General features: G+C 74.2%; 7 protein-coding genes (1 of these 7 running past the window's edge). 2 read left to right on the top strand and 5 right to left on the bottom strand.

Features of this window, described 5'->3' with window-relative positions; translation table 11 throughout:
- Positions 1–765, top strand: the final stretch of a protein-coding gene (locus tag ACWD4O_RS34870; RefSeq protein ID WP_451286142.1) for a type I polyketide synthase. 4,824 nt of this gene lie to the left of the window's left edge; only the last 765 of its 5,589 coding nucleotides appear in the window; its start codon lies beyond the left edge, outside the window; it ends in the stop codon at positions 763–765.
- A 197-nt stretch (positions 766–962) separates the two neighbouring features.
- On the top strand, positions 963–2,177 hold the full coding sequence (locus ACWD4O_RS34865; protein ID WP_358801286.1) for a cytochrome P450: 1,215 nt from the start codon (positions 963–965) through the stop codon (positions 2,175–2,177).
- 254 nt (positions 2,178–2,431) lie between these two features.
- Here the strand turns inward: ACWD4O_RS34865 and ACWD4O_RS34860 are convergent, their stop codons facing one another.
- From ACWD4O_RS34860 to ACWD4O_RS34840, 5 genes are all read right to left on the bottom strand, one after another.
- A complete protein-coding gene (locus ACWD4O_RS34860; protein WP_451286140.1) occupies positions 2,432–13,264 on the bottom strand; it encodes a type I polyketide synthase in 10,833 nt (3,610 codons plus the stop codon).
- Positions 13,265–13,319: 55 nt separating this feature from the next.
- Positions 13,320–27,152, bottom strand: a complete 13,833-nt coding sequence (locus tag ACWD4O_RS34855; protein ID WP_451286138.1) for a type I polyketide synthase — start codon at positions 27,150–27,152, stop codon at positions 13,320–13,322.
- A 145-nt stretch (positions 27,153–27,297) separates the two neighbouring features.
- A complete protein-coding gene (locus tag ACWD4O_RS34850; protein WP_451286136.1) occupies positions 27,298–39,093 on the bottom strand; it encodes an SDR family NAD(P)-dependent oxidoreductase in 11,796 nt (3,931 codons plus the stop codon).
- Between the two features lie 5 nt (positions 39,094–39,098).
- Positions 39,099–53,360, bottom strand: a complete 14,262-nt coding sequence (locus tag ACWD4O_RS34845; RefSeq protein WP_451286134.1) for a type I polyketide synthase — start codon at positions 53,358–53,360, stop codon at positions 39,099–39,101.
- 22 nt (positions 53,361–53,382) lie between these two features.
- Positions 53,383–57,654 (bottom strand): SDR family NAD(P)-dependent oxidoreductase, encoded by a 4,272-nt coding sequence (locus ACWD4O_RS34840; protein ID WP_451286132.1) that lies wholly within the window; start codon positions 57,652–57,654, stop codon positions 53,383–53,385.
- Positions 57,655–57,671: the final 17 nt, after the last annotated feature.

Below are 57,671 nucleotides of genomic sequence, written 5' to 3'. Positions count from 1 at the left end.
GGCGGCGGGCTCACCGAGGCGGCCTCGGCGGGCACGCCGATGCGCGGGGTGTCCGCGCTGCCGACGGACGAGGGCCTCGCCCTGTTCGACCTCGGCTGGCGCAGCGTCGAGCCCGTCGTGTTCCCGGCCCGGCTGAACGGGGCCGCGCTGCGGGCGCAGGCCGCGGCCGGCTCGCTGCCGCCGGTGCTGCGCGGGCTGTTCCGGGCGCCGGCGAGGCGGGCGGCGCAGAGCGAGGGCCAGGACGCGGGGGCGCAACTGCGGCGACGGCTCGCGGAGATGGTGCCGGTCGAACGCCAGGAGACGCTGCTGGAGCTCGTCCGCGACCGGATCGCCGCCGTGCTGGGGCATGCGTCGACGGACCGGGTGGACACCGACCGGCCGTTCCGCGACCTCGGCTTCACCTCGCTGACCGCGGTGGAACTGCGCAACCGGCTCAACGCGGCCACCGGTCTGCGGCTGCCCGTCAGTCTCGTCTTCGACTATCCGACGCTCGGCGAACTGGTCGCCCTGCTGGTCGCCAGGCTGGCCCCGGACGGGGCGGCGGCCGCCGCGACGCCCGAGGACGAGCAGGAGGCGGCCGTCCGCCGGGCCCTGCTGTCCGTGCCGCTGCACCGGCTGCGCGAACACGGCCTGCTGGACGCGCTGTTGGCGCTGACCGGGGAGCAGACGGGAGCGGAGCCGGAGGCGGTCGACCGCAGCGAGGACATCAGGTCCATGGACGTGGCGGCGCTGCTCGCCATGGCCAGGGAGGCCGGGGAGCGGTGACGCCGTGACGCGGTGACGCCGTGACGCGGTGACGCGGTGACGCGGTGACGCGGTGACGCGGTTGCCCGGCGTGCTAGTGGGGCGACGTAGGGGGCGGGTGTAGGGGCCGTTCGTGCATAGCCTGCGAGGAAGGCCGGCCTGCCCACCCCATCACTCGTCGTTTCGTCGTTCATTCTCACGAATCTGGAGAGCAATCCATGGCCGAAGCGCCTTCCGAACCCATAGCGTTCCCGTTCCCCGACCCGCCGTCGGTCTGTGAGATGCCGCCGGAGCTCGCCGCCATCCGGGACGGCGAGTCCGTGGTGGAGGTGAAGTTCCCGGACGGCATCACCGGCTGGATGGTGACCAAGCACGCCGATGTCCGCAAAGTGCTCGTGGACTCCCGGTTCAGCAGCAAGGTCATGGCCGCCGCGGCCGCCGCCATGTCGGAGACCGAGTCCGGCAAGCTGATGAACGAGTCGCTGGTCGGCATGGACGCGCCGGAGCACACCCGGCTGCGCAAGCTTGTCAGCAAGGCCTTCACCGCGCGGCGGGTCGAGCAGCTGCGGCCCCGGGTCGTCGAGCTGGTGACCGAGCTCGTCGACGAACTGCAGACGCTGCCGCGTCCGGTGGACCTGGTGAAGAGCTTCTCCGTCCCGCTGCCGGTCCGGGTGATCTGCGAGCTCCTCGGTGTGCCCGCCACCGACCAGGACACGTTCCACGCCTGGTCGAACGCGCTGCTCGGCGACTGGATGCAGGTCGCGGAGAAGGAAGCGGCGACGGTCGCGCTGGTGAAGTACTTCGGCGACCTGATCGCGGTCAAGCGGGAGAAGCCCGCCGACGACCTGATCAGCGAGCTGATCGCGGTCAGCGAGGAGGACACCACGCTCACCGAGCGCGAGATCATCGCGCTGAGCATCGGCATCCTCAGCGCGGGCCATGAGACGACCGCCAACCAGATCAGCATGTTCCTGGTGACCCTGCTGCACAATCCCGAGGAGTTCGACAAGCTGCGGGCCAACCCCGAGGCGATCCCGAAGGCGATCGACGAGCTGCTGCGCTTCGTCCCGCTCACCACGACCGGCGGCATCATCCCCCGGCTCACCACCGCGGAGGTGGAGCTGAGCAACGGCAAGGTGCTGCCCGCCGGCGTGGTGGTCCTGCCCGCGGTCGCCACCGCCAACCGGGACCCCGAGGTGTTCGAGGACGGGGAGCGGCTGAACCTCGGGCGCGAGCAGAACCCCCACCTGGCCTTCGGCGGGGGCATCCACTACTGCCTCGGCGCGCAGCTCGCCCGTATCGAGCTCCAGGAGGCGTTCCGGGCCATCCTGGAGCGGATGCCGGAGGTACGGCTCGCGGTGCCCGAGTCGGAACTCCGGCTCAAGCCGGCTTCGATCATCCGCGGACTGGAGAGCCTGCCCATCACCTGGTGACAGTCGCTCAGCGCACGGCACGGCCGACGGGCCCAGCAGGTCGACACCTGCTGGGCCCGTCGGCCGTTCGCCCTCCGCCCGCGCCGACGCCGTCGTGTGCCGGCCATCGTGTGCCGGGCGTCGCGTGCTGTGCGTCGCGTGCTGTGCGTCGTGTGCCGTGCGTCGTTTGCTGTATGCCGCGCACCGCGTCGCCGGGCGCACGCGAAGGGCCGCGCTCCCACAGGGAGAGCGCGGCCCTTCGACGCGAGGCGGTCCTACGCGTCACGCTCCGACAGCCACTCGTGGACGGCGGCCGCCGTGACGTCTCCGTTGCCCTCCAGCATCGTGTAGTGGTTGCCCGGCACGTCGATCGCGTCGTGGGGCAGCGGCCAGGCCGACTGCCACTGCTCGGCCGGGGGCTGCTCCTCGCCCGGTTCGATGCCGTAGCACTCCGAGGCGCGCACCAGCAGGGTCGGGGTCGCGATCTCCTTCGGCTGCCAGTGCTCGAACATTCCGAAGTACGCGGCCATCGCGGTGAGCCGGGTCCCCGTCATCTGGCCGAAGTCCTTCTCCAGCTCCAGGGCCTTCGACTCCATGACCGGCACGATGTAGGAGGTGGCGTCGTAGCCGGCCAGGTAGCTGTCGATCAGCACCAGACCCTGCGGGGCCCGGCCCCGGCTCTCCAGCCTGGCCGTCACCTCATGGGCGATCCGGCCGCCCGAAGAGCGTCCCGCGAGCACGAACGGCTCGTCGCCCACCAGCTCCTCGATGAGTCGTACGGCGTACTCCGCGGCGGCGTCCACGTCGACGGCGACCGGCTGACCGGTGACGAAGCCCGGCAGCATCAGGGACCACACGTCGCGCACGCCGCGCAACGGCGCGGCCATGCTGACCAGTTCCTGATTGCTCGCCCACACCGACTGCGACGGGAACCCGATGATCTTCGGGTGCGGTGTTCCCTCACCGAGCCGGACGAGGGTCGGTCCGTTGCGGATCTCGTCCGGCTCGGAGAAGTTCGCCCTCAGGTCGACCGAGTTCCGCAGCACGCTGTGGCCGAGGTCGAGCCGGCCCAGTTCGATCGAGCGCCGGTAGAGCGCCTCCACCCCATTGATCACGGCGAGGTCCCCGGCGACGGCGGCGGCGCCCTGGGCACCGCCCGTGCTGTCGGCGCCGTCGGGGTCCTCGGCCCGCGGTGCGGTCGACGCGGTCGGCGCGCCGGTGGCAGTGCCGACGGCGCCCAACTGGTCGTTGAGCTCGGCCGCGAGCCCGATCGGTGTGGGGTGGTCGAAGACGACCGTGGACGCCAACCGCAGTCCGGTGCGCTCGCCGAGCCGGTTGCGCAGCTCGACGGAGGTGAGCGAGTCGAAGCCCAGCTCGACGAAGGCGCTGCCGTCCTGAATGGCCTCGGCCCCGCTGTGCCCGAGCACCTGGGCGACCTCGCCGCGGATCAGCTCGGTCAGCACGGCCAGCCGCTCGTCCCCGGTCGCTCCCGCCAGCCGCTCGTGCAGTTGCGAAGCGGCCCTCGCGTCCGAGCGGACGGCCCGCCGCTGCGGGGCACGCACCAGCCCGCGCAGCAGCGGAGGCACCTGCTGTTCGGCGGAGGCCCGAGCGGCCGTGGTGTTCATCCGCATCGGGACGAGCAGGGCCTCGGTGCCGGCGGCGAGGGCCTGGTCGAAGGCGTCCATGCCGGTCTCGGCGGTGAAGGGGGTGAGCCCGCCACGGGCCATCCGGGCGCGTTCGGCCCGGCCCAGGTCCGCTCCCATCCCGCCGGGCTGCTCCCACCAGCCCCAGGCCAGGGCGGTGGCGGCCAGTCCCGCTGCCCGCCGGTGTGCGGCGAGGGCGTCCAGGAAGGCGTTGGCGGCCGCGTAGTTGCCCTGCCCCTGGCTGCCGAGCAGGCCGGCGGCGGAGGAGAAGAGCACGAACTCCCGCACCGAGGTGTCCGCGGTCAGCTCGTGCAGATGCCACGCCGCGTCGGCCTTGGCCCGCAGGACCGTGTCGAACCGGTCCGGGGTGAGCGATTCGACCGTGCCGTCCGCCAGCACACCCGCGGTGTGCACGACGCCGGTCAGCGGCTGCTCGGCCGGGATGTCGCCCAGCAGCGTGGCCAGGGCGTCGCGGTCGGAGACGTCGCAGGCCACGATCGTGGTGTCGGCGCCGAGTTCGGTCAGCTCGGCCAGCAGCCCGGCCGCTCCCGGGGCGTTCTCCCCGCTGCGGCTGGCCAGGACCAGGTGCCGGACGCCGTGTGCGGCGACGAGATGACGGGCTGCCACCGCGCCGAGCGCTCCGGTGCCGCCGGTGACCAGCACGGTGCCGTCGGGGCCGAAGCCCGGGGAGATCTCCGGCGCGCGGGTGTGCCGGGCCAGCCTGGGTGCGCTCGCGGCGCCCGCACGCAGGGCGAGTTGTGGTTCGCCGGTGCCCAGTGCCTGGGGGAGCGCCCGGTACGACGCGGGGTCGTCGTCGAGGTCGACGAGGACGATCCGGCCCGGGTGCTCGGACTGCGCTGTCCGCACCAGGCCCCAGACGGCCGAGGCCGCCAGGTCCTCGATCCGGTCCCGTCCGGCGGCCGGGACCGCGTCTCGGGTCAGCAGGACCAGCTGCGAGCCCATGAGACGGGTGTCGGCGAGCCAGTGCCGGAGCACCTCGTGGACCCGCCGGACGAGCTCATGGGTGGCCGTGACGACGCCGCCCTGGTCACCGCCGAAGCAGGACATCGCCACCACCGGCGGGGCGGGCCTGCCCGATGCCACGGTGTCGGTCAGGGACTGCGGGTCCAGGTACGGCGTCCCGGTGAGGCCGGCCTCGACGAGGCGCGGGCGGATCTCCAGCGGGTCGAAGCCGAGCATCGCCCACTCCCCGGAGACGGCGTGGGATCCGAGGGACACCGGGGCCCATGTCACGTCGAACAGCACGTCCTGCTGCGGAGCGGAGGCGGTGAACTGCTCCAGCGCCGGGTCGCGCATGGCCAGTGAGTCGATCGTGGCGACCGCCAGCCCGGCGTCGTCGGTCACGGTGACGGACACCTCGTTGCGTCCCGTGGGGGCCAGATGGACCCGGGCGACCGCGGCATGGGTGGCGTGCAGCCGGACTCCCGTCCAGGCGAAGGGCATGCCGCCCTTGATGGGCTCTCGGTCGGCGGTACCGCCGAGGATGCCCAGCGCGAGGGGCTGAAGGGCCGCGTCCAGCAGGGCCGGGTGCACACCGAAGCCGCTGTCCGTGTCGCCCGCCTCGTCCGGGAGCCGGACCTCCGCGAACAGCTCGCCGTCCTTGCTCCACAGGGCCCGCAGCCCCTGGAAGACCGGCCCGTAGGCGAATCCGGCCTCGGCCGTGTCCCGGTAGAAGTCGTCGATCGCGATCTCCGTGGCGCCGGCGGGCGGCCACACCTGGACCGGTTCCGTGGCGGGTTCCGCTCCCCCGTGCTCGGCCAGTACGCCGGTCGCGTGCCGCAGCCACGGTTCGTCGTCGCCCGCGTCGTCGGGCCGCGAGTACAGGCCGATGCTCCGCCGGCCGGTCTCGTCGAGCCCGCCGACCATCACCTGGACCGCTCGACCGCCCTGCTCGCCCAGCACCAGCGGGGCCTCCAGGGTGAGTTCCTCGATCACCTCGCACCCCGCCTCACCGCCGACGCGCAGAGCCAGTTCCACGAACGCGGTACCGGGCAGCAGCGCGGTCCCCAGCATCGCGTGATGGGCGATCCAGGGCTGTGCAGCGAGGGAGAGCCTGCCGGTGAACAGGAAGCCGTCCGCATCGGGCAGCCGCACCCCGGCCCCGAGCAGCGGGTGTCCGGTGGCCGTGAGCCCGAGGCTCGCGGGGTCGCCGCTGCCGGTCGCGAGCGAGTCCAGCCAGTAACGCTTGTGCTGGAAGGCGTACGTCGGCAGCTGGACCCGGCGTGCGCCGGTACCGGCGAACAGCGCGGGCCAGTCGGCCGAGGCGCCGGCCGCGTACATCCGGCCGAGGGCGCGGACGGCGCAGTCGGCCTCGGAACGTTCGGGATGCAGGACGGGGACGCAGACGGCGTCGGCCCCAGTGTGATCGAGGCTCTCCTCGGCCATCGCGGTCAACGCACCGCCCGGACCCAACTCCAGGAACTTGTCCACACCCCGCCCCAGCACCGCCACCACACCATCCGCGAAACGCACCGACTCCCGGACGTGCCGCACCCAGTACTCGGGGGTGGTCAGTTCCTCGCCCGCGATCCGCCCGGACAGGTTCGACACCACCGGAACACGCGGCGCACGGAACTCCACCGAGGCCAACACCTCGGCGAACTCCGCCAGCATCGGCTCCATCCGCGCCGAATGGAACGCATGGCTCACCGCCAGCCGCTTCGTCCGCCGCCCCTGGCCGGAGAGCGTCTGCGCGAGGGCCAGCACCGGCTCCTCGTCACCGGACAGCACCAGCGAACGCGGACCGTTCACCGCCGCCACCGACACACCCACCGGCAACTCCGGCAGCTCGTCCTCCGCCGCCTGGACGGCGACCATCGCGCCCCCGGCAGGCAGCGCCTGCATCAACCGGCCCCGGGCCGCCACGATCCGGCACGCATCCGCCAACGACCACACACCCGCCACATACGCGGCCGTCAGCTCGCCGATCGAATGCCCGAGCAGGACGTCCGCCCGCACACCCCACGAACCCACCAGCTCGAACAGCGCCACCTCCAGCGCAAACAGACCCGCCTGCGTGAACACCGTCCGGTCCAACGCCTCCCCGTCCGAGAAGACGACCTCCCTCACCGGACGCTCCAACAACACATCCAGCCGCCCGCACACCTCATCGAAAGCAGCCGCGAACACCGGAAACGCCTCGTACAACTCCCGGCCCATACCGAGACGTTGAGAACCCTGACCCGAGAACAGGAACGCCGTCCCACCCTCACCGACCACCCCGCCCCCGGACAGCACCTCCAACTGGCCCAGGAAGTCGGCCTGTTCACGCCCGACGAGGACCGCCCGGTGCTCCAGCCCCGCACGCGAGGTGGCCAACGAGAAGCCCACGTCCACCGGACGCAGGTCGTGCGTGCGCAGATGCCCGGCCAGCCGCTCCGCCTGCTCCCGCAGCGCCTCCGCCGATCGCGCGGACAGGGGCCAGGGCACCAGCCCGGAACCCTCACCCGGTGCCGACTCCTGCTCCTGCTCCTGCACGACCTCCGGCGCCTGCTCCAGGATCACGTGCGCGTTGGTCCCGCTGATCCCGAACGAGGACACGCCCGCCCGACGCGGACGGTCCCCCTGCGGCCACTCCCGCGCCTCCGTCAGCAGCTCCACCGCACCCGCCGACCAGTCCACCTCGGACGTCGGCTCGTCCACATGCAGCGTCTGCGGCAGCACCCCGTGCCGCATCGCCAGCACCGACTTGATCACACCCGCCACACCCGCGGCGTACTGCGTGTGTCCGATGTTGGACTTCACCGAGCCGAGCCACAGCGGGCGGTCGGCGGGGCGGTCCTGGCCGTAGGTCGCCAGCAGCGCCTGCGCCTCGATCGGGTCGCCCAGGGCGGTCCCCGTGCCGTGCGCCTCGACCATGTCGATGTCGGACGCCGACAGGCCGGCCGAGGCCAGCGCCTGTCGGATGACGCGTTGCTGCGACGGGCCGTTCGGCGCGGTCAGGCCGTTCGAGGCACCGTCGGAGTTCACCGCCGACCCGCGCAGGACGGCCAGTACCTGACGTCCGTCGCGCACCGCGTCCGAGAGCCGCGCGACGGTCAGGATCCCGACGCCCTCGCCCCAGCCGGTGCCGTCCGCGCCGGCGGCGAACGCCTTGCAGCGGCCGTCTCCGGCCAGGCCGCCCTGCCGCGAGAACTCCACGAAGGCCCCGGGTGTGGCCATGACCGTCACACCGCCGACGAGGGCCAGGTCGCACTCGCCGCTCCGCAGCGCCTGCGCCGCCAGATGCAGTGTGACCAGCGAGGACGAGCACGCCGTGTCCACCGTCAGCGCCGGACCCTCCAGGCCCAGCGCGTAGGCGACCCGGCCCGACATGACGCTGCCCGAGGCGCCGGTGAGCGCGTAGCCGCCGCCCGCCTCGGCCGAGTTCATGAGCACCGTGGTGTATTCCTGCGGTGTGCCGCCGACGAAGACGCCGGTGCGGCTGCCGCGCAGGGCGACGGGGTCGTAGCCGGCGCGTTCCAGCGCCTCCCACGAGGTCTCGAGAAGCAGCCGCTGCTGCGGATCCATCGCCAGCGCCTCACGCGGCGAGATCCCGAAGAACGCCGCGTCGAACTCGCCCGCCTCCGCCAGGAAGGCGCCCTGCCGGGCTCCGCCGGACTCCTCGATGAAGGCGTTCATCGCCAGTCCGTGCCAGCCACGGTCGGCGGGGAAGCCCGTCATCTCGTCGCGACCCTCGACGAGCAGCCGCCACAGGTCCTCGGGGCCGCGTACCCCGCCGGGGAAGCGGCAGGCCATGCCCACGATCACGATCGGGTCGTCGTCCGTGGCCCGGAGCTCCGGCAGCGCCACTTCGGCGCCGCTGTCGAAGAGCTTCTCGTGCAGGTGTCCGGCGAGCCGGTGCGCGGTGGGGTAGTCGAAGACGATGGTGGCGGGCAGGCGCAGGCCGGTGACGGCGTTGAGCCGGTTGCGCAGCTCCATCGCGGTCAGGGAGTCGAATCCCAGGTCGCGGAACGGCTTGCCGGCCGTGATGTCGTCCGTCGTCGAGTGGGTGAGTACGGTCGCCGCTTCCGTGCGGACCAGTTCGAGGAGCCGGTCGTGCTGCTCGGGCGCGGTGAGTGCGGCCAGGGACTGCCGCAGGACGGAGTCGCCGACCGTCTCGTCGTCCGCGGGGTCGGTGCCGTCCTCGTCGAGCACACGGGCGACTTCGGGGATGTCCTCGATCAGCGGGCGGCGTCGGGCCATCGTGTACCCGGGGGCGAAACGGGCCCAGTCCATGTCGGTCACGGTCAGCGCGGTCTCGTCGTGCTCCAGCGCCTGCCGGAGCGCCTCGACGGCCAGCGCCGGATCCATCTGCCGGACCCCGCGGCGCTCCAGCTGTTCCGCGGTCCCGTCGGTCGCCATGCCGGTGTCCTTCCAGCCACCCCATGACACCGACGTCGCCACCAGCCCACGCGCCCGGCGCTCCCGGGCGAGACCGTCCAGGTACGCGTTCGCCGCCGCGTAGGCGCTGGTTCCGGCGCTGCCCCATACCGCGGCGCCGGAGGAGAAGAGGACGAACGCGTCGAGTTCCAGGCCGAGTTCGGCGGTGAGATCGTCCAGGTGACGGGCGCCGAGGGTCTTGGCCGACAGCACCTTGTCGTAGTGCTCGGGGGTGGCCGCGCCGAGTTCCGCGTAACCGGACACACCCGCGGTGTGGAAGACGGCGGTGACGGGGTGCTCGGCGAGGAGCCCCGCGAGCGCCGACCGGTCGGTCACGTCACAGGCGGCGACGGTGACTTCCGCGCCCAGTCCCCGGAGTTCCTCGGCCAGTTCGACCGCGCCCTCGGCCTGCTCACCACTGCGGCTGACCAGCAGCAGACGCTCGACGCCCTCCTTGGCCAGCCAGCGCGCCAGATGCCCGCCGACGCCGCCGGTGCCACCGGTGATCAGCGCTGTGCCCGACGGCTTCCACTGACGCTGCGGCGTCGGGTTCGCGCCGAGCGGGGCACGGACCAGCCGACGCCCGTACACACCCGACGAGCGCACGGCGACCTGGTCCTCGCCCTCACCGGCCGCCAATACGTTGACCAGCGAGGACGCCACCCGCCCGTCCCACACCTCGGGAACGTCCACCAGACCGCCCCAGCCGCCCGGCTGCTCCAGCCCGACCACCTGACCCAGCGCCCACACCTGCGACTGCACCGCGGACACCGGATCGTCCGCGCTCACGGCGGCAGCACCCCGCGTCAGCACCCACAGCGGCACCGCGCTCTCCCCATGCGCCTGCACCAGACGCAGCGTCGACTCCAGAGCGGCCTCTTCGTCCCAGGCCAGCAGCGACACCACACCCGACACGTCGGCGAGCGCCGCACCGTCGAGACCCTCCCGCACGAACACCTCCGCACCGGCCGCCTCCAGCGCCCCCCGGACCTCGTCGACGGGCGCGCCACCACCAGGGCTCACCACCAGCCACGTCCCCGACAACCGCCCGGCCGAAGGGACCGTCACCGAACGCCACACCGTCCGATAACGCCACGAGTCCAGCACCGACCGCTCCTGACGCCCCCGACGCCAAGCCGACAACGCCGGCACCACCGGCTCCCACACACCCGGCGCCGAACCGTCCACAAGCGCCGCGACACCCTCGGCGTCCACCCGCTCCACCGCACCCCAGAACGCCGCGTCCACCGGATCGACGGCACCCTCCGCGCCGGGGGGCACCATCGTGTCCTCGATCCAGTAGTGCTGGTGCTGGAAGGCGTACGTCGGCAGATCCACCCGCCGCGCACCACTGCCCGCGTACAACAGCGACCAGTCCACCGCAGCACCCGCGACATAGGCCTCCGCCAGCGACGTCAGAAGACGCGTCACACCGCCGTCGTCACGCCGCAACGAACCCACGGCAGCTCCAGCGCCGGACGCGTTCTCCAGCGTCTCCTGGATCGCCATCGCCAGGACCGGGTGCGGGCTGGACTCGACGAAGACCTGGTGCTCCTGTTCGGCGAGCATCCGGATCACCGGCTCGAACAGCACCCGCTCACGCAGATTCCGCACCCAGTACCCAGCGTCCAGACCGGCGGTGTCCAACCGCTCACCCGACACCGTCGAATAGAAGGCCACGGACGACGACTGCGGCCGGATGTCCGCCAGTTCGGCGAGGAGGTCGTCGTTGAGGGCGTCGACCTGCGCGGAGTGCGAGGCGTAGTCGACGGCGATACGACGCGCCCGCACCCCGTCCGACTCACACCCGGCCAGCAGCTCGTCCAACGCCTCCGGCTCACCCGACACCACCACCGACGACGGCCCGTTCACCGCCGCCACCCCGACCCGGCCCTCGAACCGCGCCAGCCGCTCCTCCGCCTCCACCACCGGAAGCGCCACCGACACCATCCCGCCCCTGCCGGACAACTTCTCCAGCACCAGACGCGACCGCACCGCCACCACCCGGGCACCGTCTTCGAGCGACAGTCCGCCCGCCACGCACGCCGCAGCCACCTCGCCCTGCGAATGACCCACCACCGCCGCCGGCTCCACACCGAACGACCGCCACACCGCAGCCAACGACACCATCACCGCCCACAACACCGGCTGCACGACATCCACCCGAGACCACAACGGATCGTCCCCGTCCCGGAACACCACATCCCGCAACGACCACCCCACAAACGGACTCAACGCCCGCCCGCACTCCTCCATCCGCGCCCCGAACACCGGAGACGCATCCCACAGCTCACGCCCCATCCCCACCCACTGCGACCCCTGACCCGGAAACACGAAGACAGCACCCGTGCCGGCCTCACCGGTACCGCGGACGAGGCCGGGCACGTCGAGTCCGTCGGCCAGGGCGGTCAGTGCTGCGGGCCGGTCCTCGCCCTTCTCGGTGAACAGCACCGCGCGGTGGGCGAGCGTGGAGCGGCTCGTCAGCAGGGAGTGGCCCACGTCGGCGGCCGCGAGTCCGGGGTGGGCGTCGAGGTGGGCCCGCAGCCGTGCGGCCTGTTCGCGCAGGGCGACCTCGGTGTTGCCGGAGATCAGCCAGGGCAGCGGGACGGGCCTGGTGGTGAAGGGGGGCTCTGTTCCGGCGTCCGGCCGCGCCCCAGCCGGCTGCGGCTGCGGCTCCGGCTCTGGCTCTGGCTCTGGCTCCGGTTCCGGGGCCTGTTCGAGGATCACGTGGGCGTTGGTGCCGCTGATGCCGAACGAGGACACGCCCGCTCGCCGGGGGCGTCCGGTGTCCGGCCAGTCCCGCGCCTCCGTCAGGAGTTCCACCGCGCCCGCCGACCACTCCACCTGGCTGCTCGGCTTGCCCACGTGCAGCGTCTTGGGCAGCACGCCGTGCTGCAGCGCCAGCACGCTCTTGATGACACCGGCGACGCCGGAGACGGCCTGGGTGTGCGCGATGTTCGACTTCAGCGAGCCGAGCCACAGCGGTCGGCCGTCGTGCCGGTCCTGGCCGTAGGTGTTGAGCAGGGCCTGCGCCTCGATCGGGTCGCCGAGGGTCGTGCCCGTGCCGTGCGCCTCGACCATGTCGACGTCCGCGAGGCTCAGCCCCGCGTTGGCGACCGCCTGCCGGATCACCCGCTGCTGCGCCGGACCGTTCGGCGCGCTCAGACCGTTCGACGCACCGTCCTGGTTCACCGCCGAGCCGCGGATCACCGCGAGGACCGGGTGGTCGTTGCGGCGCGCGTCGGCGAGGCGTTCCAGGAGGACGACGGCGACGCCCTCGCCCCAGCCGATGCCGTCGGCGTCGTCGGAGAAGGCCTTGCAGCGGCCGTCCGCCGCCAGGCCGCGCTGCCGGGCGAAGGTCACGAAGGCGGACGAGGTGGCCATCACGGCGACGCCGCCGGCCAGCGCCAGTGAGCAGTCGCCCTGCCGGAGTGACTGTGCGGCGGAGTGCAGCGCGACGAGGGAGGAGGAGCAGGCGGTGTCGATCGTGACGGCGGGGCCCTCCAGGCCCAGGACGTAGGAGACGCGGCCGGACATGATGCTCGCCGAGCCGCCGGTGATGGCGTATCCCTGGTCGGTCGGCGAGTTCATCAGCTTGACGGTGTGCTCGATGGCCGTGCCGCCGACGAAGACGCCGGTCCGGCTGCCCTGTAGCGAGTGCGGGTCGATCCCGGCCCGTTCCAGCGCCTCCCACGAGGTCTCCAGCAGCAGCCGCTGCTGGGGGTCCATGGTCAGGGCCTCACGGGGTGAGATCCCGAAGAAGCCGGCGTCGAAGTCGCCCGCCCCGTCCAGGAACGCGCCCTCTCGGGTGTACGTCGTGCCCGGCCGGTCGGGGTCGCTGTCGAAGAGCGAGGAGAGGTCCCAGCCCCGGTCGTCGGGGAAGCCGCTGACTCCGTCGGCGCCGTCCACCACCATCTGCCACAGCTGCTCCGGCGAGTCGACCCCGCCGGGCAGCCGGCAGGCCATGCCCACGATGGCGAGTGGTTCGCGCGCCCGGTCCTGGCTGTCCTTGAGCTGCTGACGGGTCTGCTGCAGTTCGGCCGTGACCCTGCGCAGATAGGTACGGAGTTTGTCCTCGGTCATCGTGAAACCCCACTCTGGAGCAGTTGAAAGCCCGGCAGATACCTGTTCAGCCTGTTCAGGACACGCCTAGGTCGCGGTCGATGAAGTCGAAGATCTCGTCGTCCGTGGCGGCTTCGAGATCGGTGGCGCCGTCCTTCTCAGCGGTGCTGAGCTGGGCGATGAGGTCGCGAAGGTGGTCGGCGATGTCCTCGCGGGCCTGCGGATCCGGTGCGACGCTGTCGAGCGCCTCGCTGATCCGGGTCAGCTCCCGCCTGATGTCGAGAACGTCGGCGATCCCCGGCAGGCGGCCCTCCTGCGCGAGCTCCGTGAGCAGGAGATCGGTGATGCGCTGGGGGTTGGGGTGGTCGAAGACGAGGGTCGCGGGCAGTCGCAGACCGGTGGCCTTCGACAGCCGGTTGCGCAGCTCCATCGCGGTCAGCGAGTCGAAGCCCAGCTCCTTGAACGCCCTGCCCGGCGTGATCTCCGCCGTCGACCCGTGGGCCAGCACCTGCGCGGCCTCACCGCGCACCAGACCCAGCAGCAACGCCTGCTGCTCCGACTCCGCCAACCCGGCCAGTCGGCCGCGCAGATCGGCACCGGCCTCGGCCGCGGCCTCCGGAGCGTCCCCGAGGGTGTCGGCCTCGCGCAGGATCCGGGCGACTTCGGGGATGTCCTCGATCAGCGGGCGACGACGGGCCATCGTGTATCCCGGCGTGAACAGCGCCCAGTCCAGGTCGGCCACCGTCACCGACACCTCGTCCTGCTCCAGCGCCTGCCGCAACGCCCGAACGGCCGACTCCGGCTCCAGCAGACCCACACCACGACGCGCCAACTGCTCAGCGTTCCCGTCAGCCGCCATCGCGGTGCCCTTCCAGCCACCCCACGACACCGACGAACCCGTCAGGCCACGCGCCCGACGCTCCCGGATCAGACCCTCCAGATAGCCGCCCGCAGCCGCGTTCGCACCGTTGCCCGCACTCCCCCACACCGCAGCGCCCGTGGAGAACACCACGAACGCGTCCAGCGACAGACCGGACGTCAGGTCGTCCAGGTGACGCGCCCCCAGAACACGGGCCCCCATCTGGTCCTCGAGACCGGCCGCGTCGAGTTCGGCCAAGGGGCCGTGGACGGCGATCCCGGCAGTGTGGAAGACCGCGCTGAGGGGATGCTCGGCCGGGATCCCGGCGAGCAGTTCCGCGAGCGCCGCCCGGTCGGTCACGTCACACGCGGCGACGGCGACCTCAGCGCCCAACCCGCGCAGTTCTTCCGCGAGTTCGGCATTCCCGCCGCTCCGGCTGACCAGCAGCAGACGCTCGGCGCCCTCCTCGGCCAGCCAGCGCGCCACCTGCCCGCCGACGCCGCCCGTGGCACCCGTGACCAGGACGGTTCCCCGCGGGTTCCACTCCCGTACCGGCGCCGCGTTCGCGCCCAGTGGGGCACGGACCAGCCGACGCCCGTACACACCCGACGACCGAACGGCGACCTGGTCCTCGTCGGCGGCGGCGGCCAGCACGCCGGCCAGCGAGGACGCCACCCGCTCGTCCCACGCCTCGGGAACGTCCACCAGACCGCCCCAGCCACCAGGCTGCTCCAGCCCGGCGATCTGACCCAGCGCCCAGACCTGCGTCTGCACCGCGGACACCGGATCGCCCTCATGCACCGCGGCAGCGCCCCGTGTCAGCACCCACAGCGGCACCGCACTGTCGCCATGGGCCTGCACCAGCCGCAGCGTCGACCGCACCGCGGACTCTTCGTCCCAGGCCAGCAGCGACACCACACCCGACAGGTCGGCGAGTGCCGCACCGTCGAGATCCTCCCGCACGGACACCTCCGCACCGGCCGCTTCCAGCGCCCCCCGAACCTCGTCGACCGGCGCGCCACCACCAGGGCTCACCACCAGCCACGTCCCCGACAAGCGGGTGCCGGGGCGCAGGGCGTTCGCGCGCCAAGTGGTGCGGTAGCGCCACGAGTCGAGTGTCATCTGCTTGCGACGGCCCTTGCGCCAGGCCGACAGCGTGGGCAGCCAGGCCTCTGCCGCAGCGCCGGCATCGGAGACGTCGAGCACTCCGGCGAGATCGGACAGGTCCTCGCGCTCCACGGCGTCCCAGAACGCGGCCTCGGTGTCGTCCGCCGTCGCGTCCTGGATCTCACCTCCGACGGAGACACCTTCGAGCCAGTAGCGCTGGTGCTGGAAGGCGTACGTCGGCAGATCCACCCGCCGCGCACCGCTCCCCGCATACAGCACCGACCAGTCCACCGGCGCACCCGCGACATACGCCTCCGCCAGCGAGGTCAGGAAGCGCTCCGCACCACCGTCCTCCCGCCGCAACGACCCCACCACAGAGCCGCCCACGCTCTCCAGCGACTCCTGGATCGCCATCGCGAGGACCGGGTGCGGACTCGACTCCACGAAGACCGCACTGCCCCGGTCCACCAGCGTCCGGATCACCGGCTCGAACAGCACCCGCTCACGCAGGTTCCGCACCCAGTACCCAGCGTCCAGACCGGCGGTGTCCAACCGCTCACCCGACACCGTCGAGTAGAACGCCACCGACGACGACACCGGCCGGATGTCGGCCAGTTCGGCGAGAAGGTCGTCGTTGAGCGCGTCGACCTGCGCGGAGTGCGAGGCGTAGTCGACGGCGATGCGACGCGCCCGCACCCCGTCCGACTCGCACCCGGCGAGCAGCTCGTCCAACGCGTCCGGCTCACCCGACACCACTACTGACGTAGGCCCGTTGACCGCGGCGATCCCGACACGCCCGCCGAAGCGCGCCAGCCGCTCCTCCGCCTCCGCGACCGGAAGCGCCACCGACACCATCCCGCCCCTGCCGGACAACTTCTCCAACACCAGACGCGACCGCACCGCCACCACCCGCGCACCGTCTTCGAGGGACAGCCCGCCGGCCACGCACGCAGCCGCCACCTCACCCTGCGAATGACCCACCACCGCCGCCGGCTCCACACCGAACGACCGCCACACCGCCGCCAGCGACACCATCACCGCCCACAACACCGGCTGGACGACATCCACCCGAGACCACAACGGATCCGCCCCGTCCCGGAACACCACATCCCGCAACGACCACCCCACATGCGGCGACAGCGCACGCTCACACGCCACCATCGACTCCCCGAACACCGGCGAGACGTCCCACAACTCACGCCCCATCCCCACCCACTGCGACCCCTGACCGGGGAAGACGAAGACAGCACGGCTGTCGGCGGTGGCGGCGCCGGAGACGACGCCGGGGGCCGAGCCCTGTGCCGTGAGCCCGCGCAGACCGTCGAGCACGCCCGGCGCGTCGCGGCCGAGCACCACGGCTCGGTGTTCCAGGCCGGCCCGCGTGGTCGCCAGGGAGAACGCCACGTCGGTGAGATCGAGGCCGGGGTCGCGCTGCACCAGGCCGGACAGGCGCTCGGCCTGGCCGCGCAGGGCCGCGTTCGAGCGGCCGGAGATCACCCACGGGACGACCGGTGTCGTGAGTGCGGGTGCCGTCGGGCGGTCGGTGTCGGGCCGGGCGGGGGTTTCCTCGGGCGCGGGCGCCTCTTCGATGATCACGTGGGCGTTGGTGCCGCTGATCCCGAACGAGGACACGCCCGCTCGCCGGGGGCGTTCCGTCTGCGGCCACTCCCGTGCCTCGGTCAGGAGTTCCACCGCGCCCGCGGACCAGTCGACCTTGGGCGTCGGCTCGTCCACGTTCAGGGTCTTGGGCAGTACGCCGTTGCGCAGCGCGAGTACGGACTTGATGACGCCCGCGACGCCGGCGGCCGCGCCCGTGTGCCCGATGTTGGACTTGACGGAGCCCAGCCACAGGGGCCGGTCGGCCGGACGTTCCTGGCCGTAGGTGTTGAGCAGTGCCTGCGCCTCGATCGGGTCGCCGAGGGTGGTGCCGGTGCCGTGCGCCTCGACCATGTCGACGTCGGCGAGGGTCAGGCCGGCGTTGGCGACCGCCTGCCGGATCACCCGCTGCTGCGAAGGGCCGTTCGGGGCGCTCAGGCCGTTCGACGCGCCGTCCTGGTTGATCGCCGAACCGCGGATCACGGCCAGCACCTCGTGCCCGTTGCGACGGGCGTCAGACAGCCGTTCCAGGACGATCATGCCGACGCCCTCGCCCCAGCCGATGCCGTCCGCGGCGGCCGCGAAGGCCTTGGTGCGGCCGTCGGCCGACAGTCCGCCGAGCGTGTCGAACTCGGCGAACGCGCCGGGCGTGGCCATCAGACCGACGCCGCCGGTCAGCGCGAGACCGCACTCGCCGCCGCGCAGCGCCTGGGCGGCGAGGTGCAGGGCGACCAGCGAGGACGAGCACGCCGTGTCCACGCTGACGGCGGGCCCTTCCAGGCCCAGGGTGTAGGAGACCCGGCCCGACATCACACTGCCGGAGGAGCTGGTGACGGCGTAGCCCTGGCTGGCGGGCGAGTTCATCAGCAGTGCGCCGTACTCGACGGCCGTGCCGCCGACGAAGACTCCGGTGTCACTGCCGCGCAGCGACTTGGGGTCGATGCCGGTCCGCTCGACGGCCTCCCAGGCGATCTCCAGCAGCAGCCGCTGCTGCGGGTCCATGGTCACCGCCTCACGCGGCGAGATCCCGAAGAAGCCGGCGTCGAAGTCGCCCGCCTCGTGCAGAAAGCCGGCGGGGCGGAGGCTGGCGAGGTTCCACCGGTCCCAGCCTCGGTAGGACGGGAAGTCGGACAGCCCCTCCCTGTTCTCGGCCATCACCTGCCACAGGTCTTCCGGGGAGGCCACTCCGCCCGAGTAGCGGCACGCCATGCCGACGACTGCCAGCGGTTCGTCGGACGTCGTGCGTACGACGAGATCGGCCCGCACGGGGTCGGCACCGGCGCCGACGAGTTCGTCGCGCAGGTGGGCGGCGAGCTGTCGCGGGTTGGGGTAGTCGAAGACCAGGGTGGCGGGCAGGCGCAGCCCGGTGGCCGTGTGGAGGAGGTTGCGCAGCTCCATCGCGGTCAGCGAGTCGAAGCCGAGTTCCTTGAAGGGCCGTTCCGGTGTGATGTCGGCCGGCGAGGCGTGGGCCACGACACGGACGGCCTCACCTCGCACCAGGTCCATGAGCACGTCGAGTTGCTCGGTGCTGCCGAGTCCCGCGAGCTCGGTCCGCAGGGCGGCGCCGGCCGAGTCGTCGTCGGGGCCGGCGGCGGAGTCCTCGCGCAGTGCGCGGGCGACCTCGGGGATGTCCTCGATCAGCGGGCGGCGCCGGGCCATCGTGTATCCCGGCGTGAACAGCGCCCAGTCCATGTCGGTCACGGTCAGCGCGGTCTCGTCGTGCTCCAGCGCCTGCCGGAGCGCCTCGACGGCCAGCGCCGGGTCCATCGGCCGGACACCGCGCCGCGCCAGCTGCTGGGCGGTCTCCTCGGTCGCCATGCCGGTGTCCTTCCAGCCACCCCACGACACCGAGGTCGCCGCCAGACCGCGCGCCCGGCGCTCCCGGGCCAGACCGTCCAGATAGGCGTTGGCCGCGGCGTACCCGCCGTTTCCGGCGCTCCCCCATATCGCGGCGCCTGAGGAGAAGAGGACGAACGCGTCGAGTTCCAGGCCGAGTTCGGCGGTCAGCTCGTCCAGGTGACGGGCGCCGAGGGTCTTCGCGGCCATCTGGGCTTCCAGGTCCGCGACGTCGAGCTCGCGTACGGGGCCGTAGCTCGCGATTCCGGCCGTGTGGAAGACGGAGGTCACGGGATGCGCGGCGAGCAGCTCCGCCAGGGCGTCCCGGTCGGCCACGTCACAGGCGGCGATGGCGACCTCGGCCCCCGACCCGCGCAGTTCCTCGGCCAGTTCGGTCGCACCTTCGGCCTGCTCACCGCTGCGGCTGACGAGCAGCAGACGCTCGACGCCCTCCTTCGCGAGCCAGCGCGCCAGGTGGCCGCCGACTCCGCCGGTGCCGCCGGTGATCAGCGCTGTGCCCGAGGGGCTCCACGTCCGGGTCGGGGTCGCGGCGGTTCCCAGCGGGGCGCGGACGAGCCGACGCCCGTAGACGCCCGACGAGCGCACGGCAACCTGGTCCTCGCCCTCCCCGGCCGCCAGCACAGCGGCCAGCGAGGACGCCACCCGCTCGTCCCACACCTCGGGGACGTCGACCAGACCGCCCCAGGCGGCGGGCTGCTCCAGGCCCACGATCTGGCCCAGCGCCCAGACCTGCATCTGGATCGCGGACACCGGATCGTCCGCACCCACGGCGGCGGCGCCCCGCGTCAGCACCCACAACGGAGCTTCCAGCTCCGCATCGGCCAGAGCCTGGACCAACTCCACCGACGCGGCCGGCGCCCGCTCCTCGTCCCAGGCGAGCAGCGACACCACACCCGACACGTCCGCCGACTCGACCGCGTCCAACTCCTCGCATACGGACACCTCCGCGCCCGCCGCGACCAACGCCTCCCGGACCTCGTCGACCGGCGCGCCTGCACCGCGCGCCACGACCAGCCACGTCCCCGACAGACGGCCCGTCGCAGGGACAGTCACCGAACGCCACACCGTCCGATAACGCCACGAGTCCAGCACCGACCGCTCCTGACGCCCCCGACGCCAAGCCGACAACGCCGGCACCACCGGCTCCCACACACCCGCATCCCCATCAGCGACCAACGCGGCCACACCCGCCGCATCCGCCCGCTCCACCGCACCCCAGAACGCCGCATCCACCGGATCGACGGCGCTCCCCGTACCCGGGGCGGAGGCGTCCTCCAGCCAGTAACGCTGGTGCTGGAAGGCGTAGGTGGGCAGCTCGACCGTGCGTGCGCCGGTGCCGGCGAACAGCGTCGACCAGTTGACCGGCGCGCCCGCGACATAGGCCTCGGCCAGCGAGGTCAGGAGACGATCCACACCTCCGTCGTCACGCCGCAGCGAGCCCACGACAGCGCCGGACGCGCTCTCCAGCGTCTCCTGGATCGCCATCGCGAGGACCGGATGCGGGCTGGACTCCACGAAGACCTGGTGCTCCTGTTCGGCGAGCATCCGGATCACCGGCTCGAACAGCACCCGCTCACGAAGGTTCCGCACCCAATACGCAGCGTCCAGACCGGCGGTGTCCAACCGCTCACCCGACACCGTCGAATAGAAGGCCACGGACGACGACTGCGGCCGGATGTCCGCCAGTTCGGCGAGAAGGTCGTCGTTGAGGGCGTCCACCTGCGCGGAGTGCGAGGCGTAGTCGACGGCGATACGACGCGCCCGCACCCCGTCCGACTCACACCCGGCCAGCAGCTCGTCCAACGCGTCCGGCTCACCCGACACCACTACTGAGGTAGGCCCGTTGACGGCGGCGATCCCGACCCGGCCGTCGAAGCGTTCGAGCCGCTCCTCCGCTTCGGCGACGGGAAGCGCCACCGACACCATCCCGCCCCTGCCGGACAACTTCTCCAGCACCAGACGCGACCGCACCGCCACCACCCGGGCACCGTCTTCGAGGGACAGCCCGCCGGCCACACACGCGGCCGCCACCTCGCCCTGCGAATGACCCACCACCGCCGCCGGCTCCACACCGAACGACCGCCACACCGCCGCCAGCGACACCATCACCGCCCACAGCACCGGCTGGACGACATCCACCCGAGACCACAACGGATCATCACCGTCCCGGAACACCACATCCCGCAACGACCACCCCACAAACGGCGACAGCGCACGCTCACACGCCACCATCGACTCCCCGAACACCGGCGAGACGTCCCACAACTCACGCCCCATACCGACCCACTGCGACCCCTGACCCGGGAACACGAACACGGCTCCGGCGTCGGTGGCCCGGCCCGTCACCACGCCTGCCCCCAAGGTGCCTTCGGCCACCGAGCGCAGCCCCGCGAGCAGCTCCTCCCGGTCGCTCCCGAGGACCACGGCCCGCTGCTCGAACGCCGACCGCGTCCCCGTCAGCGAGAACGCCACGTCCGCCGGGCTCAGTTCGGGCTGCTCGCCAAGACGTTCCAGCAGCTGCCGGGCCTGTGCCCGCAACGCCGTCTCGCCGCGTCCGGAGACCACCCACGGCACCGGCCCGGAGACCTCGCCCCGATGGTCCGCCGACTCCGCCTTCGGGGCTTCCTCGATGATCATGTGCGCGTTGGTGCCGCTGATCCCGAACGACGACACGGCCGCACGCCGCGGACGTCCCGTCTCCGGCCAGTCACGCGCCTCCGTCAGGAGTTCCACCGCGCCCGCCGACCAGTCGACCTTCGGCGTCGGCTCGTCGATGTGCAGGGTCTTCGGCAACACCCCGTGCCGCAGGGCGAGTACGGACTTGATGACGCCCGCCACGCCCGCCGCCGCTCCCGTGTGCCCGAAGTTGGACTTCACGGAGCCCAGCCAGAGCGGCCGGTCGGCGGGGCGGTCCTGGCCGTAGGTGTTGAGCAGGGCCTGCGCCTCGATCGGGTCGCCCAGCGTGGTGCCCGTACCGTGCGCCTCCAGCATGTCGACGTCCGCGGCGGACAGGCCGGCGTTCGCCAGGGCCTGGCGGATCACCCGCTGCTGCGACGGACCGTTCGGCGCGCTCAGACCGTTCGACGCGCCGTCCTGGTTGATCGCCGAACCTCGGACCACCGCCAGCACCTCGTGCCCGTTGCGACGGGCGTCCGACAGCCGTTCCAGCACGACCATGCCGATGCCCTCGCCCCAGCCGGTGCCGTCCGCGGAGGCGGCGAAGGCCTTGCAGCGGCCGTCGCCGGCCATACCGCCCAAGGTGTCGAACCCGAGGAACGCGCCCGGCGTGGCCATGATGGTCACACCGCCCGCGATCGCCAGGTCGCACTCGCCGTTGTTCAGGGACTGCGCGGCCAGGTGCAGGGCGACCAGCGAGGACGAGCACGCCGTGTCCACCGTGACCGCGGGCCCTTCCAGACCCAGGACGTAGGAGACACGGCCGGACATCACACTGCCGAGCGCACCGGTCATGCCGTAGCCGCTGGCGGCCTCGGTCGAGCCCATCAGCACGGCGGGGTAGTCCTGTGGACCACCGCCGACGAAGACTCCGGTGGCGCTGTTCCTCAGCGACCAGGGGTCCATGCCGGCCCGTTCGACGGCCTCCCAGGACACCTCCAGCAGCAGCCGCTGCTGGGGGTCCATGGTCACCGCCTCACGCGGCGAGATCCCGAAGAAGCCGGCGTCGAACTCCCCGGCCTCGTGCAGGAATCCGGCCTGACCGGTCGCGGGCGCGCCCCAGCGGTCCCAGCCACGGTCGGTGGGGAAGTCCGACAGCTCGTCGCGGCCTTCGGCGATCAGCCGCCACAGATCCTCGGCGTTGCGAACGCCACCGGGGTAACGGCATGCCATGCCGACGATCGCGAGCGGTTCGTCGTCCGTCGGCCGGGTCGCCGTCGCCACGGTGCCGGATCCCGGCAGACCGTCGACGAGCTCCGTGCGCAACAGCGAAGCCAGTTGCTGCGGGTTGGGGTAGTCGAAGACGAGGGTCGCGGGCAGCAGGAGACCGGTGGCCTTCGACAGCCGGTTGCGCAGCTCCATCGCCGTCAGCGAGTCGAAGCCCAGCTCCTTGAACGCCCTGCCCGGCGTGATCTCCGCCGTCGACCCGTGGGCCAGCACCTGCGCGGCCTCACCGCGCACCAACCCCAGCAGCAACGCCTGCTGCTCCGACTCCGCCAACCCGGCCAGCCGGTCGCGCAGTCCCCTGCCCGCCGCGTCCTGGGCCGCATCGGTCTCGGTGGCCTCGCTCAGTGCCTGGGCGGCCTCGGGGATGTCCTCGATCAGCGGGCGACGACGGGCCATCGTGTACCCCGGCGTGAACAGCGCCCAGTCCAGGTCGGCCACCGTCAGCACGGTCTCGTCGTGCTCCAGCGCCTGCCGCAACGCCCGAACGGCCGACTCCGGCTCCAGCAGACCCACGCCACGACGTGCCAGCTGCTCCGCCGTCTCCCCCACCGCCATCGCCGTACCGCGCCAGCCACCCCACGACACCGCCGAACCCGTCAGGCCACGCGCCCGACGGCCCCGGATCAGACCCTCCAGGTAGCCGCCCGCAGCCGCGTTCGCACCGTTGCCCGCACTCCCCCACACCGCGGCGCCCGTGGAGAACACCACGAACGCATCCAGCACCAGGCCGAGTTCACCGGTCACCTCGTCCAGGTGACGCGCTCCCGTCACACGGGCTGAGAGCACCTCCGTGAAGTGCTCGGGGGTGGCGGTGCCGAGCTCCGCGTAGTCGGCCACACCTGCCGCATGGAAGATCGAGGTGACGGGGTGCTCGGCGAGAAGCTCCGCGAGCGCCGACCGGTCGGTCACGTCACACGCGGCGACGGTGACCTCCGCGCCCAGTCTCCGGAGTTCATCGGCCAGTTCGACCGCGCCCTCGGCCTGCTCACCACTGCGGCTGACCAGCAGCAGACGCTCGACGCCCTCCTTCGCCAGCCAACGCGCCAGATGCCCGCCGACTCCGCCCGTGCCACCGGTGATCAGCGCTGTGCCCGACGGACTCCACTCCCGCACCGGAACCGGGCTCGCACCGAGCGGGGCACGGACGAGCCGACGTCCGTACACACCCGACGAGCGCACGGCGACCTGGTCCTCGCCCTCACCGGCCGCCAGCACAGCGGCCAGCGAGGACGCCACCCGCCCGTCCCACACCTCGGGAACGTCCACCAGACCGCCCCAGCCGCCCGGCTGCTCCAGCCCGACCACCTGACCCAGCGCCCACACCTGCGACTGCACCGCGGACACCGGATCGTCCGCGCTCACGGCGGCAGCACCCCGCGTCAGCACCCACAACGGCACCGCACTGTCGCCATGGGTCTGCACCAGCCGAACCGTCGACTCCAACGCCGATTCCTCGTCCCAGGCGAGCAGGGACACCACGCCCGACACGTCCGCCGGCGCGACCGCGTCCAGCTCCTCGCATACGGACACCTCCGCGCCCGCCGCGACCAACGCCTCCCGGACCTCGTCGACCGGAGCGCCTGCACCGCGCGCCACGACCAGCCACGTCCCCGACAGACGGCCCGTCGCAGGGACCGTCACCGAACGCCACACCGTCCGATAACGCCACGAGTCCAACACCGACCGCTCCTGACGCCCCCGACGCCAAGCCGACAACGCCGGCACCACCGGCTCCCACGCCTCCACGTCGCCATCGGCGACCAACGCGGCCACACCCGCCGCATCCGCCCGCTCCACCGCACCCCAGAACGCCGCATCCACCGGATCGAGGGAATCGCGCTGACCGGGCAGCGTGACATCGTCGAGCCAGTAGCGCTGGTGCTGGAAGGCGTACGTCGGCAGATCCACCCGCCGCGCACCACTGCCCGCGTACAACAACGACCAGTCCACCGCAGCGCCCGCGACATACGCCTCCGCCAGCGAGGTCAGGAGACGCGTCGCGCCACCGTTGTCACGCCGCAACGAACCGACCGCCACCACCGGCCGATCCGCAGCCTCACCGGTCTCCTGAACCGCCATCGCCAACACCGGGTGCGGACTCGACTCGACGAAGACCGCACTGCCCCGGTCCACCAGCGTCCGGATCACCGGCTCGAACAGCACCCGCTCCCGCAGATTCCGCACCCAATACGCAGCATCCAGCCCCGCCGTGTCCAACCGCTCACCCGACACCGTCGAATAGAACGCCACGGACGACGACACCGGCCGGATCTCGGCCAGTTCGGCGAGAAGGTCGTCGTTCAGGGCGTCGACCTGCGCGGAGTGCGAGGCGTAGTCGACGGCGATCCGACGCGCCCGCACCCCGTCCGACTCGCACCCGGCCAGCAACTCGTCCAGCGCCTCCGGCTCACCCGACACCACCACCGAAGACGGCCCGTTCACCGCCGCCACCCCGACCCGGCCCCCGAACCGCGCCAGCCGCTCCTCCGCCTCCGCGACCGGAAGCGCCACCGACACCATCCCGCCCCTGCCGGACAGCTTCTCCAGCACCAGACGCGAACGCACCGCCACCACCCGGGCACCGTCCTCCAACGACAGCCCGCCCGCCACACACGCCGCAGCCACCTCACCCTGCGAATGACCCACCACCGCCGCCGGCTCCACACCGAACGACCGCCACACCGCAGCCAACGACACCATCACCGCCCACAACACCGGCTGCACCACATCCACCCGAGACCACAACGGATCCGCCCCGTCCCGGAACACCACATCCCGCAACGACCAGTCCACATGCGGCGACAGCGCACGCTCACACGCCACCATCGACTCCCCGAACACCGGAGACGCATCCCACAGCTCACGCCCCATCCCCACCCACTGCGACCCCTGACCCGGAAAAACGAACACCACACCACCGTCGGCAGACGCCCGCCCGCTCACCACACCCGCACCCGGCGCCCCCTCCGCCACCGACCGCAACCCCGCCAACAACTCCTCCCGGCCACCCCCCAACACCACCGCCCGCTCCTCGAACACCGACCGCGACCCCGCCAACGACACACCCACATCCACCGGGGACAGCTCAGCCGTGCGCGCCACGTGCGCGGTCAGTCGTGCCGCCTGTTCCCGCAGTGCCGCCTCGCCGCGTGCCGAGACCACCCACGGCACGGGGCCGCCCTCGAGTGCGGGACGCCCCTCGGCCCCCTGCCCCTCCATGGGCTCGGCTTCCGGGGCCTGTTCGAGGATGACGTGGGCGTTGGTGCCGCTGATGCCGAACGAGGACACGCCCGCTCGCCGGGGGCGTCCGGTGTCCGGCCAGTCCCGTGCCTCGGTCAGGAGTTCCACCGCGCCCGCCGACCAGTCGACCTCGGGGGTCGGCTCGTCCACGTGCAGGGTCTTGGGCAGCACGCCGTGCTGGAGGGCGAGTACGGCCTTGATCACTCCGGAGATGCCGGCGGCGGCCTGGGTGTGGCCGATGTTCGACTTCAGGGTGCCGAGCCAGAGGGGTCGGCCGTCGTGCCGTTCCCGGCCGTAGGTGGCGAGGAGCGCTTCGGCCTCGATGGGGTCGCCGAGGGTGGTGCCGGTGCCGTGCGCCTCGACCATGTCGACGTCCGCGGCGGACAGGCCGGCGTTGGCCAGCGCCTGGCGGATGACCCGTTGCTGCGAGGGGCCGTTGGGTGCGCTCAGGCCGTTCGACGCGCCGTCCTGGTTCACCGCCGAGCCGCGGATCACGGCGAGGACGGGGTTGCCGTCGCGGCGGGCGTCGGACAGGCGCTGGAGGGCGAGGACGCCGGCGCCCTCGCCCCAGCCGGTGCCGTCCGCGGAGGCGGCGAAGGCCTTGCAGCGGCCGTCGCCGGCCGATCCGCCGGTCGCCGAGAACTCGGCGAAGATCGAGGGGGTGATGAGGACGAGCACGCCGCCGGCGAGGGCGAGGTCGCATTCGCCGGTGCGCAGCGACTTGATCGCGAGGTGCAGGGCGACGAGCGAGGAGGAGCACGCCGTGTCCACCGTGACGGCGGGCCCCTCCAGGCCGAGCACATAGGAGATGCGGCCGGACAGGACGCTGCCGGGGGCGCCGGTCAGCGCGTAGCCTCCCGCGCCCTCGGCCGAGTTCATCACGAGCGCGCCGTACTCCTGCGGGGCGCCGCCGACGAACACGCCGGTGCGGCTGCCTTTGAGGGTGCTCGGGGCGATGCCGGCGCGTTCCAGGGCCTCCCAGGAGGTCTCCAGGAGCAGCCGCTGCTGCGGGTCCATGGCCATGGCCTCGCGCGGCGAGATCCGGAAGAAGGCGGGGTCGAAGTCGCCCGCGTCGTGGAGGAAGGCGCCGGTCTTGGCGGTGGGGACGTCCCAGTTCTCCCAGCCGCGGTCGACGGGGAAGCCGGACATGGCGTCACGGCCTTCGGCGATGAGCTGCCACAGTCCTTCGGTGTCGCGGACTCCGCCGGGGTAGCGGCAGCCGATGCCCACGACGGCCAGGGGCTCCGACGAGGCCGCGCTGAGCCGCTGGTTCTGGGTGCGCAGCCGCTCGTTCTCCAGCAGCGAGGCCCGCAGCGCGTCGACGACCTCCGACATGGAACTGCTCATGCTCAACTCCCACTCACGTGATTCGTCAATGCGCAAGGACAGGCCTGTTTGCAGGCTATGGGGCCGGGAGCTGGATCCCGGCCCCAGATCAGGACCGCGAACACCCCTAAGTTCGGGGCCTGTCGGCCCGGGTAGGGGCCGTGTTTCAGGACAGGCCGAACTCGTCGCCGAGCAGGGTGACGAGCTCCTCGGCGCTCACCGAGTCGAGGTCGGCGTCGTCGTCCTCGCGATCGGCGTCGGTGGCTTCCGCGGTCTCCTCCAGGGCCGCCAGGAGCACCCGTAGCCGGGTGGTCAGCGCCCCGCGGTCCTCGGCGGCGGGGGCCGTCGAGCGGAGCGCGGTCTCCAGTTCGCGCAGGGCGTCGAGGGCGGGGTCGGTGGCGGTGGCGGTGTCCAGTTCCATGCCGGTGAGCAGACGGGCGGCCAGCGCCCGGGGGTTGGGGTGGTCGAAGACGAGGGTCGCGGAGAGCCGTACGCCGGTGAGGGCGCTGAGCCGGTTGCGGAGGTCGACGGCCATCAGGGAGTCGAAGCCGAGGCTCTTGAACGCCTTGGTGACCGGTACCGCCTCCGCCGACGGCAGGGCGAGGACCGAGGCGACCTCGGTGCGGACGAGGTTCTCCAGGGCGCCGGCCCGGTCGTCCGGGGACAGCGGGCGCAGCCGGTCGCGGAGCCCGGTGAGGCCGGCGCCGGGGTCGGTGCGGCGTCGGGGTGCGGGCGCCAGGGCGCGCAGGGCGGCGGGCAGGGCGGCGCGGTCGGTGGCGGACAGGCCGCCGGGTTCGAAGCGGAAGGGCAGCAGCACGGGTGCGCCGCTCGTGTGCGCCGCGTCGAAGAGGGCGAGTCCGTCGTCGGGGGTCAGGGGCAGCATGCCCGCGCGGGAGATGCGGCGCAGGTCGGCGGCGGCGAGCTGGGCGGTCATGCCGGCGCTGCTCTCCCAGGGGCCCCAGGCGAGCGAGAGGGCGGGCAGGCCGTCGGCGTGTCGGCGCAGGCACAGGGCGTCGAGGTAGGCGTTGGCGGCCGCGTAGGCGGACTGTCCGCCGCCGCCGAGGGCTCCGGCGAGGGAGGAGCAGACGACGAAGGCGCGCAGGCCGAGCGGGGCGGTGAGGTCGTGCAGGTTCGCCACGGCGTCGATCTTGGGGCGGAGCACCCGGTCGACCTGGTCGTCGGTGAGGGTGCCGAGCATGCCGTCGTCGACGACGCCCGCGGCGTGCACGACGGCCGTCAGGGGCGCGGTGGCCGGGATCCGGTCGAGCACGGCGGCCAGGGCCTCGCGGTCGGCGGCGTCGCAGGCGGCCGTGTGGACGTCGGCGCCCGACTCGGCGAGTTCGCTGCGGAGTTCGGCCATGCCGGGGGTCTCCTCGCCGCGGCGGCCGAGGAGCAGGAGGTGGCGTACGCCGTGTTCGGTGACCAGGTGGCGGGCGAGGAGTCCGCCGATCATGCCGCCTGCGCCGGTGATGAGGGTGGTGCCCTCGGTCGGCCAGGGGCCGGCCGGGGCGGTGCCGGTGGTCGCGGGCTCCTGGTCGGTGTGGCGGGCGAGGGCCGGGACGAGGGTCAGGTCGCCGCGGATCGCGAACTGGGCGGCCTCGGTGGTCTCGGTGCGGGCCAGGATCTGGGACCGGGTGAGGTCTTCGAGGGCGGTGTCGGCGTCCAGGTCGACCAGGACCAGGCGGTCGGGGTGTTCGAGCTGCGCGCTGCGGGCCAGGCCCCAGGTCGCGCTGTGGGCCAGGTCGCCGATGCCTTCGCCGGGCAGGGCCTCGACCGCGCCGCGGGTGCACAGCACGAGTCGGCTCTTGACGAAGTGTTCGTCCTCGACCCAGGTGCGCAGGGTGTCCAGGGCGGTGTGCACGGCGGTGCGGGCGGCCGTCGGGTCGACGGCGGCGGTGGTCGGGTTGCAGGCCAGGAGGACCTGGTCGGGGGCCGCGCCGCCGTCGGCGAGGTGCCGGCGCAGGGCGGCGAGGTCCGGGTAGTGGTCGATCTCGGGGTCCTGGGGGGCCTCGGGGCCGAGCAGGGCCCAGCGGACGGTCGGGGCGCCCGCGGTCTCCGGGCGGGCGGCGGGCGTCCAGTCCAGGCGGAACAGGGAGGACGCGGCCGCGGACGAGCCGAGTTGGGCGCGGGAGACGGCGCGCAGGCTGAGGCCGCCGACGGAGACGAGGGGGCGTCCGTCGCCGTCCCAGAGGGTGGCGATGACCTCGTCGGCGCCGGGGCCCGCGGCGAGGCGGATCCGGCAGGCGGTGGCGCCGGGCGCGGGCACGGCGACGTCGCGCCAGGCGAACGGCAGGAACGGGCCGTTGCCGCGGTCGGCGGTGGGCAGGAAGGCGAGTGTGTGCAGGGCGGCGTCCAGCAGGGCGGGGTGGACGCCGAAGGCCGGGGCGTCGTCGGCCGCCTGCGCGGGCAGCGTGACCTCGGCGTAGACCTCGTCGCCGTGCCGCCAGGCGGCGGTCAGGCCCTGGAACACCGGCCCGTAGGCGGTGCCGGCGGCGGCCAGGTCCGCGTAGAACGCGTCGAGCGGGACGGGTTCGGCGCCCTGCGGCGGCCACAGGACCGGCGGGGCTTCGGGGTGGGCGACCGGACCGGCCGCCAGCCGGCCCTCGGCGTGCCGGATCCAGTCGGCGGCGCCCTCGGGGCGGGAGTAGACGGCGACCGGCCGGTGGTCGTCGTCCGTGGTCTCGCCGACGACGACCTGGACGGTGACGCCGCCGTGCTCGGGCAGGATCAGCGGGCGGTGGACGACGAGTTCCTCCAGCTCGCCGGTGTCCAGGCGGCTGCCCGCCCAGAGGGCGAGTTCGAGGAAGCCGGTGCCGGGGAACAGGACGGCGTCCAGGATGCGGTGGTCGGCCAGCCAGGGCTGGGCGGCCAGGGAGAGTTCGCCGGTGAACAGGACGTCGCCGCCGGAGGCGGCGCTGACCATCGCGCCGAGCAGCGGGTGCCCGGTGTCGTCGAGGCCGGCGGCGGAGAGGCCGCCGCGGTCGGCGGTGGACTCGGCGGGCCAGTAGGGGGCCCGTTGGAAGGAGTAGGTGGGCAGGTCGGCCCAGCGGGCGTCGGTGCCGGCGAAGACGGCGTCCCAGTCGACGGTGACGCCGTGCACATGGGCGCGGGCCAGGGCGGTCAGCAGGGTGGCCGGTTCGGATCCGTCGCGGCGCAGGAGCGAGGTGCACACGCCGGCGGGGGCGGTGTCGAAGCAGTCCTCGGCCATCGTGGTGAGGGTGGCGTCCGGGCCCAGTTCGAGGAAGCCGGTGACGCCCGCGTCGGCGAGGGCGGCGACGCCGTCGGCGAAGCGGACCGTGTGGCGGGCGTGCCGTACCCAGTACCGGGGGTCGGCGATCTCGTCGGCGCCGAGGACGGCTCCGGTGAGGTTGGAGACGACCGGGATGCGGGGCGCGTCGAAGTCCAGCCCGGCGACCAGTTCGCCGAACTCCGCGAGCATGGGTTCCATGAGCGGCGAGTGGAAGGCGTGGCTCACGTCGAGCCGGCGGATGCGGCGGCCCTCGGCGGTGAAGTGCGCGGCGAGCGCCTCCACGGCCTCGGTCGTGCCGGAGAACACCACCGAGCGGGGGCCGTTGACGGCGCCGAGGTCCACGCTGCCGGTGTGCTCGCCGAGCACCTCGGCGAGTGCGGCGAGCGCCTCCGTCTCCCCGGTCTGGACGGCGAGCATGGCGCCGCCGGCCGGGAGGGCCTGCATGAGCCGGCCCCGGGCGACGACGAGCCGGGCGGCGTCGGCGAGGTCCAGGGCGCCCGCCACATGGGCGGCGGCGATCTCGCCGACGGAGTGGCCGAGGACGTAGTCGGGGGTCACGCCCCAGGAGGCGAGCAGCCGGAACAGGGCTGTTTCCAGGGCGAACAGGGCGGGCTGGGTGAGTGCGGTGCGGTCGAGTTCGGCGGCCTCGGCGGTGAACACGGTGTCGCGCAGCGGCCGTCCGAGCAGCGGGTCCAGGTGGGCGCAGGCCTCGTCGAAGGCGCGGGCGAACGCGGGGAACGCCGCGTGCAGTTCGCGTCCCATGCCGGGCCGCTGGGAGCCCTGTCCGGCGAACAGCAGGGCGAGGCCGCCTTCTCCGGCGGTGCCGTGCAGCAGCCCTTCGGGGGTGTGTCCGGCGGCGAGTCCGGCGAGCGCGGTCAGTGCCTGCGCCCGGTCGGTGACGGGCAGTGCGGCCCGGTGTTCGAGGGCGGCGCGCCGGGTGGCCAGCGCGTGGCCGATGTCGGTGACGGAGCCCTGCGGCCGGTCCCGCAGCCAGGTCAGGAGGGTCTCGGCCTGGGCGCGCAGGGCGGGTTCGTCGTGCCCGGACAGCAGCCACGGGGTGACGGGCAGGGGGCTCCGGTCGATGACGGCTGCGGGCTCGGGTTCGGCGGCCTGTTCGAGAATGACGTGGGCGTTGGTGCCGCTGACGCCGAAGGAGGACACCCCGGCCCGGCGGGGTCGGCCCGTGTCGGGCCAGGGGCGGGTCTCGGTGAGCAGGTCGACGGCGCCCTCGGTCCAGTCGACGTGCGGGGTGGGTTCGTCGATGTGCAGGGTGCGGGGCAGCACGCCGTGCCGCAGGGCCTGCACGGTCTTGATGACTCCGCCGATGCCGGCGGCGGCCTGGCTGTGCCCGATGTTGGATTTCAGGGAGCCGAGCAGCAGCGGCCGCTCCGGGTCCCGGTCGCGTCCGTAGGCGGCGAGGATGGCCTGGGCCTCGATGGGGTCGCCGAGGGTGGTGCCGGTGCCGTGCGCCTCGACGGCGTCGACGTCGGCGGGGGTCAGCCCGGCCCGTTCCAGGGCCTGGCGGATGACGCGCTGCTGGGAGGGGCCGTTGGGCGCGGTGAGGCCGTTGGACGCGCCGTCCTGGTTGACGGCGCTGCCGCGGAGCACCGCGAGCACCTGGCGGCCGTTGCGGCGGGCGTCGGAGAGCCGTTCGAGGAGGACCATGCCGGTGCCCTCGGCCCAGCCGGTGCCGTCGGCGCCGGCCGCGAAGGCCTTGCAGCGGCCGTCGGGCGAGAGTCCGCCCTGCTTGGCGAAGTCGTCGAAGAGGAACGGGCTGGTCAGCACGGCGACGCCGCCGACGAGGGCGAGATCGCAGTCGCCGTCGCGCAGCGACTGGGCGGCGGTGTGCAGGGCGACCAGGGAGGAGGAGCAGGCCGTGTCCACCGTGACGGCGGGCCCCTCCAGGCCGAGCACATAGGCCACGCGGCCGGAGACCACGCTGGTGGCGGCGCCGGTCACGCCGTATCCGGCGAGGGCCTGTGAGCCGCGTCGGAACAGGCTGGTGTACCCGGAGGCGGCGGCGCCGACGAAGACGCCGGTACGGCTGCCGCGCAGGCGCGCGGGGGCGATGCCGGCGCGTTCGAGGGCTTCCCAGGAGGTCTCGAGCAGCAGCCGCTGCTGGGGGTCCATGGTGAGGGCCTCGCGGGGGGAGATCCCGAAGAATCCGGGGTCGAAGTCGGCGACCCGGTCGATGAATCCGCCCTGCTGGGGCACGGAGCCGTCGGCGGGCGCGGTGTCGCTCCAGCCGCGGTCGGCCGGGAAGCCGGCGATGGCGTCCCGTTCCTCCAGGCAGAGGTTCCAGAGGTCTTCCGGGGAGCTGACGCCGCCCGGGTAGCGGCAGGCCATGCCGACGATGACGAGGGGGTCGTCGTCGGTGCGGGCGACGGCGGCCGGGGCAGTGCGGGCGACGGGGGCGGTCGTGGGCTCGTCGAGGCCGTCGAGGAGTTCGGCGGCGAGGAAGTCGGCCAGCTCGCCGGGGGTCGGGTGGTCGAAGACCACGGTGACGGGCAGCCGGAAGCCGACGGCGCCGGTGAGCCGGTTGCGGAACTCCACGGCGGTCAGCGAGTCGAAGCCGAGCTCGCGGAACGGCGCGGTCGAGCCGACGGCGTCCGGGTCGGTGTGCCCGAGGACGGTCGCCGCGTGCGAACGGACCAGCTGGAGCAGGATCCGCATCCGTTCGGTGCCGGTGAGCGGGATCAGCCGCTCGCGCAGCGAGCCGCTGTCGGCGTCCACGGAGCGGCGTCCGGTCCGGCGGGCCGCCGTGGGCACCAGCGCCCGCATGATGGGCGGGATGCGGCCGGTCGTCCCGGCGAGGGCGGCGGGGTTGAGCTTGGCGGGGACGAACTGGGCGCGGTCGGTGCGGCACGCCAGGTCGAACGCGGCGAGCCCTTCTTCGCTGGTCATGGGCACGATGCCGCCGCGGCTCAGGCGCTGCATGTCGCGGTCGTCGAGGTGGCCGGACATCTCGCTGCGCTGGGCCCAGAAGCCCCAGGCGAGGGAGAGTCCGGGCAGCCCCTGGGCGCGCCGGTGGGAGGCGAGGGCGTCGAGCATCACGTTGGCGGCCGCGTAGTTGGCCTGGCCGGGGGCGCCCATGGTGCCCGCGGCGGACGAGAACAGCACGAAGGCGCCCAGGTCGAGGCCGCGGGTGAGTTCGTGCAGGTTGAGCGCGCCGGCCACCTTGGGGCGCAGCACCTCCCGGACGCGTTCGGCGGTCAGGGACTCGATGAGGCCGTCGTCCAGGGCGCCGGCGGTGTGCAGGACGGCGGTGAGCGGGCGGTCGGCGGGGATGTCCGCGAGCAGGGCGGCGAGTTGACCGCGGTCGGCGATGTCGCAGGCGGCGAGGGTGACCTGGGCGCCGGCCTCGGTGAGCTCCGCGGCGAGTTCGGCGGCGCCCGGGGCTTCGGGGCCGCGTCGGCTGGTGAGCAGCAGGCTGCGCACGCCGTGTTCGGTGACCAGGTGGCGGGCGAGGAGTGTGCCGATCATGCCGGTGCCGCCGGTGATCAGGACCGTGCCGTGGGCGGGGAACGGGTCGCCGGGGAGGGTGAGGACGGCCTTGCCGACGAGCGCGGCCTGGCTCAGGGCGCGGAAGGCGGCGCGGGCGTCGCGGATGTCCCAGGTGTTGAGGTGCGGGGGCCGCAGGACGCCGCTCTCGAACAGTTCGGTGAGGGTGATCAGCATCTCGTGGATGCGGTCGAGCCCGGCCTCGGGCAGGTCGTACGCCTGGTAGGCGACGCCCGGGTGGGCGGCGGCGACGGCGGCGGGGTCGCGTTTGTCGGTCTTGCCCATCTCCAGGAAGCGTCCGCCGCGCGGCAGCAGCCTGAGCCCCGCGTCGACGAACTCCCCGGCCAGACAGTCGAGGACGATGTCCATGCCGTGGCCGTCGGTGGACTGCAGGAACCACTGCTCGAAGTCGAGGGTGCGCGAGTTGGCGATGTGCGCGCCGTCCAGGCCGTGGGCGCGCAGGGTGTCCCACTTGCCGGGGCTGGCCGTGGCGTAGACGTCGGCGCCGAGGTGGCGGGCGAGCTGGACGGCGGCGCTGCCGACGCCGCCGGCCCCGGCGTGCACGAGGACGTTCTGTCCGGGGCGCAGCCCGCCGAGGTCGACGAGTCCGTAGTACGCGGTCATATAGGCGACGGAGACGGACGCGGCCTCCTCGAACGTCCAGCCTTCGGGGATGCGGTGGACGGTGCGTTCGTCGGCGACGGTCACCGGGCCGAAGACCTCGGTGGACAGGCCGAACACCCGGTCGCCGACCCGGTGGTGGGTGACGTCCGCGCCGACGTCGGTGACGACGCCGGCGATCTCGCCGCCGATCCCGGTCAGTCCGGGCACCAGGTCGAGGGCGACGACGACGTCCTTGAAGTTGATGCCGGCGGCGCTGACGGCGATCCGTACCTGCCGGGGTTCGAGCGGGCCGAGCAGCTCCGGGCGGGGGACGGCCGTCAGGCCCTCGATGGTGCCGGGCCGGGTGTTCTCCAGCAGCCAGGCGCTCTCCCCGGCCGGCGGCAGGATGGTGCCGGCCGGGTCCCAGCGGGTCAGGCTCGGGCCGCGCGACACGCCTGCGCGCAGGGCGAGTTGCTCCTGCGGGGAGTCCAGTGCCGGGCCGAGCGCGGCGCTCGACTCATCGGTGGTGTCGAGGTCGAGGAGGGCGAAGCGTCCGGGGTGCTCGTTCTGGGCGGAGCGCAGCAGGCCCCAGACGCCGGCCGCGGCGAGGTCGGTGACGTCCTCGCCGGGCGCGGTGGCGACCGCGCCGCGGGTGACCACGACGAGCCGGGCGTCGTCGAGCCGTTCGTCGGCGATCCAGGCCTGGAGCAGTGCCACGGCGTCGACGACCGGATCGCCGAGCCGTTCGACGCCCGGTGCGCCCGGGTCGCCGGCGACCGACAGCAGCGCGGTGACCGCGCCGGGGTCCGCGGCCACGAGCGCGGCGAGTCCGGCCACGTCCGCGACCCGCTCGGCGCCGGGCAGGGCGGCGGCGAGGCCGAGCGGGTCGGCGCCCAGCAGGACCCGCCGGGTCCCGGTCGTCGTCTCGTCCGTCCGCACGGTCTTCCAGTCGAGCAGGTGCAGGGTGTCGGTGCGGACGGTGTTCAGCGCGGCCTCGGTCATCCGGCGGACCACGAGGGAGTCGACGGAGACGACCGGGTCGCCGGCCTCGTCGGCGACGGTGAGCGTGAACTCGCTGTCGCCGCGCCGGGCGAGCCGTACCCGCAGCCGGGCGCAGCCGGTGGCGTGCAGCCGCACTCCGGCCCAGGAGAAGGGCATGCCGACTCCGCCGCCGTCGTCGCCGTCCCAGGTGAACATGGAGTGCAGGGCGGCGTCGAAGAGGGCGGGGTGCAGGCCGAAGCGCTGCGCCGTGGAGTGCTGGTCGGCGGGCAGGGCCACCTCGGCGTAGATCTCGCCGTCGAGGTGCCACACCCGGCTCAGGCCGCGGAACTCGGGCCCGTACCGGTATCCGGCGGCGGCCATCCGGTCGTAGAGGCCGACGATGTCCACGGCCTCGGCGCCCTCGGGCGGCCAGACCCCGCCGAGTCCCTCGGGCGCCTCGGCCGCATCAGCCGTTTCGGGGGCCAGGAGGCCGGAGGCGTGCCGGGTCCAGACGGTGTCGGCGGTGGCGTCGTCGGGCCGGGAGTGGACGGAGATCTGGCGGGCGCCGGTCTCGTCGGGCGCCTCGACGTGCGCCTGGACGACGACTCCTCCGGTGGCGGGCACGACGAGCGGGGTGTGCAGGGTGAGTTCCTCGATCCGCCCACAGCCGACCTGGTCGCCGGCGAGGACGGCCAGTTCCACGAAGCCGGTGCCGGGGAAGATGATCCGGTCGGCGACGCCGTGTCCGGCCAGCCAGCGCTGGGCGGTCAGGGACAGCCGGCCGGTGAGGACCGCGCCGTCGCCGTCGGCCAGCCGGACCAGGGCGCCGAGCAGCGGGTGGTCGACCGAGGACAGGCCGACGGAGCCGACGTCGCCGGTGCGGTCGGCGGCCTCGGCCCAGTACCGGGTGCGCTGGAAGGCATAGGTGGGCAGTTCCACGGTGCGGGCGCCGGTGCCCGCGAACACCGCGGTCCAGTCGACGCGGACACCGCCGAGGTGCGCCTTGGCGAGCGAGGTCAGCATCCGGCCGAGGCCGCCCTCGTCGCGGCGCAGGGACTCCACGACGACGCCGGGCGCGCCGGTGGCGTCGACGGTCTGCTCGACGCCCATGGCGAGCACCGGATGGGCGCTGGACTCGACGAACGCGCTGTGGCCGTCGTCGAGCAGGGCGCGGACGACCGGTTCGAAGAGGACGGGTCCGCGGGTGTTGTCGTACCAGTAGTCGGCGTCCATGGTCGCGGTGTCGATGAGTCCGCCGGTCATCGTCGAGTACAGCGGCACGGTCCCGGAGCGAGGGCGCACGGGAGCCAGGAGCTCCAGCATCCGCTCGCGCAGCGGTTCGACGAGCGGGCAGTGCGACGGCACGGTGGCGGCGACGATCCTGGCGCGCACCTGTTCGCGGGTGCACTCGGCGACGAACTCGTCCAGCGCCTCGGAGTCCCCGGCGACGGCGACGATCCGGGGGCCGTTGACGCCGGCCACGGACAGCCGGTCCGCCCAGCGGGTCAGGCGCTCGCGGACCTCGTCGGCGGGCAGCGCCACGGAGGCCACGGCGCCCTTGCCGACGAGCATGTCCGCCAGCAACCGGCTGCGCAGGCAGACGACGCGGGCCGCGTCCTCGATGCTCAGGCCGCCGGCGACATGGGCCGCGGCGATCTCGCCCTGCGAGCTGCCGACGACGGCGTCGGGCTGCACTCCGTAGGACCGCCACAGCTCGGCCAGCGACACCATGACGGTGAACAGGACGGGCTGGATGACCTCGATGCGGTCCATGGAGGCGGCGCCGGGCTCGTCGCGCAGCACGTCGAGGAGGTTCCAGTCCACGAACTCCTCGATGGCCGCCGCGCACTCGGCGGCCTTGGCCGCGAACACCGGGGAGGCGTCGAGGAGTTCGCGGGCCATGCCGGTCCACTGGGAGCCCTGGCCGGGGAAGACGAAGACGACCTTGCCCTCGGCGGGGCTGCCGTGCAGCACGCCTTCGGCCGGGCGGTCGGCGGCGAGCGCGTCCAGGGCGTCGAGGAAGCCGTCCCGGTCGGCGGCGAGCACCGCGGCCCGGTGCTCCAGGCCGGTGCGGGTGGTGGCGAGGGAGAGCGCCACGTCGGCGTCGCTCGTCTCCGGCCGGGCCAGCAGGTGGGCGCGCAGGGCGCGGGCCTGGGCGCGCAGCGCGGGCTCGCCGCGCGCGGAGAGCACCCAGGGCAGCAGCGGAAGGGCGGCCGTCGCCGGTGCCTCGTCGTGCTCCTGCTCGGGGGCCTCTTCGAGGATGACGTGTGCGTTGGTGCCGCTGATGCCGAAGGCGGAGACGGCGGCCAGGCGGGGTGTGTCGGAGGCGGGCCAGTCGCGGGCCTCGTCGAGGAGTTCGACGGCGCCGGCCGACCAGTCGACGTTGGGGGTGGGCTGCTCGGCGTGCAGGGTCTTCGGCAGGACGCGGCGGCGCAGCGCCTGCACCGCCTTGATCACGCCGCCGACGCCGGCGGCGGCCCCGCTGTGCCCGATGTTCGACTTCAGCGAGCCCAGCCACAGCGGCCGGTCGGCGGCCTTGGCCCGGCCGTAGGTGGCCAGCAGTGCGTCGGCCTCGATGGGGTCGCCGAGGCTGGTGCCGGTGCCGTGCGCCTCGAGCAGGTCCACCTCGCCCGGCGACACGCCCGCGTTGGCCAGGGCCTGCCGGATGACCCGCTGCTGGGAGGGGCCGTTGGGCGCGGTGAGGCCGTTGGACGCGCCGTCCTGGTTGACGGCGCTGCCGCGCAGTACCGCGAGCACGCGGTGCCCGTGGCGGCGGGCGTCGGAGAGCCGCTCGACGGCGAGGACGCCGACGCCCTCGCTCCAGCCGGCGCCGTCGGCCGCCGCCGAGAACGCCTTGGAGCGGCCGTCGGGCGACAGCGCCCGCTGCGCGGACAGGGCGACGTGGACCGCCTCGGTGGACAGGGTGGTCGCGCCGCCGGCCAGGGCCAGGTCGCACTCGCCGCCCCGCAGGGCCTGGGCGGCCAGGTGCAGGGCCACCAGGGAGGAGGAGCAGGCGGTGTCGACGGTGACCGCGGGTCCCTCCAGGCCCAGGACGTAGGAGATCCGGCCGGACAGCACGCTGTTGGAGGTGCCCGTGCCGCCGTGGGCGTCCAGCCCGTCCCGGGAGGCGGCCAGCAGGGTGCCGTAGTCCTGCTGGTTGATTCCGGCGAACACTGCGGTGCGGCTGCCGCGCAGCGCCTGGATGTCGAGGCCGGCCTGTTCCAGCGCCTCCCAGGAGGTCTCCAGGAGCAGTCGCTGCTGGGGGTCCATGGCCTGGGCCTCGCGCGGGGAGATGCCGAAGAAGGCCGCGTCGAACGAGGCGATGTCGTCGACGAACCCGCCCTCGCGGGCGTAGCAGGCGCCCGGGCGGTCGGGGTCGGGGTGGTGCAGGGCGTCCAGGTCCCAGCCGCGGTCGGTGGGGAAGGGGCCGACGGCGTCGGTCCCGTCCGCCACCAGCCGCCACAGGTCGTCGGGCGAGGTCACCCCGCCGGGGTAGCGGCAGGCCATGCCGACGATCGCGATGGGCTCGGCGCTGCGGGACTCCAGTTCGGTGACGCGTCGGCGGGTTTTGTGCAGGTCCGCGCTGACCCGCTTGAGGTAGTCACGCAGCTGCTGCTCGTTGGCCATCGGGCTCAGTCCTCTCCGAGTTCCACGTTGATGAAGTCGAAAAGCTCTTCATCCGTGGCGGAATCGAGCTTGCTGGTGACGTCCGCTCCGTCGGCGTCGTCGGGGGCGCGCCCGTCGGTGCTCCAGGCGGCGGCCAGGGCGCGCAGCCGGGCGGCGATCTGTTCGCGGTCGGCGGCCTTGGCCGGACCTCCCGCGAGCGCTGCCTCCAGGTGGTCGAGCTGGGCGAGCGCCGGCAGCGGCGCCCCGGCGACGGATGCCAGCACCTTGCCTTCCAGGTGTTCGGCGAGCGCGGTCGCCGTGGGGTGGTCGAAGACCAGCGCGGCGGAGAGCCGGACGCCGGTCGCGGCGATCAGCGCGTTGCGCAGCTCGACCGCGGTGAGCGAGTCGAATCCCAGCTCCCGGAAGGGAAGTTTGGGATCGACGGGCGTGTCGGCGGAGTAGTCGAGCACGGTGGCCACCTGCCGCTGGATCAGCTCGAGGAGCAGCTTGCGGCGGCCGCTCCCGGACTGTCCGGCCAGTTGCTGCGCGAAGGTCTCCCCGGTCCGCGCGCCGGCCGCCGCGGCCCGTCGCAACGGCATGCGGACCAGTCCGCGGAACGCTGCGGGCAGGGTCGATCCGGCCGCCTTGCGGCGCAGTACGGCCGGGTCCAGGCCCATCGGGACGAGGGTGACGGCGTCGGACTGCCAGGCCGCGTCGAACAGTGCGAGGCCCTGGCGCGGGGTGAGCGCGAGGACTCCTGCCTGGGCCATCCGCCGTCGGTCGACGTCGGAGAGTGCGGCGGACATGCCGGCCGCGGTCTCCCACAGGCCCCAGGCGAGCGAGGTCGCCGGGAGGCCGGCCGCCCGCCTGCGGTGGGCGAGGGCGTCCAGGAAGGCGTTGGCGGCCGCGTAGTTGGCCTGTCCGGCGCCGCCGAACGTGCCGACACCGGAGGAGAAGAGCACGAAGTGGGTCAGTTCCAGGCCGGCGGTCAGCTCGTGCAGGTGCTGTGCCGCGTCGACCTTGGGCCGCAGCACGGTGTCGACCCGTTCGGGTGTGAGCGTGGTGAGCACGCCGTCGTCGACGACTCCGGCGATGTGCACGACGGCGGTCACCGGGTGCTCGGCCGGGACGTCGGCGAGGACGGCCGCGAGGGCCGCGCGGTCGGCGGTGTCGCAGGCGACGAGGTTCGCCTCGGCGCCGAACCCGGCCAGTTCCCGGACCAGTTCGGCGGCGCGGGGGTCGTCCGGCCCCTGCCGGCTGAGCAGCAGCAGCCGACGGACGCCGTGGGCGCTCGCCAGATGCCGCACGATCTCGGTGCCGATGCCGCCGCTCGCGCCGGTGACCAGCACCGTGCCGGACGCGTCGGCAGGCGCGGCGCCGGGCTCGGGTCGTTCCGTCACCCGGGCGAGCCGGGGGATGAGCAACCGGCCGTCCCGTACGGCGAGTTGGGGCTCGTCCTCGGCGAGGGCGGTGCCGACGGCCGCGGCCAGCAGGTCGGCGTCGGCGTCCCGGGTTCCGAGGTCGACCAGGAGGAACCGGTCCGGGTTCTCCACCTGTGCGGACAGCAGCAGCCCACGGGCCGCCGCCTGCGCCGGGTCGACCGGGGTGGCGTCCCCGGTGGCGGTGGCCGCCCTGGTGACGAGGACGAACCTGGCGCCGGCCGACCGGCCGTCCGCGAGCAGTTCCTTGACCTGCTCCAGGGTGCGGTGGGCGGTGTGCCGTACGGACTCGACGGGGTCGCCGGGTTCGGTGTCCACGGACAGGACGACGAGGTCCGCCGCGCGGTCGAGGGAGGCGAGGTTCTGGTGGGTCTCCACGTCGGCGCCCCGCTCGGCGAGGGCCTTGGCGAGGGCCTCCGCGGCGGTGCCCACCACGGCCCAGGTCGTGGCCGGTCCGGGGTCCGTGGCCGGCACGGGCGTCCAGGTCAGCCGGTAGAGCCCGGTGGCGGTGGTCGGGGTCGCGCGTTCGGCGGAGCCGCCCTGGCGCACCCGGACCCGGTCCATCGTGAGCACCGGTTCGCCCGCCGGGTCCGACAGCAGCACGGTGACGGTGTCGGGGCCGGAGCGGGTCAGGCGGGCGCGCAGTTCGGTGGCGCCGGTGGCGTACCGGGTGACGCCGGCGAAGTGGACGGGTTCCCCGGCCGCCAGTTCGGCGATCAGGTCGGTGAGTCCGGTCAGCAACTGCGGGTGCAGTCCGTGGCGGTCGGCGTCGGCCGCCTCCTGCTCGGTCAGCGCGAGCTCGGCGACCAGTTCGTCCGCGCCGCCGGCGGGATCCGGTGCGGACGTCGGCCGGGCGGCCGCCCGGCCGAGCACACCGGAGGCGATCCGGGTCCAGGACTCCTCACCCGTCTCATCGGAGCCGGCCCCCAGGTGGAGGGCGAAGTCGCGGTCGCCGGCGTCGTCCGGGGCCGTCACCACCAGTTGCAGCGGTGTCCGTGGGGCGCCGGACACGGCGGTGTCGACGTCGAGTGCGGCGATCCGGTCGCAGCCGAGGCCGCCGCCCGCCCACAGCACCAGGTCGAGGAGGTCGCCGACACCGGCGCCGGTGTCGGGCAGGCTGCCGCCGAAGAGGTGGCCGCCCGTGTGGGGCAGCGGAACGGCCGCGGTGAGCAGCGGATGGCCGGTGCCCGCCAGCCCCGCGCCGGCCAGCGCCTCGGCGCCGCCGGTGGGGGCGTCGAGCCAGTACCGCCGGTGCTGGAAGGCGTAGGTGGGCAGGTCGACGCGGCGGGCTCCGGTGCCGTCGAAGCAGGCGGCCCAGTCGACGCGTCCGGTGCGCACGTGCAGCCTGCCGAGCGCGGTGAGCAGGGTCCTCACCTCGTCGCGGTCCCGGCGCTGGGCGGCAATGCCGGTGGCGCGGTCGGCGGCGGACTCCTCGGCCATGGCGGTCAGCACGCCGTGCGGGCCCAGTTCCAGGAAGGTCGTCACACCGTCGTCGAGGAGGCTGCGCACCCCGTCCGCGAACCGCACCGGCTGCCGTACCTGCCGTACCCAGTACGCCGGGTCGCACAGCTGTCCGGGGGTGGCGGGCTCGCCGGTCAGGTTGGAGACGACGGTCAGTTCGGGCTCGGCGTAGGCGACGTCGGCCAGTTCGCGCTCGTACGCGGCGAGCATCGGCTCCATCAGGGGCGAGTGGAAGGCATGGCTCACGGTGAGCCGTTTAGTGCGCAGCCCCGCCTCGGCGAGCCGCGCCTCGGCGGCCGTGACGGCCTCCTCGGCGCCGGACAGCACGATCGCGGCCGGGCCGTTGACGGCGGCGACGGCGACCTCGGCGAAGGCGTCGCCGAGCAGCGCGGCCACCTCGTCCTCGGCGGCGGCGACGGACAGCATCGCGCCGCCCGCGGGCAGTTCCTGCATCAGCCGGGCCCGGGCGGCGATCACCCGGGCCGCGTCGGCGATCGACCAGACGCCGGCCACGTGCGCGGCGGCCAGTTCGCCGACCGAGTGGCCGAGCACGGCGTCGGGCCGTACGCCCCAGTGCTCCAGCAGCCGGAACAGCGCCACCTCGAAGGCGAACAGGCCGGTCTGGGTGTAGAGGGTCCGGTCGATGGACTCGGCGTCGGGCGTGCCGGGTTCGGCGAGGACGACCGTGCGCAGCGGGCGCGGCAGATGCCGGTCGAGCGCGTCGCACACCTCGTCGAAGGCGGCGGCGAAGGCCGGGAACGCGGCGTACAGCTCCCGGCCCATGCCGGCCCGCTGGGCGCCCTGTCCGGTGAAGAGGAAGGCGAGCCCGCCGTCGGCGCGGTCCTCGGCGACGGCGTGCGCGGTCAGGTCGGCGAGGCTTCGGCGCAGTTCGTCCGGGTCGGCGGCGACGACGACCGCGGCGCGGTCCAGGACACCGCGGGTGGTGGCCAGGGAGTAGGCGAGGTCGGCGACCTCGGCTCCGCCCTCGTCCAGGACGGCGGCGAGCCGGGCGGCCTGCTCGGGCAGCGCCTCCCGGGTGCGGGCGGAGAGCACGAGCGGCACGGGGAGCCCGGTCCGGGCCGGTGTCTCCGCCGGGGGCCGGGCGGGCTCGGCGGGCGCTTCCTCCAGGATGACGTGCGCGTTGGTGCCGCTGATGCCGAAGGCGGAGACCGCGGAGCGGCGGGGTGTGCCGGCGCTGTCCCAGGGCCGGGCCTCGACGAGGAGTTCCACCGCTCCCGAGGTCCAGTCGACGTGCGGGCTGGGGGCGTCGACGTGCAGGGTGCGCGGCAGCAGTTCGTGCCGCATGGCCTGCACCATCTTGATGACTCCGGCGACCCCGGCGGCGGCCTGGCTGTGCCCGATGTTGGACTTGACCGAGCCGAGCCAGAGCGGACGGCCGTCGGGGCGTTCCTGTCCGTAGGTGGCCAGCAGGGCCTGTGCCTCGATCGGGTCGCCGAGGGTGGTGCCGGTGCCGTGCGCCTCGACGGCGTCGACCTCGGCGGCGGACAGCCCGGCGTTGACCAGCGCCTGCCGGATGACGCGCTCCTGGGCGGGGCCGTTGGGCGCGGTGAGCCCGTTGGACGCGCCGTCCTGGTTGACGGCGCTGCCGCGGACCAGGGCCAGCACGGGGTGGCCGAGGCGGCGGGCGTCGGAGAGCCGCTCCACCAGCAGCACGCCGGCGCCCTCGCCGAGGGCGAACCCGTCGGCGGCGGCGGCGAACGGCTTGCAGCGGCCGTTCTCGGCGAGTCCGCGCTGCCGGCTGAAGGCCACGAAGGAGGTGGGGTCCGGCATGACGGTGGCACCGCCCGCGACCGCCAGATCGCACTCGCCGTCGCGCAGCGCCTGCGCGGCCAGGTGCAGTGCCACCAGTGAGGAGGAGCAGGCCGTGTCCACGGTGAGCGCGGGGCCCTGGAGACCGAGCGAGTAGGAGATCCGGCCGGAGGCGATGTTGGAGGAGGCGCTGACCAGGTAGCCCTCCATGCCGTCGGCGGCGCCGCGCAGTCGGGTGCCGTAGGCCTGGTCGGTCATCCCGACGTACACCCCGGTCCGGCTGCCGTGCAGCGACTTCGGGGCGATGCCGGCGCGCTCCAGTGCCTCCCAGGTGGTTTCCAGGAGCAGCCGGTGCTGCGGGTCCATGGCCTGGGCCTCGCGGGGCGAGATGCCGAAGAAGCCGGGGTCGAACAGGGCGGCGTCGTGCAGGAATCCGCCGTGGTCGACGTAGCTGGCGCCCTGCCGGTCGGGGTCGCTGTCGAGGAGCCGGTCGAGGTCCCAGCCCCGGTCGGCGGGGAACGCGGTGATCAGGTCCGTTTCGTCGCGGACGGCCTGCCAGAGGTCGTCGGCGGAGGCGATGTCGCCGGGGTAGCGGCAGGCCATGGCGACGATGGCGATCGGTTCGTCCTGGTCGACCCGTACGACGGTGGCCGGTTCGGCCCGCCGGTCCGTGCCGCCGGTGTCCAGCCCGCGGGCCAGGACCTGGGCCAGTTCGGCGATGGTCGGGTGGTCGAAGACGACGGTGGCCGGCAGTTTGAGGCCGGTGGCGGTGCTGAGCCGGTTGCGCAGCTCGACCGCGGTGAGCGAGTCGAAGCCCAGGTCCTTGAGCGGCCGGGCGGGGTCCACGGACTGCGCGTCGTCATGGCCGAGGACCGACGCCGCCTGCTCGCGCACCAGCTCGCGCAGTGCGGCCGAGCGTTTCGGGCCCGACAGTCCGGCCAGCCGCAGGGCGAGCGGCGGGGCCGCGGCGTCCGGTGCGGCGGCCTCCGTCTCCAGCCGGGCCTCGGGCAGTTCGTCCAGCAGCCGGCTGGGCCGTTCGAAGGTGAACTGCGGGGTGAACAGCGTCCAGTCGACGTCGACCAGCAGCATCGACGATTCGCCCTCCGCCAGCACCGCGGCGAGCGCGGAGACCGCGAGGTCCGGATCGACGAGCGGCAGGCCCTTGCGGGAGAGGGTGTCGAAGATCGGGTCGTCGGCCATGCCGCCGCCGGCCCAGGGCGCCCAGGCGAGGGACACGGTGCGCACGCCGGCCGCGCTGCGGGCCTCCGCCCGGGCGTCGAGCACCCCGTTGGCCGCGGCGTAGACGCCGTGGTTGCCCGCGCCCCAGGAGGCGCTGATGGAGGAGAAGTAGACGACGGCGTCGAGCTGGCCGGGGTCCAGGGCCGCTTCGAGGTTCGCGATGCCGGCCACCTTCGCGGCCATCGCCTCGGCCAGGTCGTCCAGGCCCGCCTCGACGAGCGGTCCGAGTCCGCCGGCGCCGGCCGTGTGCACGACGGCGCCGATCCGGTCCCCGGCGCGCTGGGCCTCGGCGACCATCGCGGCGACCTGCTGCGGGTCGGCGAGGTCGCAGGAGAGCAGGCTCACCCGGACGCCGAGTGCGCCCAGTTCGTCGGCGAGTTCGTCCGCGCCGGGCGCGAGGGCGCCGCGCCGGCTGGTGAGGACGAGGTGCTCGGCGCCCTCGCGGGCCAGCCATCGGGCGACCCGCCCGCCGAGCGCCCCGGTTCCGCCGGTGATCAGCACGGTGCCCTGCGGCCGCCAGCCCGCGGCGGGGCGGGGAGTGGCGTGCACCAGACGACGGCCGAACGCGCCGGAGGGGCGCAGTGCCACCTGGTCCTCGCCGTGCGCGCCGGTGAGGACCGCGGCGAGCCGGCCCGCCGTGGTGTCGTCGAAGGTGTCGGGCAGGTCGACGAGGCCGCCCCAGGTGTGCGGGGACTCGAGCGCGGCGACCCGGCCCAGGGCCCATACGGCCGCCTGCTCGGGGTGGGCGGGCGCGGCGTCGTCGTCGGTGGCGACGGCGCCGTGGGTCAGGCACCACAGCGGTGCGGTGACCGAGGCGTCGGCGAGCGCGCGCAGCAGGGCGAGGCTGAGTGCCGCTCCGGCGGGGACGACGGGCCGCTGCGGGTGCGGTGTTGCGTCGGTGGCGGTCAGGGAGAGCACTCCGGCCGGTTCGGCGCCGCCGAGTGCGGCGCGCACCGCGGTGGCCAGGGCGGTGTGGTCCGCCGCGGAGTCGACGCGCAGCACCACCAGTTCGTCCGCGAGTTCCCGCAGGGTCCGGGTGGCGGCGAGGGCGGCGGGGGCGTCCGCCGTGCCGTCCGGCGCGACCAGCAGCCAGGTGCCCGGCAGGGTGGGCGACGCGGGCTCGGGTTCGGGCAGCCGGTGCCAGGCGACGCGGTAGCGCCAGGAGTCGATGACGGCCTGTTCCCTGCGGCCGCGCCGCCAGGCGGACAGGGCCGGTACGACGGCGCGCAGCGGTTGTTCGTCGGACAGGCCGAGGGTGCCCGCGAGGGCGGGCAGGTCCTGCCGGTCGACGGCCTGCCAGAAACGCTCGTCCTGGGGGTCGGCAGCGGCGGACGGGCGGGGCGCCGGCCAGTGGCGGGTGCGCTGGAAGGGGTAGCGGGGCAGCTCCAGGGGCGGGCCGTCGAACGTGTCGAAGGCGGGTGTGAAGTCGACGGGGACACCGTGCGCCCACAGTTCGGCCAGCGCGGTGTGCAGGCGCCCGAGTCCGCCGTCGTCGCGGCGCAGGGTGCCGGTCACCACCGGGTCGGCGTCCGCGCGTTCCGCGGTCTCGGTGAGCGCGGCGCCGAGCACCGGGTGCGGGCTGACCTCGACGAACACGTCGTAGCCCTGTTCGACGAGGGCGGTGACGGACGGTTCGAGGAGCACCGGTTCGCGCAGGTTGCGGTACCAGTAGGCGGCGTCGAGGCCGGTGGTGTCCTGCCAGTCGGCGGTGACGGTGGAGAAGAAGGGGATGGCTGCGGGGCCGGGGCGGACCGGGCCGAGGGCGGCCAGGATCTCGTCCTCGATCCGTTCGACCTGCGCCGAGTGCGAGGCGTAGTCCACGTCGATCCGCCGGGCGCGGGCGCCCTCGGCGCGGGCGTGCGCCAGCAGTTCGTCCAGTGCGGCGGGCTCGCCGGAGAACACCACCGAGGAGGGGCCGTTGACGGCCGCCACGGAGATCCTGTCCTGCCAGCGGGGGAGCCACTGTTCGGCCTCGGCGAGCGGGACGCCGACGGAGACCATGCCGCCCTCGCCGACGAGCGCGAGCAGCGCCTTCGCCCGCAGGGCGACCACCCGGGCCGCGTCGTCCAGGGACAGCGCCCCGGCGACACAGGCCGCGGCGATCTCGCCCTGGGAGTGTCCGGCGACCGCGGCGGGCACCACCCCGTACGAGCGCCACAGCGCCGCCAGCGACACCATGACCGCGAACAGCACCGGCTGGACGACGTCGACCCGTTCCAGCGGTGTGCCCGAGCGGACGAGTTCGGTCACGGAGAAGCCGGTGTACGGCTCCAGGGCGCGTTCGCACTCGGCCCAGCGGGCGGCGAACTCCGGTGCGGTGTCGAGGAGTTCGGCGGCCATGCCGGGCCACTGCCCGCCTTGCCCGGGGAAGACGAGGACCGGGCCCCGGCCGGCCTGGCGGGCGGTGCCGGTGACGGCGCCGTCGGCGGGCCGCCCCGCCGCGACCGCGCGCAGCGCGTCGAGGAGCGCGCCGTGTTCCGTGCCCAGCACGACGGCCCGCTGCTCGAAGTCGGAACGGGAGGTGAGCAGGGCGTGCCCCACCTCGGCGACGGACGGTTCCCGCTCGGCGACCTGGACGGCGAGCCGCTCGGCCTGGGCGCGCAGCGCCTCCGGCGTCCGGGCGGACAGCAGCCACGGCACGGCGGCCCCGCCCCGCGCGGCGGCGGGGTCGGCGGCGGGCCGCTCCTCGGCCGGGGCGGCGGGGAGCGGTCCCTGTTCCAGCACGACGTGCGCGTTGGTGCCGCTGACGCCGAAGGCCGAGACGCCCGCGCGGCGGGGCCGGCCGGTCTCGGGCCAGGCACGGTTGGCGGTGAGGAGTTCGACGCTGCCGGCCGTCCAGTCGACCTCGGGGGTCGGCTCGTCGACGTGCAGCGTCTGCGGCAGGACGCCGTTGCGCATGGCCTGCACCATCTTGATCACGCCGCCGACGCCGGCCGCCGCACCGCTGTGCCCGATGTTCGACTTCAGCGAGCCCAGCCACAGCGGCCGTTCCTCGGACCGGTCGCGTCCGTAGGTGGCCAGCAGGGCCTGTGCCTCGATCGGGTCGCCGAGCGTGGTGCCGGTGCCGTGCGCCTCCACTGCGTCGACGTCCGTGGCGGACAGTCCGGCGGTGGCCAGCGCCTGCCTGATCACCCGCTGCTGTGCGCCGCCGTTGGGCGCCGAGAGCCCGTTGGACGCGCCGTCGGAGTTGATGGCGCTGCCCCGGATCGTGGCCAGCACCCGATGCCCGTTGCGCTGGGCGTCGGAGAGCCGCTCCACCACCAGGACGCCCACGCCCTCGGACCAGTTGGTGCCGTCGGCGGTCGCGGCGAAGGCCTTGCAGCGGCCGTCCCGGGCCAGTCCGTTCTGCCGGCCGAAGTCGACGAACGCGCCGGGCGTGGAGATGACCGAGACTCCGGTGGCGAGCGCGAGGTCGCACTCGCCCCGGTGCAGGGCGCCCACCGCCATGTGCAGGGCGACCAGCGAAGAGGAGCACGCCGTGTCGACGGTGACCGCGGGACCGTGCAGGCCGAGGGCGTACGCGACGCGGCCGGAGATGACGCTGGCGGCGGTGCCGGTGCTCAGGTATCCGTCGGCCTCCGGCGCTCCGGCCAGGACCACGCCGTAGTCGGAGCCCGCGGCGCCGGCGAAGACCCCGGTGCGGCTGCCGCGCAGGGCGGCCGGGGCCAGTCCGGCGCCTTCCAGGGCTTCCCAGGACACTTCGAGCAGCAGCCGCTGCTGGGGGTCCATGGCGGTCGCCTCGCGGGGGGAGATACCGAAGAAGGCCGCGTCGAAGTCGGCCGCGTCGGGCAGGAATCCGCCCTTCAGGGCGAGGTCCGGCTCGGAGCGGCGCAGGGCGGAGAGGTCCCAGCCCCGGTCGGCGGGGAAGTCGCCGACGCCGTCGCGCCCCGAGTGGACGAGGTCCCACAGGTCCTCGGGGTCGTGCACGCCACCGGGGTAGCGGCAGGCCATGCCGACGATGGCGATCGGGTCGTCGTGGTCGGCCGTGGGCGTGGCGGCGTCCTCGCTGCGCCGGATCCCGGACAGTTCGGCCAGCAGGTGTTCGGCGACCGCGGTCGCGGTGGGGTGGTCGAAGACGAGGGTGGCGGGCAGCCGCAGCCCGGTCTCGGCGGCGATCCGGTCCCGGAACCGTACGGCTGCGAGGGATTCGAAGCCGAGGTCGCGGAAGGTGCTCAGGGGGTCGACGGCGTCGGCGCCGGCGTGGCCGAGCACGGCGGCGGCCTGCGCCCGGACCATCTCCAGCAGCTGATGTGCGCGGTCCGCGGCGGGAGCCGGCATCACCTCGGCCGGCTCGGGCACGGGCAGCGCCCGGACCGCGGGCAGGTCGGCGACGAGCGGACGGGGCCCGCGGCCGGTGAGGACCGGGTGGAACAGCTCCCAGTCGATGTCCGCGACGGCGTGCACGGCCTCGTCGGCATCGAGCGCGTCGGCGAGCGCGGCCAGCGCGAGCGGGGCGGGCAGCGGAAGCAGACCGGGGATCGGCGAGGTTCCGCGGGCCGTGGCGCTTGCCCAGGGGCCCCAGGCGACGCAGGTGCCGCTGCGGCCGGCGAGCCTGCGGCGGGCGGCGAGGGACTCCAGGGCCGCGTGCGCGAGGGTGTGGACGACGTCCTCGGTGCCGCCCCAGGTCCCGGCGACGGTGGACAGCAGGACGAACGCGTCGAGGTCCGTGTCGAGGAACAGTTCTTCGAGCCGGGCGACGGTGCGCAGCCGGTCCTGGACGGCGCGGGCGAGGTCGGCCGGGGCGAGGTCGTCGACCGTGGACGGGCCGGCCGGGTCGATGCCGCTGAGGTGGGCGACCGCGGTCACCGCGGCGGGGTCCACCGGTGCGGGCCCGGAGTCGGGGTCCCACTCGGTGAGGGTGCACGGGCAGCCCGCGGCGTCCAGCACGGCGGGGTCGGGGACGGGCGCGCCGGGGCGGTGGGCGAGGACGAGTTCGCGGGCGCCGTCGGCGGACAGGTACCGCAGCAGCTCCGGGGTCACGCCCTCGATGTCGCCGGTGATCAGGGCGGTGCCCGCGGTGGGCTCCGTGCGGTGCCGGGGTCGCTGCGCGGGCAGCAGCTTGCGGGCGTACACCCCGGTGGGGCGTACGGCGAGTTCGTCGCCGTCGCCGGGCGCCGCGAGCACGGCCGCGAGCATCCGCAGGGTGCGGGCGTCGAGATCGGCGGGCAGGTCCAGGACGCCGGCGGAGTGCAGCAGGCGGCCGAGACCCCACAGGGGGGACTGGGCCGTGCCGGGGGCAGGCTCCGTGTCGACGGAGACCGCGCCCCTGGTCGCGTACCACAGCGGGGCGCGCACTCCGGCGTCGGCGAGGGCCTGCCAGAGAGTCAGTGCGGTTTCCAGCGGGTCGCCGGACCGGGCGGGCAGCGCGAGGACGCCCGCGAGGGGCCGGTCGGCGGGCAGCACCGCCCGGAGGCGTTCGGCGAGGGCGGTCCGGTCCTCGCCGGGACGGGCGGTGAGCAGGACGGTCCGCTCGCCGAGGGCTTCGGCCGTCTCGGGGCCGTCGGCGCCGTCGGGGGCGACGACCAGCCAGGGGCCGGCCGGGCGGGCGCCGGCGTCGAGGCCGGTGACCGGCGTCCAGCCGACGTGGAGGCGTATGCGTCCGGCCTCGTCGTCCCCTCCGTCGGCGCGCGGGGTCACGGGGGCGGCGGACAGCCAGTAGTGCTCGCGCTGGAAGGCGTAGGTGGGCAGTTCGGCGCGGACACCGCCGCGGGCGCCCACGGTCGCCGCCCAGTCGACGGGCACACCGTGCACGTGCAGTTCGGCCAGCGCGGTCAGGAAGGTGTCCGCCTCGGGCCGCTCGTGCTGCAGCGTGGGCACCAGCGCCACGTCCCGGCCCGGGTCGCCGAGGCCTTCGCGGGCCATCGCGACGAGCGCGCCGCCGGGGCCCAGTTCGAGACAGGCGCTGACCGACCGGGCGGCCAGCCAGCGGACGCCGTCGTGGAACCGCACGGTCTCGCGGACCTGCCGTGCCCAGTACTCGGGCCAGTCGGTCGTCTCGGGGTCGAGGGGGGCTCCGGTCAGGTTGGACACGAAGGGGATGCGCGGCCGATGGTGCTCCAGCCCCTCGGCGACCTGCCGCAGCGGCTCCAGCATCGGCTCCATGTGAACGGAGTGCGCGGCGTGGCTGATGGCGAGCCTGCGGGTCTTGCGCCCGCGTTCCTCGCAGAGCCCCACGACCCGTTCGACGGCGTCGGCGTCGCCGGAGACCACCACGGCACGGGGCCCGTTGACCACGGCGATGGTCGCCCGGTCGCCGACGTCGGCCTGCGCGATCAGCTCGGCCAGTTCGGCCTCGGAGGTCTCCACGGCGACCGTCGCGCCGTCGGTGCGCAGGGTCTGCAGGAGCCGGCCGCGGGCGGCGACGAGGGTGCAGGCGTCGTCCAGGGAGAGCACTCCGGCGCAGTGCGCCGCAGCGAGTTCGCCGGTGGAGTGCCCGAGGACGAAGTCGGGGGTGACGCCGGCCTGTTCGACGAGCCGGAACAGCGCCACCTCCAGCGCGAACACCACGGCGAGCGCGTATCCGCTCTGCCTGATCAGCGGCAGCCCGTCCACGACCCGCCCGTCGAGGATGTCGTCCAGCGGGTGGGCGAGCTGTGGGTCGAGCCGCTCGCGCACCTCGTCGAAGGCCCGGGCGAACACGGGGAACGCCTCGTACAGTTCGCGTCCGACGCCGGCCCGTTGCGCGCCCTGTCCGGTGAAGAGGAAGGCGACCGGCCCGGCCGGCGCGGTCCGGCCCCGTACGACGCGGGGGTGGGCCTGTCCGGCGCCGAGCCCCGCCAGGCCGGCGAGGAGTTCGTCCCGGTCGCCGCCGAGCACGACCGCGCGGTGGGCGAGCCGGGCACGGCCGGCGGCGAGCGACCAGGCGACGTCCAGCGGCGCGTGTCCCGGCCGGTCGGCGAGGTGGCGGTGCAGCCGACGGGCCTGGGCGCGCAGCGCCTCCTCGCTCGCGGCCGACACCGGCCACGGGACGGGAGCGCTCGGGGACGGGTCGGCGGCCGGTTCGGGGGCGGGGTCGGCGGCGGGGTCGTGTTCGAGGACGACGTGCGCGTTGGTCCCGCTGACGCCGAAGGAGGAGACGGCCGCGCGGCGCGGCCGGCCGGTGCTCGGCCACTCCTGCTCCTCGGTCAGCAGCCGTACGGCGCCGGCCGACCAGTCGACCTGGGGCGTCGGTTCGTCGACGTGCAGGGTGCGCGGCAGCACTCCGTGGCGCATCGCCAGCACCATCTTGATGAGGCCCGCCATGCCGGCCGCGGCCTGGGTGTGGCCGATGTTGGACTTGACGGAGCCGAGCCAGAGCGGCTCGGCGCCGACCCGGTCCTGGCCGTAGGTGGCCAGCAGGGCCTGCGCCTCGATGGGGTCGCCGAGCCGGGTTCCGGTGCCGTGCGCCTCGACCGCGTCGACCTGGCCGACGCTGAGCTGGGCGTCGTCGAGCGCCTTGCGGATGACGCGGCGCTGGGCGGGCCCGCTGGGCGCGGTCAGGCCGTTGGAGGCGCCGTCCTGGTTGACGGCGCTGCCGCGGATCGTCGCCAGGACGGGCAGACCCGCCTCGCGGGCGGCGGACAGACGGTGCAGGAGGACGACGCCGACGCCCTCGCCCCAGCCGGTGCCGTCCGCGGCCGCGGCGAAGGCCTTGCAGCGGCCGTCGCCGGCCATGCCGCCCTGCTCGGCTATCTCGGCGAACAGCTGGGCCTCCGCCATCACCGCGGCGCCGCCGACCAGCGCGAAGGAGCACTCCCCCGAGCGCAGCGCGCGTACGGCGAGGTGCAGGGCGACCAGGGAGGAGGAGCAGGCGGTGTCGATGGTGATCGCGGGCCCCTGGAGGCCCAGCGAGTAGGCGATCCGGCCGGAGGCGACGCTGCTGGTGGTGCCGGTCAGCACCAGGCCCTTGACCTCGTCGAGCTCTTCGGCGCCGCGCGGGCCGTACTTCTGGTCGGCCATGCCGATGAACACGCCGCCGTCGGTGCCGCGCAGCGCGGTGGGGTCGAGGCCGGCCCGCTCCAGGGTCTCCCAGGAGGTCTCCAGCAGCAGCCGCTGCTGGGGGTCCATCGCCAGCGCCTCGCGGGGGGAGATGCCGAACAGCCCGGCGTCGAATCCGGCGGCGTCGCCGAGGAAGCCGCCGGCCCGGCGGAAGGAGCCGGTCAGGTGGTCGGTGCGCCAGCCGCGGTCGGTGGGCCACCCCGCGATGGCGTCGTCGCCGCCCCGGACGACCTCCCAGAGGTCCTCCGGGGAGACGATGCCGCCGGCGAAGCGGCAGCCCATGGAGACGACGGCGATCGGTTCGGTGGCGCCCGCCTCCAGCTCCTGCACCCGCTGCCGGGTCCGCTTCAGGTCCGCGGTGACCCGCTTGAGATATTCGACGAGCTTGTCGTCATCCGCCACTGTGCTCAACTCCGTATCCGTCCTAGGCAAGATCGCCGAATTCGCTGTCGATGAACGCGAGCACTTCCGCCCTGGAGGCCGAGGCGAGGGAGTCCTCCTCGCCGTCGCTCCGGGGGGCGTCGGCCTCGACGCGCCGCAGGATCCGGCGCAGCCGGGCGACGACCTCGCCGTGTGCCTCGGCGTCGGGCCCGAGCGCCTCGACGCCGGCCTCCAGCCGTTCGAGTTCGCCCATGACCTGGAGCACCGGGTCGTGCTCGGCGGGCGCGGCCAGCTCCAGCAGGTGCGCGGTGAGCGCGGCCGGGGTGGGGTGGTCGAAGACCAGGGTCGCGGGGACGGTCAGGGCGGTGGCCGTCCGCAGGTGGTTGCGGAGTTCGACCGCGGTGAGCGAGTCGAAGCCCAGCGACTTGAACGCCTGGTCGGGGTCGATGTCGTCGGCCGAGCCGTGGCCGAGGACGGCCGCGGTGTGCTCGCGCACCAGGTCCAGGACGAGCCGTCGGCACTCGGCCGGGGACAGTCCGGCCAGCCGGTCGACCAGGGCGGCCGTGCCCGGTGTGCCAGGTGCCGCCGCGGCGCCCGGCGTGCCGGTGGCCGCCGTCCGCCGGACCCGGACCAGGTCCCGCAGCACGGCCGGGACCGGCTGGTCCGCGTACCGGGCGCGCAGGCCGGCCAGGTCGAGCCGGACGGGGGTCAGCGCGGGGAGCCGGCCGAGCCGCCCGGCGTCGAACAGGGCGAGGCCGTCGGCGGTGCTGAGCGGGGCGACGCCGGACCGGCTCATCCGCTGCCGGTCGCGTTCCTGGAGCCGTCCGGTCATGCCGCTGGCCTCGCCCCACAGCCCCCAGGCGAGGCTGGTGGCCGGCAGCCCGCGGGCGTGCCGGTGCTCGGCCAGTGCGTCCAGGAAGGCGTTGGCGGCGGCGTAGTTGCCCTGTCCCGCCGCGCCGAGCGTGGCCGAGGCGGAGGAGAACAGGACGAACATGCGGGGCGCGAGGTGCTCGGTGAGCCGGTGCAGGTTCCAGGCGCCCCGCACCTTCGGATGCAGGACGGCGGTGAGCCGGTCCCGGTCCAGCGCGGACACGACCCCGTCGTCGGTGACCCCGGCGGCGTGCACGACCCCGGCGAGCCGATGCCCGGCGGTGAGGGTCTCCAGGAGCCGCCGCACGGCGTCCTCGTCCCCGACGTCACAGGCCTCGACCCGGACGTCGGCGCCCGACTCGCCGACGTCGGCGCGCAGTCGACGCACCTCGGGCGTCTCCTCGCCGCGCCGCCCGGTGAGCGTGACGTGCCGCAGCCCGTGCTCGGCGACGAGGTGCCGGGCCAGCAGGGTGCCGAGGGTGCCGGTGCCGCCGGTGATCAGAACCGTCTCGCCGGGCTCGAAGGAGACCGTGGGGACGGTCAGCACCGCCTTGCCGGTGAGGGCGGCCTGGCTCAGCGCCCGGAAGGCGGCGGTGGCGTCCCGGACGTCCCAGGCGGTGACGGGCAGCGGGGTGAGCACACCGGACTCGAAGAGCTCCGTGAGGTGGGCGAGGATCTCGGCGATCCGGTCCGGGCCCGCCTCGCCCAGGTCGAAGGACCGGTAGCGCACGCCGGGATGGTCCGCGGCGATCCGCTCGGGGTCGCGCGGGTCGGTCTTGCCCATCTCGACGAACCGGCCGCCGCGCGGCAGCGACCGCAGCGACGCGTCGACGAACTCCCCCGCGAGCGAGTTCAGCACGACGTCGACCCCCGTGCCGCCGGTCGCCGCGCGCACCGACTCCTCGAAGTCCAGGGTCCGTGAGGAGGCGAGGTGCGCGCGGTCCAGGCCGCCGTCGAGCAGGGTGTCCCACTTGGGTTCGGAGGCGGTGCCGAAGACCTCGGCCCCGAGGTGCCGGGCCACCTGGACGGCGGCCATGCCGACGCCGCCCGCCGCCGCGTGCACGAGCACCTTCTCGCCCGCGCCCAGCCCCGCCAGGTCCACCAGCCCGTAGTAGGCGGTGAGGAAGGCGACCGGGGTGGCGGCGGCGGTCTCGAACGTCCAGCCGTCGGGGATCCGCGTCAGGACCCGCCGGTCGGCCACCGCCACGGGCCCGAACGCCCCGGCGACCATGCCCATCACCCGGTCCCCGGGAGCCAGTCCGGCGACGCCCGGCCCGGTCTCCAGGACGACGCCGGCGCACTCGGTGCCCAGGTCGGCCCGGCCCGGGTACATGTCCAGGGCGATCAGGACGTCCCGGAAGTTCATTCCGGCGGCGCGTACGGCGATCCGCACCATGCCGTCGGCGAGCGGCTCGGCGGCCTCGGGGCAGGGCACCAGGGCGAGGTTGTCCAGGGTGCCCCGGCCGGTGCTGTCCAGCCGCCAGGGGCCGGGACCGGAGGGCACGGCCAGGGACCGCCCGAAGTCCGGACGCACCAGCCGCCGGACGTACGACACGCCCTGCCGCACGGCCGCTTCGGGCTCACCGCTCCGTACGGCCGCCGCGATGCGCACCGGGTCCGGGACGGCGTCGTCGAGGTCGACCAGCGTGATCCGGTCGGGGTTCTCGGTCTGCGCCGAGCGCACCAGTCCGGCCACCGTGGACTGGTCGAGCCGCACGGACTCCGCGGTTCCCGCGGCGGCCGCGTACCGGGTGCCGATCACCAGCCGGCAGTCGGCCAGCCGGTCGTCGCGCAGCCACCGCTGGAGCAGATCGAGGGCCCACTCGGCGCTGCGCCGGGCCGCGTCGGCGGGGTCGGCGGGGTCGGCGGGGTCGGCGGGGTCGGCGGGGTCGGCGGGGTCGGCGGGGTCGGCGGGGTCGGCGGCGGAGTCGTCTGCGGTGTCCTGCGGGCAGCGGGCGAGCACGATGCTGTCGTCTGCCTCCGCGCCGTCCGCGACGGCAGCCGCGAACGCCGCGAGATCCGGATGCCGCCGCCAGCCGAGACCGCCGTCCACGGGATCGCCGCCGAGCAGCACACAGGAGACGGACTCCGGCGCCCCCTCTTCTTCGTCCTCCAGCGGCGACCAGCGGGTGGCGAACAGGGCGTCGGCGAGCGCCGGGGCGCCGCCGTTGTCGCGCAGCCGCTCAGGCGAGACCGGACGCAGCACCAGCGAACCGATGGAGACCACCGGCCGGCCGGCCGCGTCGGCGGCGTGCAGGGTGACCGTGCCGTCCTCGGCCCCGACCCGCAGCCGGACCCGCAGCAGATCGGCCCCGACCGCGTGCACCCGCACCTCGCCCCAGGAGAACGGCAGCCGGGCCGAGCCCGGTTCGTCCGCGGCCCGGGCGGCGGGCCCCATCGCGTGCAGGGCCGCGTCCAGCAGAGCCGGGTGCACGCCGAACCCGCCCACCTCCTCCGCGGGCAGCCGCACCTCGGCGAACACCTCCTCGCCGCGCCGCCAGGCCGACCGCAGGCCGCGGAAGACCGGCCCATAGGCGAACCCGGCGTCGACGAGCCCCTCGTAGAAGCCGTCCAGGGCGACGGGTTCGGCCCCCTCGACGGGCCAGACGCCGAAGTCCACGGGCGCGGGACCGACGGAGTCCTCGGTAGGGGCCAACAGCCCCTCCGCGTGCCGGGTCCAGCGCGCCTGCGCGTCCTGGTCGTCCGGCTGCGAGTAGACGGCGATCGCACGGCACCCGGCGCCGTCGGGCGCACCGAGCACCAGCCGCAGCCGAACGGCGGCGTTCTCGGCGAGCGCCAGCGGCGTGGCCAGGGTCAGTTCACGCAGCGTGCCGAACCCGACGCGGTCGCCCGCCCAGCAGGCCAGGTCCACGAACGCGGTCCCCGGCACCAGCACCGTGCCCAGCACCATGTGGTCGCCCAGCCAGGGATGCGTCGCCAGCGACACCCGGCCGGTGCACAGCACCTCGTCGCCCTCGGGCGCCGGCAGCCATGCCGTCAGCAGCGGATGCCCCGCCTCCGCCAGCCCGGCCGCCGCCAGATCCCCGGCGGCCACGACCGGCTGCGGCCAGAACCGCCGCCGCTGGAAGGCGTACGTCGGCAACTCGACCGTCCGCGCTCCCGTACCGGCGAACGTCGCCGCCCAGTCGACCTCGGCACCCGCCACGGACACCGCCGCCAGCGCCTGCAACAGCGAGGCGTCCTCGGGGTGCCGGGCACGCAGGACGGGGACGCAGACGGCGTCGGCCCCGGTCCGGTCGAGGCTCTCCTCGGCCATCGCGGTCAACGCACCACCCGGACCCAACTCCAGGAACTTGTCCACACCCCGCCCCAGCACCGCCACCACACCATCCGCGAAACGCACCGACTCCCGGACATGCCGCACCCAGTACTCCGGAGTCGTCAGCTCCTCGCCCGCGATCCGCCCCGACAGGTTCGACACCACCGGAACACGCGGCACAC

The organism is Streptomyces sp. NPDC002623 (assembly GCF_053592635.1).
Note: the sequence above shows the minus strand (reverse complement) of the source record. Positions and strands in the feature narration are given on the sequence as shown.

What these genes read in the sequence shown, in the direction of transcription:
- ACWD4O_RS34860 (WP_451286140.1), bottom strand. Translation starts at nt 13,264, where the DNA reads ATGACCGAGGACAAACTCCGTACCTATCTGCGCAGGGTCACGGCCGAA.
- ACWD4O_RS34850 (WP_451286136.1), bottom strand. Translation starts at nt 39,093, where the DNA reads ATGGCCAACGAGCAGCAGCTGCGTGACTACCTCAAGCGGGTCAGCGCG.
- ACWD4O_RS34855 (WP_451286138.1), bottom strand. Translation starts at nt 27,152, where the DNA reads ATGAGCAGTTCCATGTCGGAGGTCGTCGACGCGCTGCGGGCCTCGCTG.
- ACWD4O_RS34865 (WP_358801286.1), top strand. Translation starts at nt 963, where the DNA reads ATGGCCGAAGCGCCTTCCGAACCCATAGCGTTCCCGTTCCCCGACCCG.